The sequence below is a fragment of the Haloterrigena salifodinae genome (assembly GCF_003977755.1).
GTDB lineage: Archaea > Halobacteriota > Halobacteria > Halobacteriales > Natrialbaceae > Haloterrigena > Haloterrigena salifodinae.
Genome location: NZ_RQWN01000003.1, coordinates 617,898 through 674,380, shown reverse-complemented (window position 1 = coordinate 674,380; position 56,483 = coordinate 617,898). Strand labels below are relative to the sequence as shown.

54 protein-coding genes and 1 pseudogene (2 of these 55 cut by a window edge) are annotated in these 56,483 nt (G+C 66.2%); 23 read left to right on the top strand and 32 right to left on the bottom strand.

The genetic code is table 11. The features are described from left to right. The 5 genes from ligA to arcD all read right to left on the bottom strand — a co-directional run. Window positions 1-540, bottom strand: partial view of an NAD-dependent DNA ligase LigA gene (ligA, locus tag EH209_RS17820; RefSeq protein ID WP_126664186.1) — the 5' portion only. It extends 1,539 nt beyond the left edge of the window; the window shows 540 of its 2,079 coding nt (coding positions 1-540); the start codon lies at window positions 538-540; its stop codon lies off the left edge, out of view. Between the two features lie 94 nt (window positions 541-634). Beyond that, complete coding sequence (locus EH209_RS17815; protein WP_126664185.1) at window positions 635-1,024, bottom strand: 2Fe-2S iron-sulfur cluster-binding protein; 390 nt, start codon at window positions 1,022-1,024, stop codon at window positions 635-637. Between the two features lie 4 nt (window positions 1,025-1,028). Further along, the gene (locus tag EH209_RS17810) at window positions 1,029-2,480 is read right to left on the bottom strand and encodes a selenium-binding protein SBP56-related protein (RefSeq protein WP_126664184.1); all 1,452 of its coding nucleotides are present in this window, start codon (window positions 2,478-2,480) and stop codon (window positions 1,029-1,031) included. A gap of 66 nt (window positions 2,481-2,546) precedes the next feature. Next, a complete protein-coding gene (locus tag EH209_RS17805; RefSeq protein ID WP_126664183.1) occupies window positions 2,547-2,945 on the bottom strand; it encodes a 2Fe-2S iron-sulfur cluster-binding protein in 399 nt (132 codons plus the stop codon). A 195-nt stretch (window positions 2,946-3,140) separates the two neighbouring features. Then, on the bottom strand, window positions 3,141-4,607 hold the full coding sequence (arcD, locus tag EH209_RS17800; protein WP_126664182.1) for an arginine/ornithine antiporter ArcD: 1,467 nt from the start codon (window positions 4,605-4,607) through the stop codon (window positions 3,141-3,143). Between the two features lie 145 nt (window positions 4,608-4,752). Between arcD and rio1 the strand changes: the two genes are divergently transcribed. Then, window positions 4,753-5,628, top strand: coding sequence for a serine/threonine-protein kinase Rio1 (rio1, locus tag EH209_RS17795; RefSeq protein WP_126664181.1), 876 nt, complete (start codon window positions 4,753-4,755; stop codon window positions 5,626-5,628). A gap of 39 nt (window positions 5,629-5,667) precedes the next feature. Here rio1 and EH209_RS17790 read toward each other — a convergent pair whose 3' ends face one another. Next, complete coding sequence (locus EH209_RS17790; RefSeq protein WP_126664180.1) at window positions 5,668-7,320, bottom strand: bifunctional metallophosphatase/5'-nucleotidase; 1,653 nt, start codon at window positions 7,318-7,320, stop codon at window positions 5,668-5,670. A 391-nt stretch (window positions 7,321-7,711) separates the two neighbouring features. On the opposite strand from EH209_RS17790, the gene EH209_RS17785 reads away from it, so the two are divergent. Further along, complete coding sequence (locus tag EH209_RS17785; RefSeq protein WP_126664179.1) at window positions 7,712-8,950, top strand: tryptophan--tRNA ligase; 1,239 nt, start codon at window positions 7,712-7,714, stop codon at window positions 8,948-8,950. Window positions 8,951-8,973: 23 nt separating this feature from the next. Here EH209_RS17785 and EH209_RS17780 read toward each other — a convergent pair whose 3' ends face one another. Further along, on the bottom strand, window positions 8,974-10,560 hold the full coding sequence (locus EH209_RS17780) for a hypothetical protein (protein ID WP_126664178.1): 1,587 nt from the start codon (window positions 10,558-10,560) through the stop codon (window positions 8,974-8,976). Between the two features lie 187 nt (window positions 10,561-10,747). Here EH209_RS17780 and EH209_RS17775 point away from each other — a divergent pair, with 187 nt between their 5' ends. Then, window positions 10,748-11,248 (top strand): metallophosphoesterase, encoded by a 501-nt coding sequence (locus tag EH209_RS17775; protein WP_126664177.1) that lies wholly within the window; start codon window positions 10,748-10,750, stop codon window positions 11,246-11,248. A 206-nt stretch (window positions 11,249-11,454) separates the two neighbouring features. Beyond that, window positions 11,455-11,820 carry a DUF7344 domain-containing protein gene (locus EH209_RS17770; protein WP_126664176.1) on the top strand — a complete coding sequence of 122 codons (366 nt, stop codon included), beginning with the start codon at window positions 11,455-11,457 and terminating at the stop codon, window positions 11,818-11,820. An 81-nt stretch (window positions 11,821-11,901) separates the two neighbouring features. Here EH209_RS17770 and EH209_RS17765 read toward each other — a convergent pair whose 3' ends face one another. After that, window positions 11,902-12,660 (bottom strand): proteasome assembly chaperone family protein, encoded by a 759-nt coding sequence (locus EH209_RS17765; protein WP_126664175.1) that lies wholly within the window; start codon window positions 12,658-12,660, stop codon window positions 11,902-11,904. A gap of 208 nt (window positions 12,661-12,868) precedes the next feature. On the opposite strand from EH209_RS17765, the gene EH209_RS17760 reads away from it, so the two are divergent. Continuing rightward, the gene (locus EH209_RS17760; RefSeq protein ID WP_126664174.1) at window positions 12,869-13,426 is read left to right on the top strand and encodes a KH domain-containing protein; all 558 of its coding nucleotides are present in this window, start codon (window positions 12,869-12,871) and stop codon (window positions 13,424-13,426) included. A gap of 84 nt (window positions 13,427-13,510) precedes the next feature. Here EH209_RS17760 and EH209_RS17755 read toward each other — a convergent pair whose 3' ends face one another. Both EH209_RS17755 and EH209_RS17750 read right to left on the bottom strand, forming a co-directional pair. After that, the gene (locus EH209_RS17755) at window positions 13,511-13,810 is read right to left on the bottom strand and encodes a hypothetical protein (protein ID WP_229380245.1); all 300 of its coding nucleotides are present in this window, start codon (window positions 13,808-13,810) and stop codon (window positions 13,511-13,513) included. Between the two features lie 49 nt (window positions 13,811-13,859). Then, window positions 13,860-15,110: an FIST signal transduction protein gene (locus EH209_RS17750; RefSeq protein ID WP_126664172.1), complete on the bottom strand. Its 1,251-nt coding sequence runs from the start codon at window positions 15,108-15,110 to the stop codon at window positions 13,860-13,862. Between the two features lie 184 nt (window positions 15,111-15,294). Here EH209_RS17750 and EH209_RS17745 point away from each other — a divergent pair, with 184 nt between their 5' ends. The 4 genes from EH209_RS17745 (at window position 15,295) to EH209_RS17730 (ending at window position 20,679) form a co-directional block, all read left to right on the top strand. Further along, on the top strand, window positions 15,295-16,662 hold the full coding sequence (locus tag EH209_RS17745; protein ID WP_126664171.1) for a sensor histidine kinase: 1,368 nt from the start codon (window positions 15,295-15,297) through the stop codon (window positions 16,660-16,662). Between the two features lie 93 nt (window positions 16,663-16,755). Then, window positions 16,756-18,420: a thermosome subunit alpha gene (gene thsA, locus EH209_RS17740; protein ID WP_126664170.1), complete on the top strand. Its 1,665-nt coding sequence runs from the start codon at window positions 16,756-16,758 to the stop codon at window positions 18,418-18,420. 855 nt (window positions 18,421-19,275) lie between these two features. Then, complete coding sequence (locus tag EH209_RS17735) at window positions 19,276-19,629, top strand: hypothetical protein (protein ID WP_126664169.1); 354 nt, start codon at window positions 19,276-19,278, stop codon at window positions 19,627-19,629. Between the two features lie 282 nt (window positions 19,630-19,911). After that, the gene (locus tag EH209_RS17730) at window positions 19,912-20,679 is read left to right on the top strand and encodes a class I SAM-dependent methyltransferase (RefSeq protein WP_126664168.1); all 768 of its coding nucleotides are present in this window, start codon (window positions 19,912-19,914) and stop codon (window positions 20,677-20,679) included. 64 nt (window positions 20,680-20,743) lie between these two features. On the opposite strand, the gene EH209_RS17725 is transcribed toward EH209_RS17730, so the two are convergent. Further along, window positions 20,744-21,763, bottom strand: a complete 1,020-nt coding sequence (locus EH209_RS17725; RefSeq protein ID WP_126664167.1) for a hypothetical protein — start codon at window positions 21,761-21,763, stop codon at window positions 20,744-20,746. Continuing rightward, the gene (locus tag EH209_RS17720; RefSeq protein WP_249038830.1) at window positions 21,763-22,605 is read right to left on the bottom strand and encodes a hypothetical protein; all 843 of its coding nucleotides are present in this window, start codon (window positions 22,603-22,605) and stop codon (window positions 21,763-21,765) included. The genes EH209_RS17725 and EH209_RS17720 overlap by 1 nt, the downstream gene beginning before the upstream one ends. 169 nt (window positions 22,606-22,774) lie before the next feature. On the opposite strand from EH209_RS17720, the gene EH209_RS17715 reads away from it, so the two are divergent. Beyond that, window positions 22,775-23,776, top strand: coding sequence for an ornithine cyclodeaminase family protein (locus EH209_RS17715; RefSeq protein ID WP_126664166.1), 1,002 nt, complete (start codon window positions 22,775-22,777; stop codon window positions 23,774-23,776). A 68-nt stretch (window positions 23,777-23,844) separates the two neighbouring features. On the opposite strand, the gene EH209_RS17710 is transcribed toward EH209_RS17715, so the two are convergent. The 8 genes from EH209_RS17710 to EH209_RS17675 all read right to left on the bottom strand — a co-directional run bounded on the left by EH209_RS17710 (window position 23,845) and on the right by EH209_RS17675 (window position 34,689). Continuing rightward, the gene (locus tag EH209_RS17710; RefSeq protein WP_126664165.1) at window positions 23,845-25,287 is read right to left on the bottom strand and encodes a sugar porter family MFS transporter; all 1,443 of its coding nucleotides are present in this window, start codon (window positions 25,285-25,287) and stop codon (window positions 23,845-23,847) included. A 166-nt stretch (window positions 25,288-25,453) separates the two neighbouring features. Beyond that, on the bottom strand, window positions 25,454-26,272 hold the full coding sequence (locus EH209_RS17705; protein WP_126664164.1) for a YqjF family protein: 819 nt from the start codon (window positions 26,270-26,272) through the stop codon (window positions 25,454-25,456). A gap of 136 nt (window positions 26,273-26,408) precedes the next feature. Continuing rightward, window positions 26,409-27,188, bottom strand: a complete 780-nt coding sequence (locus EH209_RS17700) for a bacteriorhodopsin (RefSeq protein ID WP_126664163.1) — start codon at window positions 27,186-27,188, stop codon at window positions 26,409-26,411. Then, window positions 27,185-29,383 (bottom strand): methyl-accepting chemotaxis protein, encoded by a 2,199-nt coding sequence (locus tag EH209_RS17695; protein WP_249038829.1) that lies wholly within the window; start codon window positions 29,381-29,383, stop codon window positions 27,185-27,187. Before EH209_RS17695 ends, EH209_RS17700 begins: the two co-directional genes overlap by 4 nt. Window positions 29,384-29,899: 516 nt before the next feature. Further along, entirely contained in the window at window positions 29,900-32,548 is a 2,649-nt protein-coding gene (leuS, locus tag EH209_RS17690) for a leucine--tRNA ligase (RefSeq protein WP_126664161.1), read from the bottom strand. Between the two features lie 219 nt (window positions 32,549-32,767). After that, on the bottom strand, window positions 32,768-33,565 hold the full coding sequence (locus EH209_RS17685) for a hypothetical protein (protein ID WP_126664160.1): 798 nt from the start codon (window positions 33,563-33,565) through the stop codon (window positions 32,768-32,770). A gap of 186 nt (window positions 33,566-33,751) precedes the next feature. After that, on the bottom strand, window positions 33,752-34,171 hold the full coding sequence (locus EH209_RS17680) for an Hsp20/alpha crystallin family protein (protein ID WP_126664159.1): 420 nt from the start codon (window positions 34,169-34,171) through the stop codon (window positions 33,752-33,754). A gap of 59 nt (window positions 34,172-34,230) precedes the next feature. Further along, a complete protein-coding gene (locus EH209_RS17675) occupies window positions 34,231-34,689 on the bottom strand; it encodes a peroxiredoxin (RefSeq protein ID WP_126664158.1) in 459 nt (152 codons plus the stop codon). 137 nt (window positions 34,690-34,826) lie between these two features. Here EH209_RS17675 and EH209_RS17670 point away from each other — a divergent pair, with 137 nt between their 5' ends. Then, window positions 34,827-35,252, top strand: a complete 426-nt coding sequence (locus EH209_RS17670) for a CBS domain-containing protein (RefSeq protein ID WP_126664157.1) — start codon at window positions 34,827-34,829, stop codon at window positions 35,250-35,252. Here the strand turns inward: EH209_RS17670 and EH209_RS17665 are convergent, their stop codons facing one another. Both EH209_RS17665 and EH209_RS17660 read right to left on the bottom strand, forming a co-directional pair. Continuing rightward, a complete protein-coding gene (locus EH209_RS17665; protein WP_126664156.1) occupies window positions 35,253-35,612 on the bottom strand; it encodes a DUF7344 domain-containing protein in 360 nt (119 codons plus the stop codon). 73 nt (window positions 35,613-35,685) lie between these two features. After that, on the bottom strand, window positions 35,686-36,345 hold the full coding sequence (locus EH209_RS17660) for a helix-turn-helix domain-containing protein (RefSeq protein WP_126664155.1): 660 nt from the start codon (window positions 36,343-36,345) through the stop codon (window positions 35,686-35,688). A 124-nt stretch (window positions 36,346-36,469) separates the two neighbouring features. Between EH209_RS17660 and EH209_RS17655 the strand changes: the two genes are divergently transcribed. Beyond that, complete coding sequence (locus tag EH209_RS17655; protein WP_126664154.1) at window positions 36,470-37,597, top strand: site-2 protease family protein; 1,128 nt, start codon at window positions 36,470-36,472, stop codon at window positions 37,595-37,597. Window positions 37,598-37,657: 60 nt separating this feature from the next. Here EH209_RS17655 and pheA read toward each other — a convergent pair whose 3' ends face one another. After that, window positions 37,658-38,476: a prephenate dehydratase gene (gene pheA / locus EH209_RS17650; protein WP_126664153.1), complete on the bottom strand. Its 819-nt coding sequence runs from the start codon at window positions 38,474-38,476 to the stop codon at window positions 37,658-37,660. Between the two features lie 106 nt (window positions 38,477-38,582). Continuing rightward, window positions 38,583-38,948, bottom strand: coding sequence for a group I truncated hemoglobin (locus tag EH209_RS17645; protein WP_126664152.1), 366 nt, complete (start codon window positions 38,946-38,948; stop codon window positions 38,583-38,585). Between the two features lie 170 nt (window positions 38,949-39,118). Here EH209_RS17645 and hemC point away from each other — a divergent pair, with 170 nt between their 5' ends. From hemC to EH209_RS17620, 5 genes are all read left to right on the top strand, one after another. Beyond that, window positions 39,119-40,258, top strand: coding sequence for a hydroxymethylbilane synthase (gene hemC / locus EH209_RS17640; RefSeq protein ID WP_126664151.1), 1,140 nt, complete (start codon window positions 39,119-39,121; stop codon window positions 40,256-40,258). 14 nt (window positions 40,259-40,272) lie between these two features. Beyond that, a complete protein-coding gene (cobA, locus tag EH209_RS17635) occupies window positions 40,273-41,088 on the top strand; it encodes a uroporphyrinogen-III C-methyltransferase (RefSeq protein WP_126664150.1) in 816 nt (271 codons plus the stop codon). Beyond that, entirely contained in the window at window positions 41,085-41,837 is a 753-nt protein-coding gene (locus EH209_RS17630) for a uroporphyrinogen-III synthase (RefSeq protein WP_126664149.1), read from the top strand. The genes cobA and EH209_RS17630 overlap by 4 nt, the downstream gene beginning before the upstream one ends. 119 nt (window positions 41,838-41,956) lie before the next feature. Continuing rightward, window positions 41,957-42,319: a hypothetical protein gene (locus EH209_RS17625; RefSeq protein WP_012944787.1), complete on the top strand. Its 363-nt coding sequence runs from the start codon at window positions 41,957-41,959 to the stop codon at window positions 42,317-42,319. An 80-nt stretch (window positions 42,320-42,399) separates the two neighbouring features. Next, window positions 42,400-43,962, top strand: coding sequence for a DHH family phosphoesterase (locus EH209_RS17620; RefSeq protein WP_126664148.1), 1,563 nt, complete (start codon window positions 42,400-42,402; stop codon window positions 43,960-43,962). Window positions 43,963-43,989: 27 nt separating this feature from the next. Here EH209_RS17620 and EH209_RS17615 read toward each other — a convergent pair. Continuing rightward, window positions 43,990-44,340, bottom strand: a pseudogene (locus EH209_RS17615) (PHP-associated domain-containing protein); the annotation flags it as partial. A 352-nt stretch (window positions 44,341-44,692) separates the two neighbouring features. Between EH209_RS17615 and EH209_RS17610 the strand changes: the two are divergent. Beyond that, window positions 44,693-45,592, top strand: a complete 900-nt coding sequence (locus tag EH209_RS17610) for a DUF7551 domain-containing protein (RefSeq protein ID WP_126664147.1) — start codon at window positions 44,693-44,695, stop codon at window positions 45,590-45,592. Further along, a complete protein-coding gene (locus tag EH209_RS17605) occupies window positions 45,589-46,383 on the top strand; it encodes a DUF7260 family protein (protein ID WP_126664146.1) in 795 nt (264 codons plus the stop codon). The genes EH209_RS17610 and EH209_RS17605 overlap by 4 nt, the downstream gene beginning before the upstream one ends. Before the next feature lie 18 nt (window positions 46,384-46,401). On the opposite strand, the gene EH209_RS17600 is transcribed toward EH209_RS17605, so the two are convergent. Continuing rightward, on the bottom strand, window positions 46,402-46,794 hold the full coding sequence (locus EH209_RS17600) for a hypothetical protein (RefSeq protein ID WP_126664145.1): 393 nt from the start codon (window positions 46,792-46,794) through the stop codon (window positions 46,402-46,404). A 173-nt stretch (window positions 46,795-46,967) separates the two neighbouring features. On the opposite strand from EH209_RS17600, the gene EH209_RS17595 reads away from it, so the two are divergent. Both EH209_RS17595 and EH209_RS17590 read left to right on the top strand, forming a co-directional pair. Continuing rightward, window positions 46,968-47,285, top strand: a complete 318-nt coding sequence (locus EH209_RS17595) for a DUF5783 family protein (protein ID WP_126664144.1) — start codon at window positions 46,968-46,970, stop codon at window positions 47,283-47,285. Window positions 47,286-47,388: 103 nt separating this feature from the next. Continuing rightward, window positions 47,389-47,760 carry a NifU family protein gene (locus EH209_RS17590; protein WP_126664143.1) on the top strand — a complete coding sequence of 124 codons (372 nt, stop codon included), beginning with the start codon at window positions 47,389-47,391 and terminating at the stop codon, window positions 47,758-47,760. Between the two features lie 201 nt (window positions 47,761-47,961). On the opposite strand, the gene EH209_RS17585 is transcribed toward EH209_RS17590, so the two are convergent. The 4 genes from EH209_RS17585 to EH209_RS17570 form a co-directional block, all read right to left on the bottom strand. After that, window positions 47,962-48,117 (bottom strand): rubrerythrin-like domain-containing protein, encoded by a 156-nt coding sequence (locus EH209_RS17585; protein WP_008893379.1) that lies wholly within the window; start codon window positions 48,115-48,117, stop codon window positions 47,962-47,964. A gap of 71 nt (window positions 48,118-48,188) precedes the next feature. Then, a complete protein-coding gene (locus EH209_RS17580; RefSeq protein WP_126664142.1) occupies window positions 48,189-49,097 on the bottom strand; it encodes a ketopantoate reductase family protein in 909 nt (302 codons plus the stop codon). A 51-nt stretch (window positions 49,098-49,148) separates the two neighbouring features. After that, complete coding sequence (locus EH209_RS17575) at window positions 49,149-49,442, bottom strand: DUF7130 family rubredoxin-like protein (protein ID WP_126664141.1); 294 nt, start codon at window positions 49,440-49,442, stop codon at window positions 49,149-49,151. A gap of 86 nt (window positions 49,443-49,528) precedes the next feature. Further along, window positions 49,529-49,867, bottom strand: a complete 339-nt coding sequence (locus tag EH209_RS17570; protein ID WP_126664140.1) for a DUF7130 family rubredoxin-like protein — start codon at window positions 49,865-49,867, stop codon at window positions 49,529-49,531. Window positions 49,868-50,318: 451 nt separating this feature from the next. On the opposite strand from EH209_RS17570, the gene EH209_RS17565 reads away from it, so the two are divergent. Further along, entirely contained in the window at window positions 50,319-51,227 is a 909-nt protein-coding gene (locus EH209_RS17565; RefSeq protein ID WP_126664139.1) for an alpha/beta fold hydrolase, read from the top strand. 276 nt (window positions 51,228-51,503) lie between these two features. Here EH209_RS17565 and EH209_RS17560 read toward each other — a convergent pair whose 3' ends face one another. Then, window positions 51,504-55,181: a DNA polymerase II large subunit gene (locus EH209_RS17560; protein ID WP_126664138.1), complete on the bottom strand. Its 3,678-nt coding sequence runs from the start codon at window positions 55,179-55,181 to the stop codon at window positions 51,504-51,506. Window position 55,182: 1 nt separating this feature from the next. Further along, window positions 55,183-55,602, bottom strand: a complete 420-nt coding sequence (locus EH209_RS17555; protein WP_126664137.1) for a PPC domain-containing DNA-binding protein — start codon at window positions 55,600-55,602, stop codon at window positions 55,183-55,185. Window positions 55,603-55,908: 306 nt separating this feature from the next. Here EH209_RS17555 and EH209_RS17550 point away from each other — a divergent pair, with 306 nt between their 5' ends. Next, window positions 55,909-56,483, top strand: partial view of an ABC transporter substrate-binding protein gene (locus EH209_RS17550; protein WP_126664136.1) — the 5' end (the start) only. It continues 1,003 nt past the right edge of the window; 575 of the gene's 1,578 nt are visible here — the first part of the coding sequence; the start codon lies at window positions 55,909-55,911; its stop codon lies off the right edge, out of view.

Genomic DNA, 56,483 nt, shown 5'->3' with positions numbered 1-56,483 from the left:
CTGGGGAACGGAGCCGATCGTGCGTGCGTTGCGCGTCACGTCGTCGCCCTCGCGGCCGTCCCCGCGGGTCGCCGCGCGCTCGAGGCGGCCGTCCTCGTAGACGAACTCCATCGAGACGCCGTCGAACTTGGGTTCGCAGACGTACTGGACATCACCCACTTCGCGGCGCACGCGGTCCGCGAACTCGCGAACGTCTTCCTCCTCGCCGCTCTGGTCGATCGAGAGCATCGGCGCGACGTGCTCAACCGTGTCGAACTCCTCGATGGGCTCGCCGCCGACGCTTCGCGTCGGGCTGTCGGGGTGTTCGAGCCCGAAGGCGTCCTCGAGGTCCCGCAGGCGGGCGAACAGCGCGTCGTAGGTCCGGTCGGCGATCAGCGGTTCGCTCTCGACGTAGTACCGGCGGTCGTGTTCGCGGACGGCCTCCCGGAGCAGTTCGACCTGTTCGCGGGCCTCGTCCTCCGAGAGCTCCTCGACCGGGGCGAAGTCGGTCGGCGGATCCCGGAGGTACGGGTTCTCCGCGTCCTCGTCGGCGACAGACATTGCTCGAGGGTTGCCGCTCGCGCCCGTTAACGTTACTGACTGCCGCTCGAATGCGGGATCTCCGCTCGAGACGCGACCGGTTCGTCCGAATCGGTCACTTCCACGGGTTGTCTACCAGTTCGGTGTGGACGCTCGCACCGACGGCGATCCGACAGTCTGCTCGCGGCGAGGCGATGCACAGCAGGACGTAGCCCGCGTCACGGTGTCGGTCCTTCAGCGCTCGAGGCGAGCGACGATACGAGAACGCGCCGTCGATTCCGACCGTACTGCGTCCGTCGTCGCCGGCCGCCGGCTCCGCTCCGTCGACCTCGAGCAGCCGCCCCGTACAGGTCCCGCAGGCGCCGGTGCGACAGCCAAAGGGAAGGGCGATGTCGGCGCGCTTGGCGGCCTCGAGAACCGTCTCGTCCTCGCTGACCGCGATGGTCCGCGTCTCGCGGTCGGCATCGGGCCACTCGAGGGTCACGTCGTGGTGCTGTCTCACCATCCGGTCACTGCCAGACGTCGCTCGTGCAGTCGCCGTCGGGCCACCGAATTTCGTGGGCGCGGGCCGGTCCCGCCGGGCACTCGCCCCAGTCGACGAGGAAGTCCTCGTCGAGTTCCATCGTCCCCTTGCGGGGGTCGATGTCGGCCTTCAGCATCACCGAGCCGCGTTCGCCCTCCTCGGGGTAGAACTGCTCGTCCCACGAGGAGAACAGCGAGGTAGTCCAGTAGAGCCGTTCGCCGTCCAGCGAGAGCTGGATCATCTGGGGACCCGCGGACAGTTCGCGGCCCTGGACCTCTTGCACCTCGCCGAAGGTGCCCCCGACCGACAGCGAGTCGGCCCGCCGCGGGTTCGACGGGTCCGAAATGTCGTACATCCAGACCTCGCCGTGGAGCCAGTTCGAACCGAACAGGTAGCGGTCGTCCATCGAGATCAGAATGTCCGTCGGGAGCGCAGGGACGGGCATGTCCCAGTCGTCGTGCTCGCGAGACTCGAAGTCGATCACCTTCTCGGCGCGGTACTCGCCCGTCGCTCGCGGTTCATCACCGCTCGCGTCATCCGCGGCGCGTGACGCCGCGCTCTCGTCCCGCCAGAAGTGGAACACGTTCGACGACAGCGCAGCGCCGACGAACCCGTGGGTCGACTCGGGGGTGTGGAGAAAGCGCACCTCGAGCGGGATCAGCCCCTCCTCGCCGAGGTCGATGGTCTGCTCGACGGTGCCGTCCTCCCAGTCCCAGAAGTGGAGCCGCTGGCCGTAGTTGCCGGCCTCGACGTCCTCGAGGTCGAAGCCCGGATAGTACGTTTTGGGGGCGGCCCACTCGCTCGAGACCATCACGTTCTGGCGGGGCTGGTACCAGTAGTCGTAGTTCATCTCGATCTCGCCCGGCGGCTCCCACCGGCCCTCGATCTCGAAGTCGTCGTTCAGTTCGAGGAACCCGCCCGGCAGTTCGCCGTCGGCGTCGCCGAGCATACTGATCAGGATCTCCCCGTCCGGGATGCAGTGGACGGTGTGGGGCGCCGAGAGGTCGTACTCGAAGACCTCCTCGGGTTCGATCACCTCGACGAGTTCGGGATTGCGCCGATCCTTCGCGTCGATTACGTGGATCCGCGAGGAGCGCTGACCGGGAACGATCAGGTGTCGCCGTTCGAGGCCCTCCATGTGACACGACGACGAGCAGGCGTTCCACCCGAAGTGGTGGAGTTCGTCGCCGCGGTTGGGCAGTTCGATGCGGTCGACGATCTCGCAGTAGGTCTCGGAGTCGGGATCGAGGTCGACGACCGCGACGAAGTCCGGCGCGTCAACGTCCGTGCCGACGTAGAGGCTCATCACGTAGGCCAGTTCCTCTCGGTCGCCCTCCTCGATGGCGGCTTGGGGCGTCGCGTAGCCAGGGCCCTCGTGGTCGTGGTGGTCGTGCTCATGCTCCGGTTCGACGTCGCTGGGTGTGTTAGCATCACTCATATCCCTTCCGACCACGAGCACGGAGATAAGTCTATTTGGGGGAGACAGGGGGTGGCGAGAGAAACGTTACGCCCAAGGACTGTCGCCAACCTCGGCGCGCACTCGCGGTCCGACTTCGATTCGACAATCCGACTGCGGGTGCGCGATACAGAGCAGGACGTAGCCGTCCGCCTGCTCCTGGTCGGTCAGTGCCGCCGGTGCCCGCCGATACGTGAACGCGTCCGCGGCATCGGCATCGGCATCGGGTGGCCGTTCCGTCCCGCCTTCGGCCGACTCGTCGGCGGCCTCCTCGCCCTCGAGGGCGAGCAATCGACCGACGCAGGTGATACACGTCCCCTTCCGGCAGTCGTAGGGCAGTCGGGCGCCGGCCCGCTGGGCCGCGTCGAGGATCGATTCGTTCTCGTCGACCGCGATCGTCTGCGTCGAGCCGTCTGTCCACTCGAGGGTCACGTCGTGGCTCGTCATCGTCCCCGTTCCGTCGGTATCCGGTTTGCGTGCAGTTCGTCCATGGCCGACGGTACGACGGGCGACGGGAAAAAGTCCGCGCGTGGGTGCGCTCGACCCCACTCGAGTCGTTGTCAGTACCGCTCGCGGTTCGAGTCGCTGCCAGTACCGTCCGGTGATCCGGCTTCGAGGAGGAAGGCCATGACAACGACGACGCTATTCGGCGGAGGGCGTCGACGCGTCGGCTTCCGGCGGCGATTCTCGCTCGGGGCTGTCCTTGTAGAAGATTCCCCAACCCGTTGCGCCCATCGCGATCAGGACCAGCGGCGAGAGGATGCCGAAGAAGTAGTACGGGGCGTACTCGATCACCGGCACGCCTAGCGCCGAGGCCATGAAGACTCCGCCGGATCCCCAGGGCACGAACGCCGACGTCGTCGTCCCGGACGCCTCGACTGCCCGCGAGAGGTTCCGACTCTCGAGGTCGTATTCGTCGTACAGGTTCTGCAGCGTCATCCCGGGGACGACGATCGCCATGTACTGTTCCGCGGCGAGGAAGTTCATCGCGATCGTTCCCGCGGCCGTGCCGGCCGTCAGGCCTGCGACGCTGCTGACGGCCCGTCCGATGTGGTACGCGATCGCCGCCAGCACGCCGGTTTCCTGCAGGATACCGCCCAGCGCCAGCGCGGCCACGACGATCGAAACGACCCACACGGAGCCCTCGAGGCCGCCGCTCGCGAGCAGTTCGTCTGTGAGGTCGACGCCCGTTTCGGGGCTGGTCCCGAAGTGGACGGTCTCCCAGGCGGCGGCGAAGCCGACGCCCTGCACCGTAGTGCTGACCGCGACGCCGGCGAAGATCCCGGCGCCGAGCGACGGTAGCGCGGGGAAGCCGTAGAACGCGAGCGCGAACGTGATGACCAGCGGGATGAACGTCAGCGGCGAAATCGCGTAACTGCTCTCGAGACCGCCCTGGATCTCGGCGATCCGATCGACGGGGATCGTCCCGCTCGCGCTCAGGCCCAACACGACGAACAGGAGTAGTGAGATCGCGAACGAGATCGCGGTACCAGGACGCATCGCCCGGATGTGATCCATCAGTTCCGTGTTCGTCACCGCGGCGGCGAGGTTCGTGGTGTCCGAAAGCGGCGAGTTCTTGTCGCCGGTGTAGGCGCCCGAGAGGACGGCGCCGGCCGTCATCGCCTCCGGAATCCCGAGCCCGGAGCCGACCCCGATCATCGCGACGCCGAGCGTCCCCGCCGTCGTCCACGACGAGCCGATCGCGAAGGCGACGATCGCCGAGAGGACGACGGTAAAGGGGAGGAAGATCCCCGGCGACAGGAACTCCAGCCCGTAGTACATGAGCGTGGGAATCGTTCCGGAATCGATCCACGCCGAGATGACCATGTAGATGACGAACAGGATGAGGATGGCCTGCAGACCGGTCAGAATACTGCGACCGATCCCGTCGTAGAGGTCGCTCCAGGCGTAGCCGAAGTAGTACCGGCCAAACAGTCCCGCGAAGGCGATCCCCCACAACAGCGGCATCTGCGGGTCCATCTCGAGCCAGATCATTCCGAGCGAGAGGAACAAGATCATTCCCGCGATAGGGATGAGCGCTTCCCCCAGGGACGGCCGCTTGTCCTCGGAAATTTCGTCGTAGGTCTTCGGTGTGAAGTCCAGTGCCATGAGCAGGTCGCACGCGTTTTTTCTACAGCGGATATAAATAGATCGCCGTTCCCCGTTCGCCGTTTACTCCCGACGTCGCAGCGACAGGAACTGGCCGGCGACCAGACCCAGTACTTTACCCGTCGGGGCGCCTACGACCGAGTAGATGGGAGAGGGAACGGAATACGGGCTGGTCGACCTCGAGGAAGTCGAGACGCCGGGCGACGAGTGGGAAGAGATCGACGTCTCGGACACCGAGGCCGACCGGATCGCTCGCAAGCGCGACCGGGAGTTTGAGCAGTTCGAGGAGCGCATCAAGGACGCCGACCAGTTCAAGGTCGAGCAGTCGGTGTTCGACGATGCGACCCTCGCTGCGCTGTACAAACTCGTCCAGGACGGCTACGTCGAGGCCTTCGGCGGACCGCTGTCGACGGGCAAGGAGGCCAACGTCTATCACGCGCTGGGCGATGACCGCGAGGTCGCGGTCAAGATCTACCGGATCAACGCCTCGAACTTCCGACAGATGCGCGACTACCTCGAGGGCGACCCGCGCTTCGAGGGGCTGGGCGGCAAGAAGAAGGACGTCGTCCTCGCCTGGACGAAGAAGGAACTGGCGAACTTAGAGCGGGCGAAGGCGGCCGGCGTCCGCGTGCCCGAACCGATCGCCACCGAGCGCAACGTGTTGGTCATGGAGTACATCGGTACCGACGACGGCCGCGCGAAACGCCTCGGCGAGGTCCACATCGAGAACCCTCAGACCGCCTACGAGGTCATGCGCGAGTACATGCGCCGCCTCTACTCGGCGGGGTTGATCCACGGCGACCTCAGCGAGTACAACGTCGTCTTCGACCAGACCGAGGGCCAGCTCGTCTTCATCGACCTCGGTCAGGCCGTCACGGTCCACCACCCCAACAGCCGGGAGTTCCTCGAGCGGGACTGCCGGAACGTCGCCGGATTCTTCTCGCGGCAGGGGATGGACGTCACCGAAGACGAGTTACTCGAGTTCGTCACAAGTCCGGAGCCGGATCCCTCTCGAAACTGAGAGCCGGGCTACCGTCTCCGAACGCAGTCGAACCCGGCCTCAGACGATCTCGATCCGTCCCTCCGTTTCGGGTCCGATGACCTCGGCCTCCTGGATGGCCTCGATCGCAAGCGCCGAGAGCAGCGTCCCCTCGTCGGCGGGGACGAGCACGTCGCTGTCCGCGAACATCTCGTAGCCATCGCCGCCGCCCGCGACGAAGTCGTTCGTCGCGAGTTCGTACGTCGCGTCGGTCTCGAGGGGCTCGCCGCCGACCGAGATCGCAGCGACGCGCTCGCCGGCGGGTGCGTTCGGATCGTAGGCGTAGGCCATGCCGCTGACCTGCGAGAACCGACCGTGACCCTCCGCAACCGCACTCACGCCGAGTTCGATCGCCTCGCGAAGCGTCGCGCCCGAAACCTCGAGTTTCACCGTCCGATTCGGAAACGGGAGAATGTCGACGATCGTCCGTCTGGAGATATCGCCGGCCGGGTACAGCTCGTCGCTGCGGATGCCGCCGCCGTTCTGGAGGGCGACGTCGGCCTCAAGGTCCGCGCGCACGACGTCGGTCAGCCAGTTCCCGAAGTTCGACTCCTCCCTGCGAACCGTTTCGGTCCGTACGTCCAAGGGTTCGGTCGTTTCCCCGATGACGACGTCGAGTTCCGCCTCAAGGTCGGCCTCGTAGCTCTCGAGCAGCGACTGAACCTCCTCGTGGGGCGTCACGTCGCCATTCTCGACCAGTTCGGCGAGGTCGAAGCGTCGGAACGAGTGATCGACGAGTCCGTCGCTCCCGACCTCGAGGTCGAGGCGGCCGACGTAGTCGAACTCGTCGCCGACGAGGGAGACGACGGTGTCGTTCACCGCCATCGGCTCGTCGCGCACGACGGCGGCGTGGTCGCCGACGGCGACGTCGATGCCGTCGACGGCCGCGACTAGATCCTCAGCGACGGGACTGGCGAGGTGCGAGAGCAGGACGACCACGTCCGCCCCCTCGTCGCGCAGTTCGCCGACGACGTCCGCGGCCGCAGTCTCCGGCTCGAGGACGTCGACGTGGTCGCCGACGGAGGAGACCTCGGGCGTGTCTGCCGGCGCGAGTCCAGTGATCCCGAACCGGACGCCGCCGATCTCCTCGACGGCGTAGCGCTCGGCGCCGTCCTCAGCGGCGAAGACGTCGCCGGTGCGCTCGTCGCAGACGTTGGCGCTCACCCACGTGAATTCGCTGTCGGCCACGTTCTCGCGGAGGCTCGCCGGGCCGTTGTCGAACTCGTGGTTGCCGTACGTGTCGTACTCGAGGGGGGCCGCGTTGAACAGCGAGACGATGTGGCCGCCGTCGAAGACCGAGGACTCGACGGACGTGTGCAGATCGTCGCCGTTCCCGACGACGAGCGCGTTCCCGTCGGGCGCGTCGGCGGCGAGATCGTCCATCAGCCCGAAGTAATTCGCGACGTTGAGCGCCTCATCGGGACTCCCCATCGATCCGTGCAAGTGCGTATCGTGGAGCAGTCGGACGGTCGTCGTCGACCCGTCGTCGGTCGACTCCTCTGGCTCCGTCTCTTCGGAATCGGACTCGTCCGAATCGGTGGCGTTCTCGTCTCCGTCCCCCTCGTCGTCCGTCGTTTCCTCGCCGAACAGGCATCCCGCCAGCGCGGTGACGCCCGTCGCGCCGGCGTACCCCAGCAGTCGCCGCCGTTCGATATCGGTCGTCCGGTCGGTCATACGCGGACCCTCTCGAGGAGCGCTGATATTCCTATCGGAAAATTTATACTAAAACAACAACACGCAAACGTAGCGGGATGCGTATCGGGGCGACACGATAGGCCCCTCTATTGATATCCATAGTCGATGGGAAGCGCGATGAAGGGCCTCGAGAGACGACTGTCGCTTCCGGTCTCGAGAACCGAAACCGTTAGAGTCATCGACAGACTACGGATCGGTAATGGCGTCCGCTCTCGAGTGGCACTGGCGCTGGCAGTTCCCCTCGAGAGCGGACAGTTTCGTCACTGCGGGCGACGCGGCCTAACCCGGCGACCGCGGCGGCGGGCGCTCCCTCCGCTCGTTTTTCGACTCGAATCGCGTTCCGACCGCCGCAGTCGCACCTACGAATCCAATGCCAGCACCATCCGACACGCCGAACAGCACCGACAGCGAGACGAACGCCGAATCTCCCGCCGAGGAGACCGCGGCCGCTGATGGGTTCACCGTCACGCCCTACGCCGTCGACGGCGAAATTGACTACGAGAAACTGCTCGAGCGCTTCGGTGCGGATCCGCTCACCGACGAGCAGATCGCACGTTTCCCCGACCACCCGCTGCTCAGACGGCGAACGTTCTACGCGGGCCGGGACGTCGACGACTATCTCGAGGCCGCCGCGGCCGGCGATCCGCACGCGATCGTCACCGGTCGCGGGCCCTCGGGACCGATGCATCTGGGCCACGTCCTCCCGCTGTATCTCGCGAAGCGCTTTCAGAGAGAGACCGGCGCGACGGTGTACATCCCGCTCTCTGACGACGAGAAGTTCCTCGCGAAGGATCAGTCGTTCGACTCGATCGGTGAGCACACCCGCGAGAATCTGCGCGATATCCTCGCCGTCGGCTTCGATCCCGACCGCACCAGGATCATCGTCGACACCGCCGACGCGGACGTGGTCTATCCGATCGCGGTTCGCCTCGCGAAGCACCTCACGCCGGCGACGGTCGAGGCCGTCTACGGCGAGCAGGACACCGTGGGTTTGCAGTTCTACCCCGCTGTGCAGGCGACCCACCTCCTGTTGCCGCAACTCGTTGGCGGCCGGCAGCCGACGCTCGTCCCCATCGCCGTGGATCAGGATCCGCACGTTCGGGTCTGTCGCGACGTCGCCGCAAAGGAGGCCCTGCCGGTCGACAAACCAGGCGCCCTGCTCGGGCGGTTCCTCCCGAGCCTCGAGGGGCCCGGCAAAATGAGTTCCTCCGGCGATGCGCCATCGATCGAACTCACGGACGACCCCGAGACCGTCGCCGAGACGATTCGGACCCACGCCTACACCGGCGGCCGGGCGACCCTCGCCGACCACCGCGAGAAGGGCGGTGACCCGACCGTCGACGTTCCCTTCCAGTACCTGCGGTTCTTCTTCGAACCGGACGACGAGCGACTCGAGCGCATCGCCGCCGACTACCGGTCGGGCGACCTGCTCAGCGGCGAGCTGAAGGAGGTCGCGATCGAGCGGATTACGGAGTTCCTCGCCGACCACCAGCGCCGCCGGGCGGGACTGGGATCGCTCGAGTCTGAATTGGAGCCCTACCGGCTGACCGAGCGAGAGCGGCGACGAGCGCTCGAGCGGGTCGGCGTGCCGACGGGACTCGAGGGGTAAGTACGCTCGTCAAGTCCTCGGTATCATCGGAGCGTGTACTCCGCGTACGTCTCCACGGCGCGGTCGACAGCGATCTTCGAGACGGCCAGCGCGATACCGATCGTCAGGAGGACGGCGGCGCTTCGAACGACCGGCGCCGGAACGCCGAGTACCGCCGTCGCCGCCTCGGTGACCGCCGGGACGGACGCGACGGCCGCCGGTAGAGAGACGGCGGCGAGCGCGACCCCGATCAGCCCGAGTCGAATGAACGACGCGCGACCGATCTCCCCGTAGATCATCGCGCTGGTGAACGGATACGGCATCGGGTAGATATCCCGATACCGGACATCCATTCCGAGCGCCGTCGCGACGGCGACGCTACAGCAACACCACACGACGCTCGCGACGGTTATCAGTACGGCCTCGAGGGCGCCAACCGAACCGACCAGTCCGGCGCCCAGCGTGAGCAGCGCGGTCGGCGGGGCGCCGACGGCGACGGCGGCGAGGACGGTCCCGCGGATGAACTCCCGGCCGGAAGCCGATGTGAGCGTCATCGGTAAGACGGGGTACTCGGCGCCGAGCACTTCGCTTCCGAATCCCTGTCCGACGCCGGTCGCACAGACGAACGCGATAGATACCAGCGCGATCGGAGGGATGTCACTCACCGTACTCGTGTAGAGACTGATTCCGGTCAGACCGAACAACGGGAAGCAGATCGCCCCGAAGAACGCTACCGATATCCGCCGCTCCTGGACCCACCGCTTCCGAGCGACGGTCAGGGCGGGGCGCGAGACATAGCGTCCGAACAGTCGCCTTGAGAGCCCGTCACCGACGAGCGACCGCGATCCGGACGTCAGTTCGGCGGCGTCTGCTTCCTCGCCGAGGACGCGGTCGGCAATGGTAATCGCGGCGATCGCACCGCTCGGAATACCGACGGCGAGTACCACCAGTGCACTGAGTCCGCGTACCGCTTCCGTGTCGATCTCCGGAACGGCGATCAATCCGAGATCGACGACCCACGCGCTCGGCGCTCGGCGAGCGAGCTCCGTCACCCGATCGACTGGGAGCACGACGACAATGACGGACCCGACCAGCCATATCACGCCGATCAACGCGTACCGCAGGACGGATCCCTGGCGGAAGACGCCGGTAATGCGGGCTGGAACGAGGTTCTTGGCGAATACGATCACGGCACCGATCACTGCCGCTAGCGTGACGCCACCGCCGACCGCGACGGCGATAGCCACGGCAGTCGCCGACGATCGGACGCCGGCGGCGAATCCAATGGCCCCGCCGCAGACGGGGAGTAACCACGGCAGCGCCACTCGGCTATAAACGGCGAGGCCGATCCCGACCACGAACTCGCGGACGGTGACCGTCGTGAGCAACAGGTCGGTTTCAGCGCGTTCGAGTCGCCGCGACATTGCCTGTGCGAAGACGACGATCGCGGTGAGAAATCCCATGGTCACACCCATCCGCATGGTCTCGAGCGGGAACGCGAACAGGTCCCGGTAAATTGCTGCCCCGAGACCGTACGCACCGATGCCACAGCCGATCGAGAGCGCGATCAGTGCAATGCCGAGAACGAGACGAAGGCTTCTCGGGCGGCCGCGTTTCCGCCGTGCACACATTACTTCGATCCAGGCGATTCGGACGCTGCGACCCAACCAACCAGGGACCATCACCATACCAGATGATGACAGAGACAGAACATATTAATCCTAACAATCGCCGTACGATCGACGCCGTGGAGAAGACGGGTCGGTTACGAGCGACGACTCCTCAACGAATTAGTGGCTCGCCCGCGCGTACTCCCGTATGAACATCGGAATCATCTCGGACACCCACGACAACGTCGAAGCCATCGAGCGAGCGACCGAGATCTTCGCCGAGGAAGGCGTCGAGATCGTCATTCACTGCGGCGACTTCGTCGCGCCGCTGATGGTCGACTACTTCGAGGAGTTCGAACTCCACGGCGTCCTGGGGAACAACGACGGCGACGTCGCCAACCTCCAGTCGGCGTTCGACGCGTTGGGCGCCGAGAGCGAACTCCACGGCCGGTTCGCCAGCCTCGAGTTCGACGGGCTTTCCGTTGCCGTCCTCCACGGCGAGAGTCTCGAGGAGGTCGAAGCGATCGCGGCCGGCGAGACGTTCGATTTCGTCTGTTACGGCCACCACCATGAGCGCGAACTGTCCGAGGAGGGCCGAACGACGGTTCTCAACCCCGGCGCGCACGTGCTGGCGCCAGACGAGGATCACACGGTCGCGATCCTCGACACTCGTTCGGAGTCGATCCGGTTCCGGTCGGTCGACGAGTGACTCGGGCCGCCGCGCGCTCGTTACCGCGACCTCTCGATTCGGTTCGACTTGAGAACGGGGGCCGAAATCTTATTAATCCATTACTATATAATTAGCCAGTAGAAATTGCTGAATTAGATGATTACGACCTCGAACCACCGTTGCTGGCCGAAAAAGTATTATCGACCTCTGTTCTCTTTCGATTATGCCGGTAATAAGGACTAGCAATGACTGACGATCTACCACCCGTCGACGGATCCGGAACAGGGCCGTGCCTCGACGATTTCTTCGCTGTCTTCGCAAACTACCGGCGGCGGTGCGTGCTCCATCATCTACGAGAGGAGCGGTGTGCATCGCTCGGAGCCATCGCCCGACAGATTGCGGCGTGGGAGCGCGCGTATCGGGCCGAGATCGACTCCGAGAACCTGGTCGATCGAATCGAGACCGAACTGTTTCACACGCACTTGCCGAAATTACGCGAGGTGAACCTCGTCGAGTACGACCGACAGTCTTCGATCGTCGTCTATCGCGATCCGCCCGCCATCGTCAGCGCGCTTCTTGATCTCTGCACCGACCGCGATATTCCGGAGTGAGGAGACGTCCGGTCGCGGATCGGAACGCGACGCTCGTCGGAACCGAGACCCCTTCCAAACGTTCGTCATGGCTCGAGTGCGTCACATGAACATTCGATCCTCCGGGAAGTTCTGGCTCCCGGGGCCCTCTTGGGCCTCCAGCGTCGCCATGCGATCCGCGAGTTCGGCGTAGTGTCGCTGCAGCTCCGCGGCGCGTTCGCGGAGCTGATCGTCGTCGATCTCGAGGTCGTAGACCGTTCGCAGGAGGTCCAGATACCGCAGCGCCGCCTCGAGGTCCGGACCGGGCGGGTGCGTCGGGGTGACGTACGCGCCGAGCGGCGGGGCGTCCCCGTCGAGACTGCGAGCTGTCAGTTCGCCGGCGACGCCGTCGAGAACGCCGCCGCTGGCCGGCGACACGTCCGCACCGTCGAGTCGCCGGTCCCCGTACGCCGGGGTGGCGACGTAGCAGACGTCGTGCTCGTCCGGACCGTGCGGGTACGGAATTCCGTGCAAGACGGCCAGCTCGTCGATCTCAGTGGTATCGAGCCACTCCAGCAGCCCGTCGGCGAACGCGTCGGCCGCCCACACCGGGACGAACAGTTCGCTGAGCACCGCGCAGTAGTCGGCCCGCGGGGCGGCGTACACGCGCATCGGGTGTCGCGGGACGCCGTCCTCGACCGGCGTGATATCGGGCAGTCCGCGGGCCCGGACGTGACCGACCTGCTCGAACTCGAGGTGCGAGACGAGGTAATCGACGGCCGTGAGTCCTGCCAGCCCCGCGTTCGACAGGCCGACGAGCAGGGGGCCCTCGAGCGCCTCGTCACTCTCGACGGCGACCTCGTACGCTGGATCGGAAGCCATGAGAGCCCTACGTGGGGGCGACGCTTCAACGTCGCACCTCCATTTTCCGGCGACGGTAGCGGGACTCGACCGTGGCCCTCGAGATCGGTCACCACTCTCCCTGCCGCGGCCGCCGCGAGGGGGCATCCCGGGCGTCGTGGGACCGCTTCCCGCAGACCCTGAACGCTCGGACCAAGGTCTTAACCTCACCCAGCCAGTATCGGGCAGTATGCAACACGTGAAGATTCCGCAGGACCGCATCGGCGTCCTCATCGGCGAGGGCGGCGAGACGATGCGCGAGATCGAAGCGGAAGCGGAAGTGCGACTCGACATCGATTCGGAGAACGGCTCCGTCGCCGTCGAGACCGTCGGCGATCCCGTCCGCGGGCTCAAGGGCCCCGAGATCGTCCGCGCCGTCGGCCGCGGCTTCGCGCCCGACGCGGCGCTGCGCCTGCTCGAGGACGACATGATGCTGTTTGACGTCGTCGACATCGACGCCGCCGCCCGCAACAAGAACGACATGAAACGCAAGAAGGGCCGACTCATCGGTGAAGGCGGTCGGACCCGCGAACTCATGGAGGAACTCACCGGCGCCGACGTCGTCATCTACGGCTCGACGCTCGGCATCATTGGGACGCCCGAACAGGTCGACGTCGTCCGCAGCGCCGCCGAGATGCTCCTTGACGGCGCGCCCCACGGCGCGGTGTACTCCTTCCTCGAAGAGAAACACAACGAGATGAAACACCAGGGGATGGAGTACCACCGGTTCCCGGGCGGCCAGTCCTAATTTCGAGGTCTCGATTTCATCGACCGCTCTCTACGAACGGTCTCTTTCGCCGCCGAATAGAACGGCGTGAGTTCCCGCCGCGAGTCACATGTGTTTCGCGAGGTTCTCCGGCAGGTCGACCTCTTCGCGGTCGCACATATTCTCGAGGCGACGGGCGATGAGGAACGCGGCCACGTCGCCGGCCGTCGCCACGTACGCACCAACGAGGTCACCGAGGACAGCCCGGCCGTCGCGTTCGACGTCGACGACGGTCCCGTCGCCGTCGACGACGAGTCCGTCGACCGAGTCGGCGCACTCGACCGCGTCCGCCGGCCCCAGAATGTCCTTCTCCCGGTCGATCGCGGCCTGAATCAGCACGGTGTATCCGGGAGTTTCGTCCGTCATGGACATGGGTTAGGCGCTCTCGCCCGTCGCGGCGGACGCGGGGTTGCAGTTACAGTGACTCATTGGTGATAACCTCAATGGCGATGCTCTGGTGGTGGACGTCCTGGCGCATGAGCGACCGCGGATCGTCGTTCCACAGCGGGTTCGGCGTCGCGATCTCTCCGTAGCTGTAGAAGCCGGCGACGGGAACGTCCGGGCCGACGCGCTCCCTGACGATGTCGATTTCGGCGTTTCGCGTCTCCTCGTTTGACAGGTGGTACCAGCGGCAGTTGCAGTCGAACACCAGCACGGCCGCGATATCGTCCGGCCCGCCGGCGGCCGTCAGCGCCCGATCGACGGCGGTCTCGACGCCGTCGAGGACCGCGTCGGCCGACGTATCCATGACGGTCAGTTCCTGACCCTCCTCGAGCGGTTTCTCGCCGACGATCATCGACCCCGTTTCCTCGTCGACGTCAGTGATTATCGCGATGTGGCTCTCCTTGCCGTCGTCGTCCGTTCCGAGCGGGTGGGTCATCAGGAAGTGTTCCTGGGTTACCCGGTCGCCGTAGCGGTCGCGGTAGGCCTCCAGTGCGGGTCTGTCGTCGAGTTCGTAGAGGCGGTTGTCCTCGGCGCTCGTCACGGTGAACGTGTGCTCGGTCTCGCGCAGGCCGTTGGCGACGCCGATGCCGGTCTTGACGTCGACATCCATCGCAGCGACGGCCATCGAGTCCTCGACCGGTTCGCCGTCCCGGTAGATCCACGTCGAATCGAGCTTCCAGTCGTCCCCGGCGAACCCGCCGGAGACGTGCGCCCAGCCCAGCGCGTCCTGAACGCCGATCAGGGCCCACTCCTTGCTGCCGGTCAGGCCCGGGCCGAACGCGTTCACGAGCAGCTTCGGATACCACCGCCGCCGGCCCGACTCGGACACCGAAACCGACGTCGGGACGGGACCGTCGTCGAGGTCGTCCATGGCCGCCGAGGCCGCTTCCATCCCCGCCTTTCTCGAGAACTCGGCGAACCCCGATGCGGACCCGACGCCGGGGTGAATACCGTCGCCCGCGAGCGCGAGCACGACGACGCTTTCGGTGTACGACTGCGCGTGGGCGATTTCGCCGGCCGTCGAACAACCGACGACCGGACAGTCGAGTTGGGCCTCGATACCGCTGAGTAACGCGGTCTGGTCATACTCGCTCGAGCCGAACGCGTACGCGATCCGTTCCTCACCGCCGAGGTCGTCTCGTGCGGCACGGGCTGCGCGGCGGCCGGCCGCCGTCGAGTCGTCGTCGGTCGCGTGGCCGACTCCGGCGAGAATCTCACTCATCGATGCTAAGGCAAGGATGGAAGTACACTCACATAAACGTACTGTCCGTCACAACGGCTGAGACGTCTTCGGCGCCGCGAGTCGGCGACGGGCGAAGCGCCAGTGAAAGCCGCACGCGACCGGCTGCGGGCTCCCGTCGTCAACCCCACAATGACTATGCCGGTTCGTTACTATCTGCAACGCAATGTCCGATCCCGATCCGCTGTCGGACATCGATGCCGTCGAGGCCGTACTGGCCGACGAGTCGCCGACGACCCGCGACGGGTTGCTGGTGGCGCTGGCGTCGAACCGGAGCCGTTCGACGGCGGAGATCGCCGCACTTACCGGACTCTCGAGCGACGCCGTCGAGCAGTGGGTCGAGGCGCTCGACGTCGAGGGTCCGCCGGCGGAGAGGGACGACGGTGGCGACGGTGACGACGGTGACGACGGTGGGGCCGGTCGATCCCGGTTCGAGGTCGTCGACGCGGCCGTCCGATCGTTGGTCAAGTCGGAAACGATCGACGGGATCACGGAGCCGGTGACCGACGTCGCGAACGAATTCTTCGGAACGACCGCGGTCGCCGTCTACCGGTACGACGGTCTCCGATCGGAACTCGTACCCGAGATTGTCACGCCCGCGGCCGACGCCCGCTTCGAGACCGAACCGATCGCCGAAGGGGGAGATCCGTGGTGGTCGGCGTTCCGATCCGACGACCCGACCGCCGTGGCGTCGACCGAGCTCGTCGTCCCATCCGAGACGCTGGGGATCGTCCGCCTCGGCGGTCTCAACGCCGACGCGGTAGACGAGATTGACGTCCGAACGTTCCGACCGATCGCGACGGCGGCCATCGGCGCAATCGAGCGCCGCCGCCGAATCCGGACCCTCGAGGACGACCGCGCCGAACTCAAGGGAAAGAACGAGGACCTCCAGGACTTCGCGAACATCGTCTCCCACGACCTGCGGAACCCGCTGTCCGTCGCCGAGGGCTATCTCGATCTAGCCGTCGAGACCGGCGACGAGGAGTACGTCCAGGAGGTCGAGGACGCCCACGAGCGCATCGATCGAATCATCGAACACACGCTGACGCTGGCCCGGCAGGGACAGGGGATCGACGACGCCGAGCCCGTCAATCTCGAGTTGATTGCGCGACGGGCCTGGAGAACCGTCGAAACGCCGGACGCGACGCTCAACGTCGCCGACTCGATGACGTTCGACGCCGATCCGGACCGGCTCCGACAGCTGTTCGAGAACCTGTTTCGAAATGCCGTCGAACACGGTTCCACAGACCCAGACACACAGGACGACGACAGCGAACCCGGCGAGACCGACGACGAACTCGTCGTCACCGTCGGAACGCTCGAGGAAGGAAACGGGTTTTTCGTCGCCGACGACGGTCCCGGTATCCCGGCTTCGGAGCGGTCCCGAATCTTCGAGCGGGGGTACACCGACAGCGACGACGGGACCGGCTTCGGGCTTCATATCGTCCGCGAGATCGTCGACGCCCACCGCTGGAGCATCTCCGTGACTGACAGCGATTCCGGCGGCGCCCGATTCGAGATCGACGGGGTGTGAGAAACCCCCGTACGGAACGGGGACCGACCACAGCATAAACAAAAGACCTATATAGAATAACAATCAATCGTTCCCTTGACTATGGCTCAGCAGATGGGTAACCAGCCCCTTATCGTTCTCTCGGAGGAAAGCCAGCGTACCTCCGGAAAAGACGCGCAGTCGATGAACATTCAGGCCGGGAAAGCCGTCGCCGAGTCCGTACGGACCACGCTGGGTCCGAAGGGGATGGACAAGATGCTCGTCGACTCGACGGGCAACGTCATCGTCACGAACGACGGTGTCACCCTGCTGTCGGAGATGGAGATCGACCACCCGGCGGCCGACATGATCGTCGAAGTCGCCGAGACGCAGGAGGACGAGGTCGGCGACGGTACCACCTCCGCCGTCGTCGTCGCTGGCGAACTCCTCAGCCAGGCCGAGGAGCTCCTCGACCAGGACATCCACGCAACCACCCTCGCCCAGGGGTACCGACAGGCCGCCGAAGAGGCCACTGAAGCCCTCGAAGAGATCGCCATCGACGTCGCCGAGGACGACGACGAAATTCTCGAGCAGATCGCCGCCACGGCGATGACCGGGAAGGGCGCAGAGAGCGCCCGCGACCTGCTGTCCCGACTCGTCGTCGAGGCCGTCCAGGCCGTCGCGGACGACGACGGCGTCGACACGGACAACATTAAAGTCGAGAAAGTCGTCGGCGGTTCCATCGAGGAGTCCGAGCTCGTCGAAGGCGTCATCATTGACAAGGAGCGCGTCTCCGACAGCATGCCGTACTTCGCCGAGGACGCCGATGTCGCGATCATCGACGGCGACCTCGAGATCAAGGAGACCGAGATCGACGCCGAGGTCAACGTCACCGACCCCGACCAGCTCGAGCAGTTCTTAGAGCAGGAGGAGGCCCAGCTTCAGGAGATGGCCGAGAAAGTCGCCGAGGCCGGCGCCGACGTCGTCTTCGTCGACGGCGGCATCGACGACATGGCCCAGCACTACCTCGCCCAGGAAGGCATCATCGCCGTCCGCCGCGTCAAAGCGAGCGACCAGTCCCAGCTCGCCCGCGCGACCGGCGCCACGCCCGTCTCTTCCGTCGACGACCTCTCCGAGGACGACCTCGGCTTCGCCGGGAGCGTCGCCCAGAAGGAGATCGCCGGCGACCAGCGCATCTTCGTCGAGGACGTCGACGACGCCAAGGCCGTCACCCTCATCCTCCGCGGCGGCACCGACCACGTCATCGACGAGGTCGACCGCGCCATCGAGGACTCCCTCGGCGTCGTGCGAACGACCCTCGAGGACGGCAAGGTCGTCGCCGGCGGCGGCGCCCCCGAAGTCGACCTCTCGCTCTCGCTGCGCGACTACGCCGACTCCGTCGGCGGCCGCGAGCAGCTCGCTGTCGAAGCCTTCGCGGACGCCCTCGAGGTCATCCCGCGCACGCTGGCCGAGAACGCCGGCCTCGATCCCATCGACTCGCTGGTCGAGCTGCGCGCCGACCACGACGGCGGCGAGACCAGCTCCGGTCTCGACGCCTACACGGGCGACACCATCGACATGGCCGAGGAAGGCGTCTACGAGCCGCTGCGCGTGAAGACCCAGGCCATCGAGTCCGCCACCGAGGCGGCCGTCATGCTGCTGCGCATCGACGACGTCATCGCCGCCGGTGACCTCGCGGTCGCCGACGACGACGATGACGAAGACATGCCCGCCGGCGGCCCCGGCGGCATGGGCGGCGGCATGGGCGGTATGGGCGGCGGCATGGGCGGCATGATGTAAGCCCAGCTTTTACGCTGCGCTCACTCGCTCACGCCGCTCGCTCGTTCGCTCGGTAAAACCTGGACCAAAAGCACTCCTCGCTCCCGATGGTCGCTCGTCGGCCCGAGCGCGGCGCCGTGCGCCGCGCTCGGTGAATGGCATCGTTCGGGTTCTCCGAACGGCTCACGGACGCGAAGCGTTCGTTCGCCTTTCCGCGGCGCGTGGCGCCGCGCTCCGCTCACTCGCCGACGCTCGACTCGGGGCAAGTTTGACGGGCGATAGGCCGCTCGAGTCGCCCACTGCAGCCGGCCCATTTCATCGATCTCTCTTTCGTCGTCGCTCCCGAATCCGTATTTCTGCGGTTCGTGCTGAACAGTAGTTCAGACGGACCGATCGAGGAGCAATGACTGATAGTTCCGGCTGATACTACCCCTCACATAGACACCTCTGTGAAAATTATTATTAATGACTAGATAGTAACGTATATACCAGTGACATAATCATACAGTATATTGTTTGCTAATAATCCAGTCGAGATGAAATTGAGAGTTGATGAATAGACGAAACTTCAGCCAGTTGGGCCCGTATCCGGCGCTTCTGCATTCGCCACCACTGGCTCAGCAGCACGTCATAGTGAAGGTCCGCGATAATCCAAACGATCCATTTGAGCAGGACTCGGAACCCGAAGAGTGCACCGGGGACCTGTTCAATCTCACCGAGAAATACTGCAGGAATTCATCAAGGAAATGGTTTAAGCGGGCATAAGAATCGCGAAATAGCTTCACTACCACCAAATATCAAAAAATGAAATCTGACTTACAGACAGTCGGTCTCGCTTTCCTCGTTGTCGGGATGATGAGTTTCGCCGGATGTGGCATGTTTACGGACTACTCTGGATCGGTCAGTGACCCAACCACCGGTACAGTGATCACGAACGCAACGGTTGAAGTCGATGATCCGATGGAAGGCGCACTCTGGACGGTCGAATATGAGATCAACGATAGCCGAAATCGTACGTACGAGATCGAACATTATATGGTCATAAACGGCACGCCTGAGTATCGGTGGGCAACCACGCTCGACCCGGACGAAAATACCGTGTCAGAGCGAATCGGCGTTCCATCCTCCGAACAGGAGGCCGAACGACATCAATTACGAATCGTCCGAAACGAGACGGGTGCCGACCCAACGGTCGTCGACAGTGTGAACGTGACAGTTCGCGCAGAGTAGTGCGACTCAAAGATTAGTTTGGACCTCTTTCGGTTCCCTTCTTAGGGAAAGATAGTTTCGACTGGTCGCATTTTCTGGTTTCGCGCACGTCATCGACGGGTGTGCATCCTTGAACCCGGCTTCAGTTCATTCGGGGTGGACCTGCAGTGGGACCAACATGCGGACCGACCGATCATTTAGACGAATTCGCCACTCTTGATTCGGTTTTTCGAAATTTATCACTCGAGGCTCATCCTCCGTCTGCTCGCAACATTCACGTTGGTCTGATCACAATTTACTGGCGTGACGAACGACGCCGACAGAAAGCGCGACGTTGCGACGACCTTCGGGAACGCAACGGACGGCTATCTAGACAGCGCCGTCTTCGAGGAGGGCGCCGACCTCGAGCGACTCGTCGACTGGACAGCGGGCGCAACGCGGGCACTCGACGTAGCTACTGGTGCGGGCCACGTCGCCAGTGCCGTCGCCGAACGGGACGTCACGCGGGTCGTCGCGGCGGACCTCTCCCCCGAGATGGTCGCGACGGCGACGAGCGAGTACGACGGCCTCGAGGGGGCTGTCACCGACGCCGAACGTCTCCCCTTCGCGACGGATTCGTTTGACGCGGTCACCTGCCGCTTTGCCGCCCATCACTTTCCGGACCCCGAGTCGTTCCTCGCGGAGGTCAAGCGCGTGCTGGCGCCGGACGGCGTCCTCGCCTTCGAGGACCTCGCGGTTCCTGACGATTCGGAACTCGCTGATTACGTCAACCGGATCGAGCGACTCCGCGATCCCGGCCACGCCGAGACCTACTCCCCGGCGCAGTGGCGCAACTGGCTCGAGGCCGCGGGGCTGACCCTCGACGCGGCCCACGAGACGAGCCGACGGCTCGAGGTCGACGCGTGGCTCGAGCGGATGGACGTGCCCGACGACCGTCGACGGGAGATCAGGTCGCTGCTGTCGAACGTGCCGGCCGAACTCGAGGACACGTTCGACTTCCGGTGCGCCGACGACGGCGAGCGGTTGGAATCGTACCGCACCGGCGTCGTGCTGCTTCGGGCGCGGGCCTGACGACCCCCGGTCGAGACGGTGTCGATGAGACGTGCGGGTAGACGACGCGACGGACGGCTACCGTCTACCACGGGAACAGCGGCGGCAGATGGACCGCCACCGTCGACGCTGTCAGTTCGTCGCCGTCCTCGCCGTAGGCCATCGCGGGATAGCGGCCGATCGAGGTGGCGTGGTCGAGATACTGTTCGTAGCCCGTCCGCGTGTGCGGGGAGAACGGCGAACGGAGGTCCTGCTCCTCGAGCGCCCACTGGCCGAACCGCTCGTTGCCGTTCTCGTTCTGCCGCCACTCGCCGCCCTCGAGGCGGCTCCCCTCCTCGAATTCGGTTTCGCCGCGCTTCCGGTCGTCGACGTAGAGGTAGTGTTTGGGGTACGGGCTGACGTCCCAGACGCGGGCGAGACTCGTCCCGTCGGCCATCACCGCGAGCTCGAGGAACGTGTACATCGTCGGCGGTTGGACGATGAACGCGGGGACCGCTTCGGTCTCCATCCCCGCCGTCTCGAGGAACTCGACCGGCCCGAGTTCGTAGAACTTCTCGCGCATGATCTCGATGTACGTGTCGCTCCCGCCGAAGAGGACGGACGCGCGCACGCCCTCGATCCCGTCGACCGCCTCGCGGACGGCGTCACTCTCGAATCGCTTGTCCGCCACGTCGGCCCGGAGCTTGTCCTTCCCGTCGAACCAGTCGAGGTCATCGCGCTCGATAATGTCCCTGACAACGTTCTCCTCGCCCACCTCGCCCTCGACGCCGACGTACGACGGCTTCTCGTTCGCGTTCGTCGTCCGGGTGACGCTCGAGTCGACGACGGTCCGGCCGTCCTCGGTCGAAAAGGAGAGTTCGAGCTCGTTCGCGAGACGGTACTGGCGCAGCCCCTCGTCGAACTCCGGGAGCTGCTTTCGAATCTCGCGGACCGTCTCGAGGTCGTCAGGGAGGTCAGTCGCGGCGTCGGCGACGAACCACGCGTCGAGGCACTTGCCGTCGTAGTCGGGCATCGCGCTGTCGAGCGCGTCGCCGCCCTCCGTGGTGTTCTCGCTGTGGCCGGGCAGCAGCGTGATCGTCGCCGCCGAGGTTGCGCGCTCGATCATCAGGACCACCCCTCGCCGAACTCGATCTCGGTATCCGCAACGGTGAGCAGATACCGGTCCGCGCCGAGCGTCTCGAACCGGTAGGGCTCGGTCTCGCCGTCGTCGAAGACGAACGTGCCCGTCTCTCCGCCGTCGAACGCCTCGGTCACCTCGGTCCGGACGTACGGGCCGTGGTCGAACTGGAGGTCCCGCATCGTCGCCGCGAGTCGGGCGTTCCCCACGGGATCGACCGAGGCGGTCGCGCGGACGTCGTCGACGACGATGTCGCCGCGGGCGGCGATCGTTCCGTCTGCCGGATCGCCGTCGATCGGATACCAGCCGATCTCGAGGCGGGAGACCGCGTCCAGGAGACCGAGGTCGACGTCGCTTGCGTCCCAGTAGAGACGGCCCGGCGTCGCCTGCGGGACCGTCACCGGCTCGGACGCGGCGACCGGCTCCCCCGTCGAGCCGTCCGCGAGGAGATCGGTCGAGCGATAGAGTCTCCACTGAAAGGCGACGCGGGCGTCGGTCCCGTCGAGTCGGCCCGGCGTGACGTCGGCGACGAAGTACGGATGCGTCGCGAGGTCGAGGTCGGCGACCGGCCGCGAGATTGCCGGTTCTGTCTCGCCGTCGACGGCGGCCTCGAGGGCGTACTCGCCCTCGGTGACCGCCACCGGGCGCTCGTCTCGGCCGACCCGCGACAGCACGAGGTCGCCCTCGGGGCGCCACTCCTCGAGCGACGACTCGAAGGTGCCGAACGAAATCTCGTCGATCGCGTCGAGCGCGGCCGCGTCGGAAACGCCGTATTTCGACGCGAGCGCCCCGATCGCGGCGACGCCGGTTCCCGCGACTGTCGATAGCACGCTCCGGCGAGACGTCCGAACCACTCTCTCGTTTCCGAACATTACCCGAAGCGTGACACTCCTGCCCGTATTAAGGTACGTGTAGCGAGAACGTCGCCATCCGACGCCGGACTACGCGCAGGCTGTCGGTTCAGGACGAACTAAGTGTCTTCCCGCGATATTTGCCAGCATGAACACGCTTCTGTTGGACAGCGAGGACGTCGACGAATACGCCGCGCTCGGCGACGTCATCGACGCCGTCGAGCAGGCCTTCGCGGCCTTCGAGCGCGGAGACACCCAGATGCCCGCGAAGTCCTATATCGACCTCCCACGGTACAACGGCGACTTCCGGTCGATGCCCGCCTATCTCGATACGGGCGACTGGGACGCCGCCGGGCTGAAGTGGGTCAACGTCCACCCCGACAACCCCGCGGACCACGACCTGCCGACGGTCCTGGGAACGATGATCTACTCCGATCCCGAGACCGCCTTCCCGTTGGCGATCATGGACGGGACGACGCTCACGATGAAGCGGACGGGGGCCGCCGCGGCCGTCGCGACCGACCACCTCGCCGTCGAGGACGCCTCGAGTCTCGGCATCGTCGGCGCCGGCGTCCAGTCGTACACGCAACTGCGGGCGATCAGCGAAGTGCGGTCGATCGAAGAGGTCGTCATCGCGGATCAGGACGAGGACCGCGTCCGGCGGTTCGTCGAGACCTTCGAGGACGAGTTCGACGTCCGCGCTGGCTCGATTTCCGAGGCCGGCCACTGCGACATCCTCTCGACGGTGACGCCCGTGGAGAGTCCCATCGTCGGCCTCGCGGACGTCGGCGAGGACACCCACATTAACGCCATCGGCGCCGACGCCGCGGGGAAACACGAACTGAGCGACGACCTCCTGCTCGACGCGACGATCGTCATCGACGACCACGAGCAGTGTACCCACTCCGGCGAAATCAACGTCCCCTACGGCGAGGGCACCCTGACCGACGACGACATTCACGCCGAAATCGGCGAGGTCGTCGTCGGCGCGAAGGAGGGGCGGACCGACGGGACCGGGATCACCGTTTTCGATTCGACGGGACTGGCCATCCAGGACGTCGCGGCGGCCCACGTCGTCTACGACCGCGCAAGCGACGCGGGGAAGGGGCTGTCCTTCGATCTCGTCGGCGCCGGAGACGCCGCGCAGTAGCGGTCGCCGCTCGAGCGGACCGCTCACGACGGATACGGGCTGAAAAAGTACGTAACCGCTCGAAGCGGTCAGTCGTCCGTCTCAGCGGGGTGCGGCCCGGCGTCCTCGACGTCGGTTCCGAACGCCGTCTCCCGCAGGTCGGCCTCGATCTCCTCGAGCGACCGTCCCTTCGTTTCGGGGACGAGTTGGTAGCAGAAGACGAGCGCGAACAGCGTCAGCACGCCGTACAGCCAGAACGTGCCGGACTGGCCGAAGACGTCGACGAGTCGGAGGAACGTCAGCGAGACGATCAGGTTCGCGGCCCAGTTTAAGACCGTGACGACGCCCATCGCCGTCCCGCGGATCTCCATCGGGTAGATCTCCGATATCATGAGCCAGAACACGGGACCGAGCCCGATCGCGAAGAAGGCGACGTACAGCATCAGGCTCCCGGTCGCGAGCAAGCCGAGTCCCCCGGAGAGTCCGGGTAAGTAGAACACGGCACCGAGGATCGCGAGCATGACGGTCATGCCGCCCAGCCCCGAGAGCAACAGCGGTCGCCGACCGAGTCGGTCCATCAACAGGACCGCGACGACGGTCATCGCGACGTTGACGGCGCCGATGCCGACGGTCGCGAGGATCGAGACGTTATCCGTGAAGCCGGTCGACTCGAGGATCGTCGGCGCGTAGTACATCACCGTGTTGATGCCGGTGACCTGCTGGAACACTGCCAGTCCGATCCCCACGACGAGCATCGGGCGTACCCACGCCTGAAGCAGGTCGCGGAGGGTTCCAGACTCGGTCTGGATGTTCTTTTTGATCTCGCGAAGTTCGCCAGCCACCTGACTCTCGGTGCGCGTGCGGGAGAGCACGTCGCGGGCGTCGTCTTCGCGACCCCGCTCGTAGAGCCATCTGGGACTCTCGGGCATGAAGAGCATGCCGGCGAACAGGATCGCCGCGGGGACCATCCCGAGGCCGAGCATCCAGCGCCACTGGCCGCCCTCGGAGAGCGCGTAGTTCACGAGGTAGGCGATGAGGATCCCGCTCGTGATCGTCAACTGGTTCAGCGAAACCAGCGAGCCGCGGATCTTCGGAGGCGAAATCTCCGAGATGTACAGCGGCCCGACGACGGACGCAAAGCCGACGCCGATCCCGTCGACGATGCGACCGAGGATGAGCACCTCGACCGTCGGCGCGACGGCCATGATGAGCGACCCGACGAAGAAGACGACGGCGCCGACCAGGATGAGGCGCCGACGACCGAGTCGGTCGGCTAGTCGGCCGCCGAACGCGGCGCCGACGATCGCACCGATCATCGCACCGCTGACGATGACCCCTTCGACGAGCGAGGGGTTCATCGAGTAGCCGAATATCGTTGCCAGTTCGAACGTCTCCCGGATGTAGAGCATCGCACCGGAAATGACGCCCGTATCGAAACCGAACAATAAGCCGTTGAGCGCGGCCAGCGCCGCGACGACGTAGACGAACGGATTTCGTTCGTCGACCGAACCGCCGGTCGATGTTGCAGTCATGGGTGATTAGCCAATATAATTATCTCGGATCATAGTTAACAAAGTCTCCGATCTTCTTCGGGAGGTGTTGACCCACAGTCAGGAGAGCCCAAACCCTCGAGCAACGTCGAGAGCCCGCCGGCTGCGGTCGGCAGCGGACGGTCCGCCGCCGCCGGATCGACTGTCCTCACTCCTCACGGAGTCGCCGCGGAATCGACCCTGTCATCGGGAGTTCGTCGCAGTAGTAGACGACCGGATCGCCGGTCGGCTCCGGCAGGTCGTTGACCTCGAACATGGTGTTTTCGTTGATCGTCACTTCGCCGGGCCGAAGGGGCCACCGCTCGTGGGCGATTTCGCCGGTCAGGACCCCCCTGTCTTCGGCGGCGTACAATCGACGGCGTTCGACGAGCCAGTGGGCGAGCGTGTCCGGTTCGGGACGAAAGACGTCGCCGTCGGGGCGATACGTCGCGTCGAAGCGAGCCCGCGGCGCGTCCTCGTCAAACCGCGGCCGCGCGCCGGCCGCGGTCTGGCTCCGCGTACTCGAGAAGAGGACGTCGCCGCTGTCGGCGCTGACTCGCATGTGCGCGTGATAGACCGGAAGCCGCGTCGTTCGGCCGACGATCGCGGCGATCAACGGGCTCCCGACGTCGATACTGAAGAAGAACAGGCCCGGGTCGCCGCGGTACCGGACGTACGTCCGGACGTTGAGTTCGGCGACGGCCGTTCTGGTAAACGGCGGCGCGCCGCGTATTCCAACCTTCGTGAGCACGAACGGCAACACGCTGAGCCAGGCGTCGCCGTCTCGCGTCTCGAGCGTCAGTTGGTCGGGAACGTGCGGACGGAGGGCGTCGGCGTCGACGGGCCAGTTGACGAACGACCCATCGCGCCACGTCATCGAGGCGACGTGTGGCGCGGTCGGGGTCGAGCCGTCGGCGAAGTCCCACCGAAAGGGATCAGTTCGCGGTCGTATTCGGCGTCGTGTCTGTCTGTTGTTGTGATCCGTCATCCTCGAGAGCCAGTCCTGCGGACTGTGGTCCCGAATACGAGGAGCGATCGGATAAAGGAGACAGTCGACTGTCAGCTTCGATTGAAGTCTCGAACGGTGACAGTCGATCGGCCGCTCGAACCGGAATCGCGACCGGTTAGTCGGCCGGTTCGATATCGGGATCGGCGTCGGAGTCGCCGGACGGCTCCGCGAACGTCACTTCGCCGTCGGACTCGTCCGAGCCGCCGTTCGACCCGGTATCGTCGATGAAGTTCGCCATCGCATCGGAGCCCCGGAGAAGCAACAGTCCGAAGCCGATCCGGGTGGCGACGTCGAGATAGGCGCCCGCGAAGATGCCGCCGAAGGCGTCGAGCAGGCCGATCCCCTGTCGGGAGACGACGCCGATAACCAGGTACGCGACCCAGAGCAGGATGAGCAAGTTTCTGAGCTTGCCGTAGAGCAACACCCGCTCACCGGAGGTCTCGCCGGAGCGTTTCGTCACCGGCCAGATCATCACGTAGAGGAGCGCTCCGAGGACGACGGCCGTACCCAGGTTCGCGGCGAGCACTGCCGTCCCAGTGAGGAAGTATCGGCCGAGGCTGAGGCCGATCCAACCGACCGTCAGGGCGACGAGCGTGGCCAACTGGCGTCGGGTCGCGTCCGCAACCTTCCCCGCGACCGCGATCATGATCGTCGTCGCGACGAAGTAGTCGATGTAGCGGCTCATCGGAAGCGGCTGGCCGCTCGCCGTCGTCACCCGGAGCAGTTCGATCGACATCCCGAAGTACGCGAGCGAGAGCGTCCCGCAGACGATCGGCGCCGGCAGGAAGTACCGGCGCGTCCCGGCCGGTTTCTTCGCGACCCAGCCAAGAAACGCCAGCGTCGCGACGGCCGTCACGTAGGAGCTGAACCGGTACATCTCGAGCTCGCCAATCATCGGCTCTCACCTCCGTGTTCGGCGGCCGGCAGCTGTGAGTCGGATTCCGCCTCCGAGACGGCGAACTCGTCGACGGTGTCGGCCAGCTCCGTCGCCCGCTGGTCGAGCCGCGTCGCCTCGGCGGAGACGTCGGTGATCGTCGCCGTCGTCTCCTCGGAGGCCGCCGCGACCTGCTGTGCCTGCGAGGTCGTTTCGTTGGCCACGCTGGCGACGTCCTGAACGATCGTCGCGAGCTCCTCGGCGGATTCGGACTGCTCGTTCGTCGCCTGATCGATCTGCGTGACGCCGCTCGCGACCTGCTCGATCTCCCGGGCGATCCGGTCCAAGTTGTCCGCGAGGGAGTCGACGCGATCGGTGGCCGACCCGATCGTCTCCTCGGTCTCCTCGATCTGTGCCGCACTCTCGGTCGCGCGCCGTTGTATCGATTCGATCATGGCTTCGACGTCGTCGACTGCCGTCTGTGTCTGCTCGGCCAGTTCCTTGACCTCGTCGGCAACGGCCTGGAAGCCGCCGTCCTCGCTCGAGGCGCTCTGGGACCGGGCCGACTCGATCGCCGCGTTCAGCGCCAGCATGTTCGTCTGGCCGGCGATCTCGTCGATCAGCTCGACGATCTCCTGAATCCGTTCGGCCTCCTGCTCGAGTTCGTGGATCGTCTCGGCGACAGTCTCCGTCTGGTCGCTGGCGACGTGCATCTCCGCCGTCGTCTCCTCGGCCGCCTCCTGTCCGGCGGTCGCGAGCTCGTCGACCTGCGTCGACTGGTCGGCGATCGTACTCGTCGCGGCGGCGACCTCCTCGACGGTCGCCGACATCTCCTTGACTTCCGTCGTCGCCATCTCCAGATCCTCGGCCTGCGTCGAGGAGCCGTCGGAGATCTCCTGAACCGAGGCGCTGACCTCCTCGCTGGCCCGGCTGATCTCCTCGGAACTGGACTGGACCTCCGTACTCGTCCGCGCGACGTCCCGCGAGATCCGCTTGACCTGAGACACCGTCGTCTCGAGGTCGGCGATCATCTCGTTGAACGACTCGGCGATCTCGACCATCGCCTCGTGGTCGGTCTCGGCCTCAAGGCGCCGCTGCAGATCGCCGTCGGCGCAGTCGGCCATCACCTCGCCGAAGCGCTCGGCCTCCGCCTCGAGTTCGCGGTTGCGCTGTTCGGTGCGGCGCTGGGCCTCCTGTGCGCGTTCGCGTTCGTTCTCGAGATCGGCCAGCGTGGTGCTGAGGTCGTCGCGCATCGATCCGAAGGAGTCGTAGAGGATGCCGACCTCGTCGATCCGATCGGTCTCGAGGTCGACGTCGAGGTCGCCGTCGCCCATCCGTTCGGCCTTCTGGGCGAGCCGGCGAAGTTGCAGGGAGAGGTTGCCGCCGAGGACGATGGCGACGAAGCCGAGGTTGATGACGAAAATGAACGCCAGCGTCGCGATGGCGGCCGTCGCGGTGTTCTGGGCCGCGAAGACGTCGTCCGCGACGCCGTAGGTCGTAACCGCCATCGTCGACTCGCCGACGTCGATCGTCGCCGTCGTCGCAGCGAGTTCCCGATCGGTTCCCTCGGGAGTCGCCGTCACGACGCCCGACGCCTCGGTCCCGACGGCCTCGAGGACGGCCGCGTCGTCGACCTCGACGTCCCCGCTCAGTTCGCCGACGCCGACGACCTGTTCGCCGTCGGCGTCGGTGACGACCGTCCGGTAGTCGTCGCCGCTCTCGAGCGTCGACGCGAAGGCGGCGACCGGCGCCGAGAGGGCGACGTAGCGATCCTCGCCCGGGACGCTCGCGACGAACGAGAGCACCTCGTCGTCGCTCGAGAGCGCCTGGTGGGCCGCGGTCGGCCCGTTAGTCTCGCCGTCGACGCCCGCAGCGTCGAAGAAGTTCTCGGTCGTCGCCGCGTCGTCACTGCTCGCGAGCACCTCGCCATCGGCGGCGAGGTAGTGAATTTCCGCGACGCGATCGCCGCGGGCGGCCTGCGCGTCGGCAAGTCGGTCGCCGATCGCCTCGGTATCGCCGTCGCGGACGGTCGCGTCCGCCGCTATACCGTTCGTCGTCTCCGCGTTCGTTTCGAGCCACGTCTCCGCGACGTCGCTTCGATCGTCGGTTCGGTCGCTGAAGTGCTGTTCCGCTTCCGGCCCGACCGCTCCGGAGACGTGGGCGAAAAAGAGCCCCGAGACGAGCAGCGTCACGAGCGCGATCGTGACGAAAATCAAACCGATCTTTACACTGTACGTTTCTCTGAGCCGATCGGGGAGTGAGTCCTCGAATGCCATAGTATACCGTGGACGTGTCGGGCAGCGTGGCGCTGCGACGTGTCTCCGTAATACTGGTAATTCACACTAATTGAATGTATCGACACAATTGAACACTCCGAGCTGGTTTGTACACATCGTTATATCTCTCGGAGTTACCCCGAACCCGCGAGCGCGAGCGGACGGTTCGATCGAGAAGTGGTCGCTGATAGCCGTAGGCAGCCTTCGGGGAGAAAAGCCGGTCCGTATGCTCGAGCGATCGCGCCGTATTTCGGCCCGGTTATACCAGTACGGAGAGATAACAGCGAACGGAATCGGTCGGCGACATCGACCGCGACCGATGAGTCGGGACGACGCTCGATTGATGGGGTCCCCTCGATAGCGTCGCGTACGGGCGGCGAGTCTCGAGGACAGAATGTCCGAGCGAAAAGTGGTAATCGATTGCCGATGGCGTCCGACGGCGTCGGACGGCGTCGATCAGTCGTCGATTTCGATCGCCGGGCGGCCGGGTTCGGCGTTCGCGAGCACGTCCTCGTCGGCCTCGTCGGCGCCAACGACGGTTACCGGCGCCTCGAACTCGCGTTCGATCAGCCAGGCGGCGGACTCGAGGGCCGCGTACTCCGCCTCGGGCGAGAGGGTCATCGACAGCGCCTCGCGTTCGGCCTGCAGGTCCTGGCCGTAGTCGGCCGCGGCGTCGCCCTGTTCGCGGATGTGGCTCTCCTGCATGAGTTCGCCGATCAGGTTGTCAGCGTCGCTCTCGATCGCGATCTCGAGGGCGTCGTACTTCCAGTCGGGCGCGACGACGACGTCGATCGCGTTCGGGTCCTCGATGCCGGCGACCTCGACGATGTCGCGGATGTCCTCGCGGGTGTTCTCGACCAGTCGGCGGCGCTTCATGACGTGGTCGCGGTCGACCTCGGCGGTCGGCCACGCGGCGTCGGCGACGAGGCCGTCGTTGCCCAGTTCGTTCCACAGCTCCTCCGCGAGGTGGGGTGCGACCGGCGCGAGCAGGCGGACGACCGCCGACAGCCCGCGCTCGTAGATCTCGGCGTGGGGCTCCGCGTAGTCACTGTATTGGCGCAGCGTTCGGACCAGATCCTGCGTCTCGCGCAGCGCCTTGTTGAACGTCAGGTCGTCGTACTCGTCGGTCGCCAGCGCGATCGTGGCCTCGATCTCGCTGTCGACGTAACTCGCGACGGCGTTATCGTCGCCCGCGGGCTCGTCGGAAACGTAGTCCGCCACCATCCCCTTCAGCCGCGCGAGGAACGCGTTGGTCGATCGGACGCCCTCTTCGCTCCAGTCGAAGTCGCGCTCGGGCTGGGCGGCCTGCATCATGAACAGCCGTGCCGTGTCCGCGCCGTACTCCTCGACGATCCGCTGGGGCGAGACGACGTTGCCCTTGGACTTGGACATCTTCTCGCCCTCGAGTTGCACCATTCCCTGGGCGAGCAGGTTCGTGAAGGGCTCGCGGTGCTCGAGCCCCTCGTGGTCGGCCAGCACCTTGGTGAAGAACCGCGAGTACAGCAGGTGCATCACGGCGTGTTCGATGCCGCCGACGTACTGGTCGACGGGCATCCAGTCGTTGGCCCGCTCGAGGTCGAACGGGGCGTCCTCGAGGCCCGGCGAGACGTACCGCAGGAAGTACCACGAGGAGTCGACGAAGGTGTCCATCGTGTCGGTCTCCCGTTCGGCCGGGCCGCCACACTCGGGACAGGTCGTCTGCTTCCACTCCTCGGCGGCGTCTAACGGATTCCCGGTCGTGTTGATGAACTCCGGCAGTTCGACCGGCAGCTCCTCCTCGGGAACCGTGACCGGACCGCACTCCTCGCAGTGGATCACCGGAATTGGCGTTCCCCAGTAGCGCTGGCGGGAGATCCCCCAGTCACGCAGCTGGTACTGGGTGGCCTCCTCGGCGCCCTCGGTATCCTCGGTCAGGCGCTCTCGAGCCGTCTCGCTGTCCAGCCCCGAGTAGTCGCCGGAGTTGATCAGCACGCCGTCCTCGGTGTAAGCCGCCTCCCCGACGTCGGGCGCTTCGGGCTCCCCGCCCTCTTCGGGTTCGGGAGCGATGACGGGGACGATGTCTAGTCCCTTCTTCTCGGCGAAGACGTGGTCGCGCTCGTCGTGGCCCGGAACGGCCATCAGCGCGCCCGTCCCGACGTCCGAGAGGACGAAGTCCGCGACGTAGACCGGAATCTCCTCGCCGGTGACGGGATTCGTGGCCGTGAGGCCGGTCGCGATGCCGTTCGGCTCGTCGCCGTCGGGGTCGGCCTCCTCCTCGATGAACCGACGGATGTCCTCATCCTCCTCGGCGAGCGCCTCGCTGATCTGGTGGTCGGGCGCCAGCGCGAAGAACGTCGCGCCGTGGATGGTGTCGATGCGGGTCGTGAAGGCCGTGACGGGGCCGTGTCCTTCAATGTCGAAGTCGACTTCCGACCCGTACTGGCGGCCGATCCAGTTGCGCTGCATCTGCCGGACCGAGTTGGGCCACCCCTCGAGGTCGTCGATCGATTCCAGCAGTTCGTCCGCGTACTCGGTGATCTTCAGGAACCACTGCTCGAGTTCGCGCTGTTCGACCGGCGTATCGCAGCGCCAGCAGAGTTCGGCCTCGCCCTCGACCTGCTCGTCGGCCAGAACGGTCTCGCAGTGGGGACACCAGTTGACCTCGGCGTCGCGGCGCTCGACTAAGCCCTCCTCGAGGAACCGCCCGAAGAGCCACTGGTTCCACTGGTAGTACTCCGGCGTGCAGGTGGCGATCTCCCGCTCCCAGTCGTAGCCAAAGCCCATCGACTCCATCTGCTCGGTCATCGTCTCGATGCAGTCGAATGTCCAGTCCCGCGGGTTGGTATCGCGCTCTTTGGCCGCGTTCTCCGCGGGGAGGCCGAAGGCGTCCCACCCCATCGGGTGGAGGACGTCGTCGCCCTGCATCCGTCGGAACCGGGCGTACGCGTCCGTAATCGTGTAGTTTCGGACGTGGCCCATGTGGAGTTTGCCCGACGGGTACGGATACATGCCCAGCACGTACGTCGGATCCTCGACGTCGTCGGGCGTCCGATAGGCGTCTTCCTCGTCCCACGCCTCCTGCCAGCGCCGTTCGACCGTTGCGTGGTCGTATCCCGCGTCGCTCATTTGCTTATATAGCTATAGGTGGGGACGCCGCCCTATACCTTTCCATACACTAGCCCGCGCCCGGCGACCGCCCGCGCGACCGACGTGACCGATTCCGCGGCGGTCGCTGAGTTGGCTGTCCGCCTCGAGCGTGCGGACTCGAGACACAGTGCGGGGCAGGGCGTCAACGTCTCCTCAGGTAGCGCGTGGTATCGACGGTGGGAGACGCCGAGACCGCCCCTAGAGAACGGCGAGTATCGCGACGAACACACCGAGCCCGAAGAACACGCCGCTGACCGCCTTTCGCATGCGGACCTCCGAGCGCAGTTGGTCCTCCTGGCTCTGGAGATCGCCGGCTGCAATCGACAGCGGCGTCTCGTCCGACCCGCGGAGCACGTACCCGTCCGCCGTCTCGGTCAGGTCGCCGCGGACGATCAGTTCGTCGCCATCACGGACGACCGTGGCCTGATACTTGTCGGGCATGGTGGTCTTCCCGCCGGCGCTGATCGAGACCTCTACATCACCGATGATACCGCCCTCGTCCGCGAACCCGCGGCGCTCGAGGAACTTGTTGACCGGATCGAGCTCGCCGAGATAGACGTCCGTTTCCGGCTCGTCGAGAAACAACTGCGACGAGTCGAACGGATCGTCCACCTCGGCCGCGAGCGCCTCGGCGTCGACGCGAACGCGGTCCCAGCCGTGGTCGACGGTGAACTCCCCGACCGCGAGCTCACTCTCGACGGTCTCCCATCCGTTGGTGCTCTCTCCTCCCTCCTTTCGGCGGTGCCGCCACGCCCAGAGGGCGGCCGAGTCGGTCCCGTTCGACTCGGGACCGGTTCGTTCCGGCGACGCCGGTTCGACGACGGAGACCGGGCCGCTGATCGTCGCCTCGCCGCCCGGTTCGAGACGACCCTCGTCCGTCGATTCGAGTTCGTCGATCGTCGTCTGCCGACCGCTCAGTTCGCGAGCGCTGGAGAGCGCCATCCACCCGAACAGCATGAACCCTGCTGCGACAGCGAGGACGAATAGCCGGACCATACAGCGGGATTTGTAAGCCAGGTATAATAATCGTCTGAAAAATCGCGATGGGGCCCTAGATGGACGGTCGGCGATAGTCGCTGTCTCTCGTCGCACTCGCGGATCACGCTTGGTCGGCGAGTCTCGGTCGAGATTCGCCGGCCGTCGGCGAGCGGCCACGCTACGGCGGGGCTCGAGCCTCGCCGATTACTCGATATCGATCCGCTTCGAGTCGTCGGTTTCCGAGACCTTCGGGAGCCGGACGGTCAACACGCCGTCCTCGAAGCCGGCCGAGACGGACTCCTCCTCGACCGGTTCGGGAAGGCGGATCCGGCGGTTGGCCGACGTGCGCGTCCGTTCGCGACGGAGGTAGCGGCCCTCGGCGTACTCCGACTCGTCCTCGCGGTTGGCCTCGAGTCGCAGGGTCCCCTCCGAGAGGGTCAGTTCGATGTCGTCGGTTTCGTAGCCGGGAAGATCGGCCGTGACGAGGTACTCCTCGCCGGCGTCGACGACGTCGACCGGGACCGAGCCCGGGACCTGCAGCCCGCCGGCGCCCATACCCTCCTCGACCTGCCGGCTGACGCGGTCGAGCAACTCTTCGATATCGTCGAACGGGTTTCGTCGCATACGCACAGCTAGGGGCTCGAGTGAGATAAATTCTGCCCGCGATTCGAGGTCAAAAGATCCTACTCGGGTAACGTCACTAGCCCGTCGTCGAGCGCGTCGAACAACACTTCGCGCGCGTGTCCGTCAGGATCGACGTTCTCGTAGACCGCCTTCACCTCGCCGTCGGCGAGGAAAAAGGTCGTCCGCGCGGTGACACCGCTGTCCCGCCGGTCGACGTCGAACGCCTCGGCGACCTCGCCGTCGGGGTCGGCCAGCAGGTCGAACTCGAGGCCCTCCGACTCGCAGAACGAGGCGTGGGAGTCGACGTCGTCGACCGAGACGCCGTAGACGTCCACGCCGGCCTCTCGGTAACTCTCGCGTTCGCGCTGGAACTGGTTCGCTTCGACTGTACAGCCGGGCGTGTCGTCCTTGGGATAGAAGTACAGCACCGTCGGCTCCTCGAATTCGAGGGAAACCGCCTTGCCGTCCTGAGTCGGTGCGGTCACGGTCGGGGCGTCGTCGCCGTCGTCGAGCGTCATGTGCGGGGCTACCGCGGGGACGCGGAAAACCGTTTGCGGTGCCGGACCTGTCGTCGCGCGATCCGCAGTCGGCGGCCGCGTCGCGTTCAGGTGAAAGCCCCGCGCTGAATAGCCAGCCGGCTGTCTCTCTTCGTGCTATGTCAGTCGGCGAACTCGGTCCGAAGAACGTCGTAACGGCCGGTCCAGACACCGAACTCGAAACGGTCGCACAGCGGCTCGCGTCGAACAACGTCGGCGCCGCGGTCGTCACCGAGGGCGAGGAGCCGGTCGGGATCGTCACCGACCGCGACATCGCCCTCGAGGTGGCCCAAAGCGACGACGTCGCCGGGACGCCGGCGGAAGACGTGATGACGGCGGGGCTGACGACGCTGCGGGCGGACGCGGACGCGATCGAGATCTCGCGGGCGATCAAGGAGGAGAACGCGCGCCGCTTCCCGGTCGTCGACGAGAACGGCGAACTGACGGGCATCGTCACACTCGACGACCTCGTCGCGACCATCGGCGAGCAACTGGATAACGTCGCCGACACGATCGAGGCCCAGTCGCCGGCGTATAGTCCGTAATCACCGTCCGGCGTCGGTCACCTCGAGCGGCTCGTCGACGCTCACGCGGTCGTGGACGGTGATGATCCGTTCCCCGCGTTCGGTGAGCGTCACGACCTTCTGGTCTCGGTCGTAGCTGACCGCCTCGCGATCGGCCAACCGCGGGACGTGCGAGTGGTGCAAGGAGAGATAGATCTGCTCGATCTCCCTGTCTGAGACGTCGGGGGCTGGCTTTTCGTTGCACGCTCGCGCCACGTCCGCCGCCGCGTCGGCCAGCGAGACGGGCGCGTCGTGTCGGTCGAGACACTCGAGCAACGCGCGGCGATAGACGTGGCTCAACAGGCGGAACGCGACGTCTTGCGAGATAGTCTCATTTGTCATTGAGGAGACTAGCCGATCTGGCCGGAAGAGCGACGAACCTGCCGAGCGCAACACTTTAAAAGGTGTCACGCAGCTACGACGACTCGGACTCCCGCTCCGCCGGCAGCGTCGCGAAGACGAGGTTTTCGGTCCCCCGCCGGAGGAGTTCCGAGATCGCCTGGTGGGTGATGCCGAGATCGTCCGCGAGTTCGGCCGTCGTCGTCTCCCGCGGGACGCGGTAGTAGCCGCGCTCCGCGGCGGCCACGAGCGCGTCCCGTTGGGCCGCAGTGAGGTCCTGCAACTCGTGGTCCGAGCGGGTCATTTCGGTCAGGCTCAGGAGCCGAAAGGAGTAGTCCCGGTCCGCGAACTGATCCCGGAACGCGTCGAACTGCTCGCGGTCGGCAAAGCGGAAGTCGACCCGCCACTCGCCCCCCGAGAGTCGGGCCTCGAGCAGCGACCCCTCCTTGTCAATATACGAATCGATCCGCCGGATTACGTCCTCGGTCCACTCGACGTGATAGAACGCCGCCTCGTCGAACCGCACGCTCGCGACGACCTCGTCGATCGACGGATCCGACTCCAACGCGTTCTCGACGGCGTCAAACTCCTCGTTGGCGATCCAGAGACACGGCATAACCCACTCCGTGCTGTGCGCGGCGATCCGCTCGGCCTCGACCTCGATCCCAGGAACGGCGCTCGACGCGTGATCGAGCGCCAGCGCTTCCGCCGGAATGGCGATGGATGCGCGTAACATACGGAACGGAGGGGTTCCAGCGAGAAAAAGCCGCGAGGGGGTCGACTCGAGCGGGCGAACCGGCGGCGGCGCGCGATGGACGTATTCAGCAACACCTAACCGCGTTCTCTCGAGTGGACACGCCGTGAACTACACCGTCCTCCGGGTTTGGGGAATCCCGATCCGCGTGAACGTCTCGCTGCTCGTCTTCGTTCCGGTGCTCGTCTGGCTCATCGGCAGCGGCGAACAACTCGCTGCGTACGAGGTCGTCATCAACGCCGCGACGCCGGCGACGGTCGACGCGGCGAGCCTCTCCGCCGCCGACCGCTGGCTCGTCGCCACCCTCGCGGCCGTCGGACTGTTCGCGAGCGTCACTGTCCACGAACTAGGCCACGCGTGGGTCGCGATGCGCTACGATATCGAAGTCGAGTCGATCACGCTCTGGATCCTCGGCGGGCTGGCGAGCCTCGCCGAGATGCCGCGAGAGTGGAACCGCGAGTTCTGGATCGCCGTCGCCGGTCCCGTCGCGAGCCTCCTCGTCGGGGCCGCCTGCATCGGCGCGCTCTTCGTCGTCCCCGAGTCGGCGACGGTCCTCGTCTTCGCGATCGGGCTGCTCGGCGTCATGAACGTCTCACTGGTGGCGTTCAACATGCTCCCCGCGTTTCCGATGGACGGCGGGCGGGTGTTGCGAGCCGTGCTCGCGCGCAATCGGTCGTACGTCAGCGCCACCCGGACGGCCGCTCGCGCCGGAACGCTGTTCGCGATCCTGTTCATCTTCCTGGGCGTCGTCGTGACCTTCAGCCCGGTCCTCGTGCTGGTCGCGCTCTTCATCTACATTGGTGCAACTAGCGAGTCCCGCGCGGTCGTTCTCGGCGACCTCCTCTCGGGACTAACCGTGACGGACCTCCGCTCGCCCCGGGAGCCGGTCCCGGTCGGCGCGACCGTCGAAACCGTGTTCGCCCGCTTGCTCGCCGCTCGGCGAACGGATCTCCCCGTCGCCGACGAGAGCGGCGCGATCGTCGGCGCGATCACCGCAGCCGCGCTGCGCGACATCGGGCCGGCGGAGTACGAGACGACGACCGTCGGCGACGTCGCGACGACGGACCTCCCGCGCATCGACGCCGAGACGAGCGCGTTCGACGCGCTCCAGACGTTACAGCGAAGCCGGGCCGACGTCGGGTTCGTCGTGCGCGACGGCGAGCCTATCGGACTGGTCTCGCAGGCCGACTTCGCCGCGGCGCTCGAGCTCCGGCGCGAGACGACGGCGTTCTAACGATTCTACGGTATCCGGTAGCGAACGCCGGTAATAAAACGGAGTCTCGACGGCGGGTGACTACTCGACGACGTGTTCGGTGTCGTACGAGCCCAGTCGACGGACCCAGCCGTTGTCGGCCAGTTCCTCGAGTTCCTCGATCGCCTCCTTCGTCCGGGCCTCGTAGAGGCCGGCCTCGAAGTCGACGTGGAACACGTAGTCGCCGAGTCGCTGTCCGCTGGGGCGGGACTCGACCCGCGTGAGGTTAATGTCCCGGTCGGCGAAGGGCTCGAGGAGTTCGAGCAGAAGCCCGGGGTAGTTCGCGTTGGGGTAGACGACGAGCGAACTCTTGCCGCCGCCCTTCGAGCGCTCCTCGGCGGGCGCCAGCGCGAAGAAACGAGTCGCGTTCGAGTCCTGGTCCTGAATGTCCTCGGCGAGCACCTCGAGGGTCGGTTCGTCGTCGGCGTTGGCCGGATGTCCGATCCCCGCGACGGAGGGATCCTCGCGGGCGAACTCGACGCCCTGGGCGGTACTGGCGACCGCCTCGAGGGTGGCGTCGGGATACTCGCGCTCGAGGTAGGTGCGACACTGCGCCAGCGCCTGGGAGTGGCTGGCGATGGTGTCGAACTCCGGCCCCTGAGCGAGCAGCGCGTGGCGGATCGGGGTGACGATCTCGCGGACGACGGCGACGTCGTACTCCGCGAGCGCGTCCAAGCTCTCCGTGACCGAGCCCTCGATGCTGTTCTCGATCGGGATCACGCCGCGATCGTACTCGACGCCGGCGACGGCGTCGACGATGGACGTCACCGACTGTCGGAAGTCGATCTCGTCGCCGTCCGCGACCGCCGTCGCCGCCCGGTGCGAGTAGGTTCCTTCGGGACCCAGCGTAACTGCGACCATCGGCTGGTGATAGCGCCGACGGGATCAAAAGGTCTCGGGTCCGTCTCGAGCGCTGTCGGTCGGTTCCCCCTGGTACGGTCAGCGATCGCACCGCACCGGATCGCACTCAGGCCGTCGCCGTGACGATGTCACCTTCGTACTCGGCGATCGCGTCCAGGACGGCCTCGCGGTCGTCGGGGCCGACGTCGAACTCCCGGAGCGTCGCGTCGAGGTGCTCGACGATGACGTAGAAGTCGGGTCTCGTGATCCCGAGGTCGTCGTGTGCGGCCTCCATGTTCTCGCCCGAGTAGTCGACGGGGCCGCCCGCGACCGCGCTGATGAACTGGGTCTGGTGGGCCCGCTGTTTCTGCATGTCGACGTCCTCGAAGTAGTGGGCAACCTGTTCGTCCTCCACTACGCGTTCGTAGAACTGGTCGACGACCGCACCGATCGCGTCCTGTCCGCCGAGTCGTTCGTACAGAGTTTCGCTCATCCGACCGATCCTACGAATGACGGAGAGTTAAATGGTCTCTCGAATATGTTCGCGCGAAAATTCATGTTTCCTGGTCACAAATACCACACAACTTCTCGCGCGGACGACGGTCACCGATCGTCGCCCGACAAGCGTGCGCTTTTCATACCCCAGGCGCTGACTGTTCTCCCATGAGAACGCGCGGGACGCTGCGACTGGCGACTCGGGGATCCACACTCGCCCGGCGACAAGCCTCACTGGTCAAGGAGGCCTTAGAGGACCGTCGCTACGAGGTGGAACTGGTCACCGTCGAGACGACGGGCGACCAGATCAGGGACGAACTGATTCATCGACTGGGGAAGACGGGCGCGTTCGTCCGCGAACTCGATGAGCGCGTCCTCGAGGGCGACCTCGACGGCGCCATCCACTCGATGAAGGACATGCCGACCGAACAGCCACAGGAACTCGTCACGGCGGCGGTGCCCGAGCGCGGGCCGCCGGGGGACGTCCTCATCACGCCCGACGGCTCGACCCTCGAGGAGCTTCCGGACGGGGCGACCGTCGGCACCTCGAGCCTGCGCCGGCGGGCCCAGCTCCTCTCGGAGCGCCCGGACCTCGAGGTCGAGCCCCTGCGCGGGAACGTGGACACGCGCCTCGAGAAGCTGCTGGCGCCGTCGCTGCAGGAAGAACACCAGGAGCGGACGGAGGCCGACAAGGAGCGCAAGGGGAACACCGGCGACGACGACTACGAACCGGAATACGACCGCACCGTCGACGAGTGGTTCGACGACCTCTCGGAACTCGAGCGACAGGCGATGGAGCGCGAGGTCGAAACCGAGTACGACGCGATCGTCCTCGCGCAGTCGGGGCTCGAGCGCAGCGGCCTCGATCACTACGTCGACTATCGGGAACTCCCGACGGGGACGTTCGTTCCCGCGCCGGGACAGGGGGCGCTCGCGGTGACCGCGCGCGACGGCGAGACGGCCCGCGACATCCAGTCGGCGATCGACTTCCCGCGGAGCCGCGTCGAGACGACCGTCGAGCGGACGATCCTCGCCGAACTCGGCGGCGGCTGTATCGCGCCCGTCGGCATCTACGCGGTCGTCCAGGGCGAGTACGTCCATGCGACGGTCAGCGTCTTCGACCGCGACGGCGAGGTGTCGGTCGAGGGGAGCCGCGACCTGCCGGTCGAGACCCACGCCGAGGCAGCCCGCGAGTTCGCCCGAGATCTCGCGGACCGCGGCGCGGCCGACCTGATCGAGGCCGCCCGCGAGGACGTCGAGAGCGACGAAGGCGACGTTTCCGCGGAAGATAAGCCGGAGGGGAAGTGAGGGAACGTACGGAGATGTCAACGGACTCCACCAGCGCCGACCCGGGAACGGTCTACCTCGTCGGGAGCGGCCCCGGCGATCCCGATCTGCTGACCGTCAAGGCCAAGCGACTGCTCGAGGAGAGCGACGTCGTCCTCCACGACAAACTGCCGGGTCCGGAGATCATCGATCTCCTGCCCGAGGACCGCCGCGAGGACGTCGGGAAGCGCGCGAACGGCGACCGCACGCCCCAGTCGGAGATCAACGAGCGACTGGTCGAACTCGCCCGCGAGGACAAAGCCGTCGTCCGCCTGAAGGGCGGCGACTCCTTCGTCTTCGGCCGCGGCGGCGAGGAAGCCGAGTACCTCGCGACCCACGACGTTCCCTTCGAGGTCGTCCCTGCGGTCACCTCGGCTATCGCCGCGCCCGCGGTCGCCGGCATCCCGGTCACCCACCGCGACCACGCCTCCTCGGTGTCGTTCGTCACGGGCCACGAGGACCCGACCAAGGCAGAGTCGGCGGTCGACTGGGAGGCCCTCGCGGCGACCGGCGGCACCATCGTCGTCCTGATGGGCGTCGGCCGTCTGCCTGACTACACGAAGGCGCTGCTCGAGTCCGGGATGGCCTCCGAGACGCCCGTCGCGCTCGTCGAACGAGGCACCTGGCCCGACCAGCAGGTCGCGACGGGGACCCTCGAGACCATCGTCGACGCCCGAGACGAGGTCGGGATCGAACCCCCCGCGGTGACGGTGATCGGCGACGTCGCCGGCATCCGGGCGTCGGTTGTCGACTTCCTGCAGAACGACGACGGCGCCATCGGTGCCGACGAGGAGGGGAGGTACAACCGATGAGCGACACTCCCAACGCGCCGACCGTCGCCGTCTTCCGCCCCGACGACGAGCGCCTCGAGTTGGCCGTGGCCCTGCTCTCCGAACTCGGCACCGAGCCGGTTCCGGACCCGATGCTGGCCGTCGAGGCGACCGGCACGGTCCCGCGGACCGACGCCGACTACGTCGTCTTCACGAGCAAGACCGGCGCGGAACTCGTCTCTGAAGCGGGCTGGGAGCCCGGCGACCAGACCGTCTGTGCCATTGGCCCCGCGACGGCCGACGCGCTCCGCGCGGAGGGGTACGCAGTCGATCTCGTCCCCGAAGAGTTCACCTCGAGCGGCCTCGTCGCCGCCCTGGAAGATCGCGTCGCGGGCGCCCGCGTCGAGGTTGCCCGCAGCGACCACGGCAGCGCGGTCCTGCTCGACGGCTTCGAGGACGCGGGCGCGTACGTCCACGAGACGATCCTCTACCGACTGGTCCGTCCCAACGGCAGCGGCGAGTCGGCCGCGTTAGCCGCCGAAGGCGACCTCAACGCCGCCTGCTTCACCTCGTCACTGACCGTCGACCACTTCCTCGAGGCCGCGGCCGACCGAGGGGTTCGGGACGCGGCGCTCGAAGGGCTCGCCGACGCCACCGTCGGCGTCATCGGCGAGCCGACGGCCGAGACCGCCGCCGAGCGGGGAATCGACGTCGACGTCGTGCCCGAGGAAGCCACGTTCGACGCGCTCGCGCGGGAGACGGTCGCGGCCGTCCGACCCGGTCGCGAGTAACGGCTCGCGACTCGACGCCGTCGGGCAGATTGCGACTGCAGAAAAGCCGTGCAGGACCGTCACAACCCGCGTTAGCAAGGATAATCCCTACTCCTGATGGTCCCCATGTTTCGACTACTGTGTCAGTACAATCGTCCCTCGGAAAGCGACTCGACCCGCCGGGTTCGATCGGCGTTCGCCTCACGTTTCTCGTATTCTGGGGGATCGATGCGGTCGCCGCGACCCTGTTCTTTCTCGTCCCCTACGCGAGCGAGCTCAATCCCGTCACCGTCTTCTTCTATCAGCTGTTCGGACTCCCCGGAGTCCTGCTCGCCGCGGCGTGCTACGCCGCGGTCGTGATACTGATCGGCCACGTCCTCTCGGATCCGATGGATATCCGGTTCGTCGCCATCGTCGTCGGCCTGTACGTCCTGTTCGCGGCGAACAACGTGCTCCTGCTCATGTACCGCGAACCGCTGCCGGAGCTACTCGGGCTGTGGTGAGACGCCAACGGTGACGCCGGCCGCCGACCGATGACCGGAGGTTTATCTCGAATGCCGACCCATCATCGACCGATGTACCGATGACCGGTCCGGTTCCCGAACTCGCCGATCGCGCCGCCGCCTGTGCCGACCGACTCCTCGAGGCCGATCGCGTCCTGCTGGCCTCCCACATCGACGCCGACGGACTCACCAGCGCCGCGATCGCCGCACAGGCCTTAGAGCGCGCGGCGATCCCCTTCGAGACGGTTTTCGAGAAACAACTCGACGAGGACGCCATCGCCGACATCGCGGCGACCGACTACGACGTCGTCCTCTTCACCGACTTCGGGAGCGGCCAGCTGGATATCATCGGCGAGCACGAGGACGCGGGCGCCTTCATGCCCGTCATCGCCGACCACCACCAGCCCGCCGACCGCGACACCGAGTTCCACTTGAACCCCCTGCTGTTCGGGATCGACGGCGCCTCCGAACTCTCCGGCGCCGGCGCGAGTTACGTTCTCTCGCGGGCGCTCGCGGACGCTTCGGAAGGGAACGAACCGTCCGTGGCGGCCGACGGTGGTGAGGCGAACGGCGGGAGCCGATCCTCGTCGGAGCTATGCTCCGACGGCGGCGACGCTGCCGCGGCCGCGAAGCCGGCCACCGCCCCCCGCGCCGACAACCGGGATCTGGCCGCCCTCGCGGTCGTCGGCGCCGTCGGCGACATGCAGGCCTCCGGCGGGGAGCTCCACGGTGCCAACGAGGCGATCGTCGAAGACGGCGTCGAGGCCGGCGTCCTCGAGACCGGCAAGGATCTGGCGCTCTACGGGAAACAGACCCGTCCGCTGCCGAAACTGCTCGAGTACGCCACCGACGTCCACATCCCCGGCATCTCGAACGACGAGAACGGCGCGCTCCGGTTTCTGGACGGTCTCGACCTCGAGTTGAAACGCGACGGCGAATGGCGCCGCTGGTCGGGACTGACTAACGATGAGAAGCAGACCGTCGCCAGCGCGCTCGTCAAGCGAGCCGTCTCGACGGGCGTCCCCGCGTCGAAGATCGACCAGCTCGTGAGTACGGCGTACGTCCTCCCCGAGGAACCGGTCGGCACCGAACTCCGGGACGCGAGCGAGTTCTCGACGCTGCTGAACGCGACCGCCCGCTACGAGCGCGCTGACGTCGGCCTCGGGGTCTGTCTCGGGGATCGAACGGGCGCCTTGGAACGCGCCCGGAAACTGCTGCGAAACCACCGGCGCAACCTCTCGGAGGGGATCGACCTCGTCACGCGCGAGGGCGTCACCCACGAGGAGCACCTCCAGTGGTTCCACGCGGGCGACGAGATTCGCGAGACCATTGTCGGCATCGTCGCCGGCATGGCGATGGGCAACGAGGGGATCAGCCGCTCGAAGCCGATCCTCGCGTTCGCGGAAAAGAGCGCGGAGGGTAACGCCGCCGAGGAGGAGGCAGGGGTCAAGGTCTCCTCGCGGGGCACCCACAACCTCGTCCGACAGGGACTGGACCTCTCGGTCGTCATGGGCGAAGCTTCGCGGGCCGTCGGCGGCGACGGCGGCGGGCACGACGTCGCCGCGGGAGCGACGGTACCCGAAGGAACAGAGGACGCGTTCATCGAGCGTGCTGACGAAATCGTCGGCGAGCAACTCTCCTGACGGACGTCGAGTACCGGCCGACTCGAGTCACACGGTACGATCAGGTGAACGGTCCATCGAGGCCGGCACTGTCGGTACCAGCGGCGCCCGCGAGGTCAGCAGGTACGATACCTTTCGAGCCGCGCCCTTGCCGTACTGGACCGAGCTCTTGTGAATCGGTGTTCGCTTGCCGCGGATCTGAGTCCGGCCCTTGAGGATGGCCGCGACGAGTTCGTCGCCGTCGATGTCGGCCCTGGTGGCGGCGTCGGCATCGGGCGAGACGAGAATCTCGATGTAAGCCTTGCCGACGTTGGGCAGGTAGTGGGCGTCGCTGGCGCCGATCTGGGGATAGCCGTGGCGACGGGCGAACGTCCGCGCCCGGCGGTTGCGGTAGCCGGTAAGTCCGTATTCAATATAGCATTATCAGATTTACCGTGGCGAGAGCCGTCCCGTGACGGGCCGAACGACGACCTGCAGACGAAGCAACGGTGTAGAGCGATACAACGGCAGGGACTAAACCCGGTGATGGCGGGCAATTACTCGTTTCCAGCAGTTCGGCGGGCGGATCGACTCGCCTCGAGAGGATTAGGCCACCCTAAAATTCGGTGGACTTATGTTGGTTTAGGTAAGCCTAAAGAACGAACGGCGGTTCCCGCTACCACGATTCGGCGCGACGAGGCGATTCCGCCCCGAACGGGGCCGTGGCGCCGCACGACCGCCCTGCTATCCGCCGAGAGACTGGAGGAAAACCATGGTCGGAACGACACTCAGAGAGATTCGCCACGAGATCGAACGGTTGGCCAGCGACGACGGCGACTACTACGTCGTCTGCGCTCGCTCCGGCGAGCGGCCCGTCCCCGTCGCAGGCCAGCGGTTCGCGACCCGTACGGCCGCGGCCGACGCGGCTCGAGCGACCGAACAGTACCGGGCGGCGCTCAGACAGTACGATCCGCAGTTGCCCTACTACGATCCCATCGTCCGGCAAGAGCAGCCGCTGCACGTCGGCGACGGGCCTGACGACCCCGACGGGGGCACGGACCCCGTCCCCCAGCAGCCCGTCGATCGCGGCGGCGAGGCCGACGATCCGTTGATCAGTTTCTGTCACGACGTCTCCGGCGCCGTGTTCGAGGCCCTCTCGGGGAGCGAGCACGACGAGGCCGAGACGGCGATCATGGAGACCTATCTGGCCGCCGCCGAAGCTACGACCGACCGGAACACGCTCTGTCTGGTGTTGCTCGAGGCGATGGCGGCCGAACTCGAGCGACACTTGACCGTCGACGAACGGACGCGACTGCTGCGGGACGCGGCGGCGAATCTCCCGTCGGTCGCGTCAGCGGCCGACCCCGTCGAGGCGAGTCTGGCGTATCTCGACTCGCTGTCGCTGGTACGGGCGTACGACGTCGTACGCGAGCCGCGGCCGGAGATCGACGCCTGGAGCGTCTCCCTGCGCGGGTACGCCATCGACTGCGACGGCCGACGGTTTCCGACGCTACCGATCGGGATCGACATCCTGCGCCGGACGTCAGAGGCGACCGCGGCGCTGGGCGTGACCGACGTGACCGCGCTGGGCGAGGGCGACTGGGAACTCGTCGTGACCAGCGACGTCGAGGCCGCGGGCGGCCTCGTCTGTCTCACGGAGGACGAGCTATGACGGACTCGACGGTCGTCCACCGGGCGGTGGCCTGTCTCGAGGACGAACGGGACGACGTCGCCGACCGCGCGTCGGCCCTCGAGACGTTCGCGCGAGAGATTCGAGACGTGCCAACGGCGTCAGGACCCGCGCAGGCGGCCGGTACCGTGCCGGCGACGCCGAAGGCGATGGCGACGGCGGTCGGATCGGCGGCCGCGACTCCGCAGCCGTCCAACGACCGCTGTGAGACCGTCAGGGAGGCGTTCGTCGAGACCGTCGAACCGCACACGATCGCGGCCGACGACGACTCGCTCGTCGAGACGATGGCGGCCGAACTCTCGGAGGAGATCGCGGTCTCGCTGGCCGCCGACGCCGACTGGACGCCGGCGCTCAAACGAGCCGTTCTCGAGGAACTCGAGACCCAGCACCGGAAGACGGTGCTGCTCGAGGAAACGCTGCAGCGCGAGCGACGGACGCTCGAGGAGGCGATCGACGAAATCGACGAGATCGTGGGGTGGCTTCGAGCGACGGCCGACGAATCGCTGCTCCAGTGCGGGTTCGACGACCTGCGCGAGAAACACGACCGACTCGAGACCCATCGGGACCGCCTCGAGACGCTGACCGACGAGCGACAGCGGCAGTTCTCCGGGGAGACAAATCCCCGCGGGACCGCCGACTACCGAGAACTCGTCGCGGCGATCTACGCGGATCTCCCCGTCCAGTTCCCGCTGCTGTCGACCGCGGCGCGGCTGTACGGGATCTGTGGCGACTGCCAGCGGACGGTTCGCGCGCATCTGTCGCGGCGCGCTTAGGCGACCGCCGGGCGCGGACTACGGCGACGACTGCGAGAGGCCGTCCGGGACGAGGTCCGGAAGGGGGACGCTCTCGAGGACGTCCCGAACCTCGAGGAGACCGTCGCCCGTCGAGACGGTGTCGTGGACGCGTTCCATACACGCGAGGGCGCCTTTGACGGCGGCCCGGCGGGTCGACACGCGGCCGATCACCTCGGTGATCGTCTGGTCGGTGAGGAAGTACCGGTACCGAAGCTCCCAGCACCGACAGAGGCCGAGTCCCGGATGCGAACGATCGGCGGCGGTGCAATCCGCGACGAGTTCGAGCGGGGGCTGGCTGTGACGGTATTCGAACCGGTCGTCACAGCAGTCGAGGGGTCCCCATCCCGGTGGTAATACCTCGCGTGGGATGGGGGGCTGATCGGGAGGCATGTCCCTCCCTGAACCGGGAACGGGAGTGTCGGTTCGGCTTGCGTACGCATCGTTCGTATACCGCATCCTCTACTGTGTTATTTCGTTGTCACTATCGAACGATCTCGAGACCGCGAGACGGCGGTGGCCGACCGATCGTCCGACTTTTGTCTCCGGTCACCGTCCCTCCGGGTATGGCCGACTTCGATCCCGAGAAATTCGAAGACAAGTACGCCAACTACTTCCCGGAGCTCCAGCAGGCGTACAAGAACGCGTTCAACCGGATGAACGACCAGTACGACTCCGAGCTGGTCCACGCGATCGACCAGCAGGTGCTAAACGAGAGCGAACCCTTCTACGAGGGCGACGGCGAGTTCCGCATCGAGCTCCCCGACGACCCCTACGATCGACTCACGGGCGTGCTGGTCGAGCGGGATCGATTCGAGGAGGTCCTCGAGCGCCACATCGAGGAGATCGAAACCGAACTGCAGCGAGTTTTCGGGTTCGCCTGATCCGAACCAGATGACTCGAGGACCGCGATTCGGGCGTCGCGAGCGTCGGCAGCCGAACGGGTAGGACGGAAGGTTTAGGGGCACCCACATCCAAGGGTGGGTCATGAGCACGGAATCCCAGAACGACGGGGACGACCTCGAAGACCGCGTCGCGAACTTCCTCCGCCGTAACTTCCCGCAGATCCAGATGCACGGCGGCAGCGCAGCGATTCAGGACATCGACCGCGAGAGCGGCGAAGTCAGCATCGCCCTCGGCGGCGCCTGCAGCGGCTGTGGCATCTCGCCGATGACGATCCAGGCGATCAAGAGCCGGATGGTCAAGGAGATCCCCGAAATCGAGACGGTCAACGCCCACACCGGGATGGACGGCGGCGAGGCCGACATGGGCGGTGGCGACGGCATGAGCCCATCGTTCCCCGGCGAGACCGTCGACGACGACGGCGGCGCCGACGAAGGGCCGGAAGCACCGTTCTAACCGCCGGTCGTCCCGCGTAGTTCCAACCGAGTTTTTCGCTATTTCACTCGCCGAGAGGCGGTGGTTTGGCTCCCTTTCGCCGGAGTCCGCCGTGGAGTCGGAGGAGCGCTCAGCGGCGCCGCTGTGGGAGCCGCGGTAGACGGATGCCGCACCGAGACTTCCGGCGGCGCGAAACGAAGACTGTAGCGAGCCCGATCGGCGCTACTCGAGCGACTTCGCCCGGTTCTGAAACTCGCCGCCGCACTCACATACGCCGGGATGGGTGTTCGCTTCGACGACGGTCCCACACTCGAGACACTCGTAGGTCGACGCCGATTCGGGGTCGTTCTCGCCTTCGACGTCCTGGTCGTGAGGCATACGACGTACTTTTCGGTCCACGATCATATATTTCATGCAAGGATATTTAAGGCGAGTAGCCGCGACGGCGGTCACCGCAGATCGAGTTCTCGTTCCCACGTCCTGACCAGCGACGTCAGGACCCGGTTCGTCGGCACCTCGAGGCCCCGCTCGGCCGCCCGGTCGACCACGTAGCCGTTGATGGCGTCGATCTCGGTGTGCCGCTCGGCGCGGACGTCCTGGTGCATCGAGGACGTGTTCGCGGCCGTCTCGCTCGCGACAGACTCGAGTGCGGCGAGCGCCTCGCGGTTCGAGAGCCCGACGTCGCAGGCCCGTGCGACCCGCGCCGTCTCGCGGGCGGCGGCGCGGGACAGGTCAATCGCGTCGGCCTCGAGGATGGCCCCGTTTTCGGTCCGGGACAGTGCCGTGACGGGGTTGATACCGGCGTTGACGGCGAGTTTCTCCCAGAGGCGACGGGGCATGTCGTCGGCGACGGTCGTCTCGATCCCCGCGGCCGTGAACGCCTCGCCCGCTCGATCCGCGGCGGCCGCGGGGCCGCCGTCTCGAGCCCCCAGTACGACCTCGCCGACACCGGTACACGCTACGACGCCCGGTTCGCGCAAAATCGCGCCGTAGGTCGCCGTTGCCGCGAGTATCGGGGCCTCGAGCCGCGCGGCGAGCGTCTCCTCGTTTCCCATGCCGTTTTGCAGGGAGCAGACAACGTCGAACGAACCCGTCGCGAGCGCGTCGGCGGCGGCTGCGGTGTCGAACGATTTGACCGTCACGACGGCCAAGTCCGCCTCGAGCCCCGTTTCGTCGGTCGTCGCCGCTGGAGACACGTTGCACGGGAAGCCCGCCGCCTCTCCCTCGAGAGTCAATCCCGACTCGCGGACGGCCCGAGCGTTGGTCTCTCGGGCGACGAGCGTCACGTCGTGCTCGCGGGCGAGCAGCCCGCCGACGAGACTGCCGAGGCTTCCGGCCCCGAAGACGACGATCTCCATGGCTCGAGGTGGAACGAGCGGGCTGAAAACGGTTGCCGTCTGCGGGCCCGCTCAGTCCTCGGTCCAGTAGTAGAGGTTCTCTCGCTCGGTGCCACAGGACGGGCACTCGTCGGGGATGTCGCGGTCGAGTCGGCCCATTTCGCCGCACTCCCAGCAGCGCCACATCAGTTCGGCCTCGCCGAACTGCTGTCCCGAGCGGACGTGTTCGACGCTCATCCCTTCGATTCCGTCACGCAGGGTGACATAGAGTCCGTCCTCGTCAAATCCGCGGATCCGTCCGATCGTCTCGCCGTCCTCGGTGTAAACCGTCGTTCCGAACCCCAGTCGCGGCTGTTTTTCGGCCATGGCGTCTCACCGCCTACAGCTACGTCGTGCGAGGCGATAAACCCTAATACGCGATATGGAATAGGCCGCGGACGGCCTGGCGCAGTTCAGTCCTCGGTCCAGTACATCAGGTTCTCCCGCTCGGTGCCGCAGTTCGGGCACTCGTCGGGAAGTCCCGTGTCGATGTCGCCCATTTCGCCACACTCCATACAGCGCCACATCAGTTCGGCCTCGCCGAACTCATGGCCCGAGCGGGCGTGTTCGACGCTCAGCGCCTCGGCGCCCTCGCGCGTGGTGACGAAGAAACCGCTCCGCTCGAAGCCTCGAACCTTTCCGAGTTTGTTTCCGTCCTCATCGTAGACGACCTGCCCGAGGTTGAGGTCCAGAACCTCCTCGACGGCGTCTTCCTCGCCTTCTTTCGCCGGAGTTTCCCCAGTTTCGACCATGGGCGAACGGACGTCGGCAACGCGAATAAAGTCACAGCGCGCATTATGCAAGCGGCCACTCGAGGGCCGGTACCGACCGAGAACAGCCGCTCGACGAGCAGCACGGACGACGATCTGGAACTGTAAACCAGACGCGAGAAAACGGAATCAATGGAAGGTAATTCCCCCAGTAATAGAAAACAATATACATCCCCCGTATAGATAGCCGATGTATGGTAACCCACCACACACCAAAGCTGCCCGGCGGTCGGCGATCGGTCGGCCGGTGCGGTACCGACGGCGGGGGGGGCCGAGCGGTACTGACCGTTGCAAGGGAAAAGGTGGACAACAGTCGAGCACCTTCGGCGGACGTGTTGCTTCAGACGTCCGCGTTCGGTCATCAGTTCGATCGCTGTCTGACCGTCGTCTCGTCTACAAGCCATGCCGACGATAGCGCGAGGGTGAGGAGAGTATGACGGGGACCGGCGTTACGACCGTCGGTGACTGTCGGATCGCCTACCGGCGCGCGGGGACGAGCGGCCCCCCAGTCGTCCTCTGTCACGGCGCCGGGATCGACGACGCGACGGTCTCGTGGCGCCACGCCATCGACGCCCTCTCCGAGGACTACCGCGTCTACGCGATCGACTGGCCAGGGTACGGCCGCAGTACCGGCTCGGTCACCCACACGATCGAAACCTACGTCGACGTCCTCGACGGATTTCTCGAGTCGCTCCCCTACGAGCGGGTCTCGCTGGTCGGGATCTCGATGGGCGGGGGCGCGGCGCTCGGCTACGCCCTCGAGCGACCCGACCGGATCGAGCGACTGGCGCTCGTGGACAGCTACGGCCTGGGCGGACGACTGCCCAACGCCCTCCCGTGGAAGCTGTTGTCGCGGGTTCCCGGAATGACGGAGTTCGGCAAGATCGCCGCCGGAGCTACCACCGATAGCGTCAGACTGGTTCTCGATAGCCTCGTCGCCGATTCCAGCGCCCTCTCCGACGGGTTCGTCGAGGATGCCCGGGCGAAGCTGATGGAACCGGGCTCGATCCAGGCGTTCACGGAGTTTCAGGGGAACGAACTCTCCTACGACGGCCGCGTCGCGACGAACTTCGTCGACGACCTCGAGTCGCTGTCCGTCCCGACGCTGCTGAGCCACGGCGAGGACGATCCGCTGGTGCCCCTCGAGTGGTCGGTGCGGGCCGCGGACCGCATTCCGGACGCCAAACTCGACGTCATCGAGAACTGCGGCCACTGGGCGCCTCGAGAGCGCCCCGAGCGGTTCAACGAGAGTCTCCTGAACTGGCTCCCGGACCGCCGCTGTGCGCCGACGCCCGAGTATCCGCCGGCCGAGATGCCCGGGGTTACTCGAGTCGGCGATTAATCGGTTCCTTCGACTCACTACCGTTGGCCGGGAGTGGACTCCGAACAACGTGAGGAGTCCACGACTCGGGGAAGGGCAGGCGATTCACCGACACCGACCGCGAGAGAGCGCCGCAGGCGCTCTCGAGCGGGCCGACGACCGACCCGGAAAGCGCGGCGCTACGCGCCGCGTTGAGGCGAGCGGCATCGCCGCGAGCCAGGGGAGGGAGGAATGCTTTTCATCAAAGTTTTGCCGAGTGCGGTCGCTCCGCGACCGCACGCAGAGCAAAAGTTTGGGCTACATGAAATCTTCAATCCCGCTCTGCTTGTTCTTGTCGTTCTCGAAGATGCTCTCGAGCGAGCGCTCGAGCACTTCGAGCCGCTGTTTCGTGTAGTCGCGACAATCGTACTCGTCGGCGACCTGAATCGCGGTCTGCATGTACTTGTTCACGGAGCCCTTGTGGACGGTGAGGTTGACGCGGCCGCCGCATTCGCGACAGTCGCCGGTCAGGGGCATCCGACGGAACTTCTCGCCGCAGTCGAGACAGCGAGTCTCCTGTCGGGAGAAGGCTCGCAGGTTCCCGATCAGGTCCGGCAGGAAGTGGTATTCGATGACCCGCTCGGCGACGTCGGTCTCGTCGACGGCCTCGAGTTTCCGCGAGAGCTCGAGCTGGGCGTCCATCTTGTCCATCATCGAGCCCAGCGTCTTGTACGCCGAGAGGTCGGGCCCCATCGCGATGTCGGTGGTGTCGTGGGTGTGCTCGAAACCGGTATACTCGGTGTCGGTGCCCAGGGTGTCCTCGGCGATTTCGACGTCGACGTCCTCCGGGTCGGCCTGCTCGCGGGTCGCGAGGAAGAACTCGCGGGGGTACTGCGAGACGACATCCATGTTGTGGGCCTCGTCGTCAATTTCGGAGGGATCGATGCGGGAGGACATGACGAGGGGGGCGTCCATCTTCCCCCCGCGCTGGTCGGGCAGGAAAGACTTGCTGAAGTTGAGAAGTCCGTCGAGGAGGAGCATCACGCAGTCCTCGTCACCGTCGCAGTTGCGCCGCTTCGCGGCGTGGAAGTACGGATGAGCGTATCCGACTGCCGCGCTCGTGAAGCCGATAACTCTCCCGACAGTTGCCGCGCTCGTGTGAGGAGCCATCCCGAACACCAGCTCTCCGACCAGTTCCTGCCGATCCTCGAACTCGTAGAACGGCTCGAGGCCGTAGTACTGCTCCAGCAGGTCGTCGATAAAGTCGGCCGTTTGCAGCATGTGCTCGGCGGCGCCGTTCGAGAGGACGATGTCCTGGACCTTCAGCTCCACGAGCTGGTCCTCGTGGGTCAGCGGCTCGCCGTGGATATCCTCCTCGTAGCCAAGCGCCTGCAGCTGGCCGACGTCGATATCGAGTTCGCTGGCGCGGACGGACGTGACCGGGAGGTCGGTCATGTCGTAGCGGACGGTGCCGTCCTTGAACGCCGAGACGTCGTGTTTCGCGCGCAGGATCCCCTTCTCGATGGGTTCGGGGATCTTGTTCGTCGAGGACAGCCCCTTGACGCCTTTCAGGATCTCGAAGGCGTTCTCGCGTTCGCCGACCGACTCGAGGGCCGAGCGGAACTCGTCGTTGACGTCGATCTCGCGGACCTCGACGCAGGTGCCTTCGCGCTCACAGCGGTCGCACTCCACGCGGCCGGCGTCGTCGGGCTCGAGGGACTCGTCGCAGTCGGGACAGCGGTAGTCGGGTTCGGTCCGCGCGTCGCACTCCGGACAGCGGTTCTTGAACGTCTCCGTCGCACAGTCGGGACAGCGCTGGCGGCCGACCTGGAGTTCGACGACGCCGGGGGTGTCGGACATCGTCTCGGCGTGTTTAGCGGCGTCGGCGACATTGCGCTGTGCGCCGCCGGCCTCGCCGATCGGGAACAGCGTGTGCACGGGCGGGCTGAGGTCGCGGCTCTCGGATTTCTCCGGGCGTCCCATTCGGTTGCCGATCCGCGTGGGGGCGCGTTCCCGAACCTGGAAGGGGGCGACCTCGTTGACCGCCTCGATGGCGTTGGCGCCGTCGGGTTCGTCCTCGCGGCCCCAGTTGCGGGCGCGGTCGGAGAGGTCCTCGTCGCTCCAGGTGCGCTCGAGTTCGATGCTGGGTTCCGCTTCCTCCGCTCGCTCGTCCGGGTCGACGTCGGGTTCGAGCGCCGCGCCGTCGGCGACGGCCCGCCGCGGTTCGTAGCCGACGGTGCGGGCGAACGGCCGCCAGTCGTCGACTTCGATGCGGTCCTCGCCGTCGCGCTGGCGGTGCTCGATGACGATCGTCTCGAGGGCGTCGGCCACGGCGTTGTCGTGCTCGAGGACGAGGATGCTGTCGTCCCCGTTTCCGTTCACGCTGCCGTCGCCGTCCTGCTCGATCCGGCCGTCGGCGACCGCCGCCGCGAGGTCGCAGAAGGCGTCGACGGAGATGTCGTGCCAGAGGTAGGTGTACTCGGGATGGAGCGGCGCGTCGTACTCGATGGCCCACTCCACTGCCTCCTCGGGGTCGGGGAACTCGAGATCGATCCGCGGGTCGTCCTCGAGGGCTTGCACGTCGGCGCCGGCGGCCGCTAAGTCCTGGACCCACCACTCGTAGGTGTAGGAGGCGGGCGCGAGCGGGTGGTTGTTCTCGACGAACTCGCCGTAGTTGACCAGGTACTCGCCCAGGTCCAGAATCTTCTCGACGCCGTTTCTGATCTCGAGGGCGTCCTCGGGGTCGTCGATCCGGCGGACGTCGCCGTTGGCCAGTTTGACCGTCGGCCCCTCGATGGAGTCGACGGGGACGACCCCCGCCGCCTTGCCGGGGCGCTCGGTCTTGATCTGGGTGCCGGTCGCGAGGAAGTCGTCGACGAGGTGCATCGCGGCGGGGTGGACACCGGCGGTCGCGAACCCGTGATTGCGTGCGCGACCGTAGCGCAGTCGGAACCCGCCTTCCGCGCAGGGGTGTGAGAAGACGGGGCGGCCGGCGATCAGGTCCCGGAGGAACTTCGTGGACTCGTCGACGCGCGGGGGACCCTGCGGTTCGTCGGCGTCGTCGCCGTCCGCGGGGTCCTCGCCCTCGCTCTCGTCGTCAGCGGCCTCATCCTCGTCGGCGTCGTCCTCGCCGTCCCCTTCGTCGGCCGCGTCGTCGTAGTAGGTGCCGTCGATCAGGTCCTGGAGCCACGGCCAGTCGATCTCGTCCAGGTTGCGGGTGTAGCGCTGGATCTTCGGCGCCTTGAGCGCGATCCCCTCGGCCATGACCAGACACATCCCGCCGCGGGCGCTGTTGGTGTCGACCCGCTCTAAGTCGCGAAAGCCCGAGACCTCCTCGTCGCCGGTGGCCTCGCCGTCCAGCATGATCGGCATGTGCTTGGCGATGAACTTCGTCTCCTTGTCCTTGGGCGTGTACTGGAGGCCCGTCTCCTTGTCGTAGAGGGCGATCTCCTCGGCGTAGCGCTCGATCTCCTCGTCGCGGGCGTTGAACTGCTCGATGCCCACGAGCGCGCGGGTGTAGTCGGCCACGAGCACGGAGAGGGCCTGCGCGGTCCCGCCAGCCGACCGGATCGGGCCGGCATAGTAGACGTTGACGAACTCCGTCCCGTCGTCGTTTTCGAGGATTTCGACCTTGTCGATCCCCTCGATGGGGGCGGCGACGACCCCTTCGGTCAGCAGGGCGACCGCGGTGCGGACCGCGCCCTCGACCTTCCCGGCCCTGGACTCGTAGTCGCCGACCCGGCCCTCGGCGAAGTCCTCGGCGAGTTCGAGCGCCGCCTCCTCACGGCTCATCTCTCCCTCGAGTTCGCGGACGCGTTCGGCGACGCCATCGATTCCAAGGATGTTCTCGACGCGGTCGGCCATGTCTCGCGCGGTCGGAATCTCGACCTCGGGTTTCGGATCGGCGCCGCGTTCCTTGGCCCGTTTGGCGACGTCGAAGGCCTCGTCCAATCGGGACTCGAGGCGCTCGAAGTACCGTTCGTCTACCTCGCGCATGTCAGAGCCACAGGTCCAGATCGGTGGTTTCGTCGTGTTCGCGCTCGAGTTCGTCCGCGAAGACGCGCATGTAGACCTCGCCGGCCCAGACCGTCGCCTCGTTCAGGTGGCCGGAATACGTCGTCCCCTCGTCGTCCGAGAGGACGGCGTGGGTGTGGGCAAATCGGTCTCCGCCGAGCCACGAGACGTTCCCCACGCAGGTCGCGACCTCGAGCGGTTCGTCGAACTCGATTGGGTAGTACTCGCACTCGTCCTGATCGTAAAACCAGAGTTCCGCGTCCTGCACCGCGCCGAGGGCGGTAAACCAGGCTGCGTCGGCGTCGACCTCGCCCGCGAGCGACTCGATCTCGGCCCGCCAGTCGGCGCCGTGCTCGAGGCGAGCGACGTACTCGTCCGTCGTCTCGACGGTGCGGTAGTTCATATCCCACATCTGTATCTGCCGATAGAAAAAGCTCTCCGGTTGGCTACCAAGGTGCGGTCCCTGCCGAGTCGCCAGCAGGGGACACTACCCCCGCGGGAGATTGACGACGACAACGACGAGAGAGTGGCGACTGCGCACAGTATCGAAGGTCTATGAACACGATGGTGCTTGCATGTCCAATAATCGTCTATACCGCCCAGACATTCTCATGAGGCCTTATTTCCGTATATCATTGGACATTATTTTCCGAGACGATATGTGATGCGGCAAAAACTATATCTGGTTCGTGATAGCATATCATATGCTATGGTGCAACGTAGCTCAGCAGTAACTCGACGGCGGCTCCTCGCCTCAGGTGTTGCCGTCTCCGCGGCAGCGGTCGCAGGGTGCATCGGTGGGGGTGATGGCGACGGCGACGCCTTCCATTTCACGCAAGAGCAATCACGGGAGGATCAGTTCGACCCCGTCGTTTCGAACGACGTCTACAGCTTCCAAGTGATCAACCACGTCTTCGACGGACTCTACGAGTTCGGCGAGGACCTCAAGCTCCAGCCGAAGATCGCGACGGGCGAACCGACCGTCGAGCGCGAGGGGACGCGCTATATCTTCGAGATCGAGGAGGCGGCCGAGTTCCACAACGGTGACGACGTGACCGCCTCGGACGTCGCCTATTCGTTTACCGCCCCCGTCGAGGAGGAGACGGAGAACGCCGCCGAGTACGACATGATCGAGAGCACCGAGGTCATCGACGACTACCAGTTGCAGGTCGACCTCGGCGAGGAACCGTACGGCCCGTTCGAACTCCAGACGATGGGCGTGACGGTGGTGCCCGAAAGCGTCCGGTCTGAGGATTCCGAGGCGTTCAACAGGGAGCCGGTGGG

Coding starts and splice junctions, on each gene's coding strand:
- EH209_RS17815 (WP_126664185.1), bottom strand. CDS start 1,024: ATGGTGAGACAGCACCACGACGTGACCCTCGAGTGGCCCGATGCCGAC.
- EH209_RS17810 (WP_126664184.1), bottom strand. CDS start 2,480: ATGAGTGATGCTAACACACCCAGCGACGTCGAACCGGAGCATGAGCAC.
- EH209_RS17805 (WP_126664183.1), bottom strand. CDS start 2,945: ATGACGAGCCACGACGTGACCCTCGAGTGGACAGACGGCTCGACGCAG.
- arcD (WP_126664182.1), bottom strand. CDS start 4,607: ATGGCACTGGACTTCACACCGAAGACCTACGACGAAATTTCCGAGGAC.
- rio1 (WP_126664181.1), top strand. CDS start 4,753: ATGGGAGAGGGAACGGAATACGGGCTGGTCGACCTCGAGGAAGTCGAG.
- EH209_RS17790 (WP_126664180.1), bottom strand. CDS start 7,320: ATGACCGACCGGACGACCGATATCGAACGGCGGCGACTGCTGGGGTAC.
- EH209_RS17785 (WP_126664179.1), top strand. CDS start 7,712: ATGCCAGCACCATCCGACACGCCGAACAGCACCGACAGCGAGACGAAC.
- EH209_RS17780 (WP_126664178.1), bottom strand. CDS start 10,560: ATGTGTGCACGGCGGAAACGCGGCCGCCCGAGAAGCCTTCGTCTCGTT.
- EH209_RS17775 (WP_126664177.1), top strand. CDS start 10,748: ATGAACATCGGAATCATCTCGGACACCCACGACAACGTCGAAGCCATC.
- EH209_RS17770 (WP_126664176.1), top strand. CDS start 11,455: ATGACTGACGATCTACCACCCGTCGACGGATCCGGAACAGGGCCGTGC.
- EH209_RS17765 (WP_126664175.1), bottom strand. CDS start 12,660: ATGGCTTCCGATCCAGCGTACGAGGTCGCCGTCGAGAGTGACGAGGCG.
- EH209_RS17760 (WP_126664174.1), top strand. CDS start 12,869: ATGCAACACGTGAAGATTCCGCAGGACCGCATCGGCGTCCTCATCGGC.
- EH209_RS17755 (WP_229380245.1), bottom strand. CDS start 13,810: ATGACGGACGAAACTCCCGGATACACCGTGCTGATTCAGGCCGCGATC.
- EH209_RS17750 (WP_126664172.1), bottom strand. CDS start 15,110: ATGAGTGAGATTCTCGCCGGAGTCGGCCACGCGACCGACGACGACTCG.
- EH209_RS17745 (WP_126664171.1), top strand. CDS start 15,295: ATGTCCGATCCCGATCCGCTGTCGGACATCGATGCCGTCGAGGCCGTA.
- thsA (WP_126664170.1), top strand. CDS start 16,756: ATGGGTAACCAGCCCCTTATCGTTCTCTCGGAGGAAAGCCAGCGTACC.
- EH209_RS17735 (WP_126664169.1), top strand. CDS start 19,276: ATGTTTACGGACTACTCTGGATCGGTCAGTGACCCAACCACCGGTACA.
- EH209_RS17725 (WP_126664167.1), bottom strand. CDS start 21,763: ATGATCGAGCGCGCAACCTCGGCGGCGACGATCACGCTGCTGCCCGGC.
- EH209_RS17715 (WP_126664166.1), top strand. CDS start 22,775: ATGAACACGCTTCTGTTGGACAGCGAGGACGTCGACGAATACGCCGCG.
- EH209_RS17710 (WP_126664165.1), bottom strand. CDS start 25,287: ATGACTGCAACATCGACCGGCGGTTCGGTCGACGAACGAAATCCGTTC.
- EH209_RS17705 (WP_126664164.1), bottom strand. CDS start 26,272: ATGACGGATCACAACAACAGACAGACACGACGCCGAATACGACCGCGA.
- EH209_RS17700 (WP_126664163.1), bottom strand. CDS start 27,188: ATGATTGGCGAGCTCGAGATGTACCGGTTCAGCTCCTACGTGACGGCC.
- leuS (WP_126664161.1), bottom strand. CDS start 32,548: ATGAGCGACGCGGGATACGACCACGCAACGGTCGAACGGCGCTGGCAG.
- EH209_RS17685 (WP_126664160.1), bottom strand. CDS start 33,565: ATGGTCCGGCTATTCGTCCTCGCTGTCGCAGCAGGGTTCATGCTGTTC.
- EH209_RS17680 (WP_126664159.1), bottom strand. CDS start 34,171: ATGCGACGAAACCCGTTCGACGATATCGAAGAGTTGCTCGACCGCGTC.
- EH209_RS17675 (WP_126664158.1), bottom strand. CDS start 34,689: ATGACGCTCGACGACGGCGACGACGCCCCGACCGTGACCGCACCGACT.
- EH209_RS17670 (WP_126664157.1), top strand. CDS start 34,827: ATGTCAGTCGGCGAACTCGGTCCGAAGAACGTCGTAACGGCCGGTCCA.
- EH209_RS17665 (WP_126664156.1), bottom strand. CDS start 35,612: ATGACAAATGAGACTATCTCGCAAGACGTCGCGTTCCGCCTGTTGAGC.
- EH209_RS17660 (WP_126664155.1), bottom strand. CDS start 36,345: ATGTTACGCGCATCCATCGCCATTCCGGCGGAAGCGCTGGCGCTCGAT.
- pheA (WP_126664153.1), bottom strand. CDS start 38,476: ATGGTCGCAGTTACGCTGGGTCCCGAAGGAACCTACTCGCACCGGGCG.
- EH209_RS17645 (WP_126664152.1), bottom strand. CDS start 38,948: ATGAGCGAAACTCTGTACGAACGACTCGGCGGACAGGACGCGATCGGT.
- hemC (WP_126664151.1), top strand. CDS start 39,119: ATGAGAACGCGCGGGACGCTGCGACTGGCGACTCGGGGATCCACACTC.
- cobA (WP_126664150.1), top strand. CDS start 40,273: ATGTCAACGGACTCCACCAGCGCCGACCCGGGAACGGTCTACCTCGTC.
- EH209_RS17630 (WP_126664149.1), top strand. CDS start 41,085: ATGAGCGACACTCCCAACGCGCCGACCGTCGCCGTCTTCCGCCCCGAC.
- EH209_RS17620 (WP_126664148.1), top strand. CDS start 42,400: ATGACCGGTCCGGTTCCCGAACTCGCCGATCGCGCCGCCGCCTGTGCC.
- EH209_RS17610 (WP_126664147.1), top strand. CDS start 44,693: ATGGTCGGAACGACACTCAGAGAGATTCGCCACGAGATCGAACGGTTG.
- EH209_RS17605 (WP_126664146.1), top strand. CDS start 45,589: ATGACGGACTCGACGGTCGTCCACCGGGCGGTGGCCTGTCTCGAGGAC.
- EH209_RS17600 (WP_126664145.1), bottom strand. CDS start 46,794: ATGCCTCCCGATCAGCCCCCCATCCCACGCGAGGTATTACCACCGGGA.
- EH209_RS17595 (WP_126664144.1), top strand. CDS start 46,968: ATGGCCGACTTCGATCCCGAGAAATTCGAAGACAAGTACGCCAACTAC.
- EH209_RS17590 (WP_126664143.1), top strand. CDS start 47,389: ATGAGCACGGAATCCCAGAACGACGGGGACGACCTCGAAGACCGCGTC.
- EH209_RS17585 (WP_008893379.1), bottom strand. CDS start 48,117: ATGCCTCACGACCAGGACGTCGAAGGCGAGAACGACCCCGAATCGGCG.
- EH209_RS17580 (WP_126664142.1), bottom strand. CDS start 49,097: ATGGAGATCGTCGTCTTCGGGGCCGGAAGCCTCGGCAGTCTCGTCGGC.
- EH209_RS17575 (WP_126664141.1), bottom strand. CDS start 49,442: ATGGCCGAAAAACAGCCGCGACTGGGGTTCGGAACGACGGTTTACACC.
- EH209_RS17570 (WP_126664140.1), bottom strand. CDS start 49,867: ATGGTCGAAACTGGGGAAACTCCGGCGAAAGAAGGCGAGGAAGACGCC.
- EH209_RS17565 (WP_126664139.1), top strand. CDS start 50,319: ATGACGGGGACCGGCGTTACGACCGTCGGTGACTGTCGGATCGCCTAC.
- EH209_RS17560 (WP_126664138.1), bottom strand. CDS start 55,181: ATGCGCGAGGTAGACGAACGGTACTTCGAGCGCCTCGAGTCCCGATTG.
- EH209_RS17555 (WP_126664137.1), bottom strand. CDS start 55,602: ATGAACTACCGCACCGTCGAGACGACGGACGAGTACGTCGCTCGCCTC.